Below are 56,819 nucleotides of genomic sequence, written 5' to 3' on the forward strand. Positions count from 1 at the left end.
ACCAGCTCCCCGCTCTCCAGCGGCTGCCGCAGCGCGTCCAGGACACGCCGCTCGTACTCCGGTGCCTCATCCAGGAAAAGCACGCCCCGGTGGGCACGTGATGCTGCCCCCGGCCGGGGCAGGCCGGTCCCGCCGCCGATGATGGCGGCAGCGGTGGCTGAGTGGTGCGGGTTCTCGAACGGCGGCCGGCGCAGGAGCTGTACCGAGGATGCGGGCAGGCCGCACAGCGAGTGGATGGCCGTGACTTCCATGGACTCGTGGTCGCCAAGGTCCGGCAGGAGGCCCGGCAGCCGCTCCGCCAGCATGGTCTTGCCGGCTCCTGGCGGCCCGGTGAGGAGCAGATGATGGGCGCCCGCCGCCGCCACTTCCAGAGCCCTGCGGGCTTCGCCCTGCCCGGAGACGTCTGCCATGTCGGGACACGGGCCGGGAAGCGCCTGGCCGTCACCGGCGTCATCGGCCTCGTCCGGTTCGAAGTCCAGGGCAAGTTCCTGGGGGTCCGCCCCAAAGTCGAGGGCAAGCCGGGCAAGCGTGTGGTACCCGCGCACCTTGGCTCCGGGGACCAGGGAGGCCTCGGCGAGGTTGGCCTGGGCCACCACGATCTCCGGATACCCGGCCTGCACCGACGCCATGACCGCCGGCAGGATTCCCCGCACCGGCCGCAGCCTCCCGTCGAGCCCCAGCTCGGCGATAAAGACTGTGCGCCCCGTGGGCTTGATGTCGTTCGCTGCCCGGAGGACGGCCATGGTGACGGCGAGATCGAAGCCGGAGCCTCGTTTCGGCAGTGAGGCAGGAATGAGGTTTGCGGTGATCTTCCTTCGGCTGAGCGGGATCCCGGAGTTCTTCGCGGCTGAGCGGATGCGCTCCTTGGCTTCGTTGAGGGAAGCGTCCGGCAGCCCAAGAATGACGAAGGCCGGGAGCGTCTGGCCGATGTCAGCCTCGACTTCCACCATGTAGCCGTTGAGCCCGACGAGGGCGATGGAGTAGGTGCGCCCGAGGGACATTACCCCACCCCCTTGAGGTGTTCGACCACGGGTTCCCCGCCGCCGTCGTCCACGACGGCTATGACGTCCACGCGGCGCAGCGGCATCCGCAGTTCGCGGTCACGGCACCAGGCAGCAGCGAGGCGGTGCAGCCGGGCCAGCTTTTCCGGACCGACGGCTTCAAACGGATGGCCGTAGTCGAGCGAACGGCGGGTTTTGACTTCGGCGATCACCAGCGCATCGCCGTCGAGGGCGACGATATCAATCTCGCCCCCGGCGCACCGCCAGTTGCGCTCCACCACCAGCATGCCCAGCGCTTCAAGATAGCCCACGGCAAGGTCTTCGCCCCGCCGGCCCAACAGGTCTTTGGATTTCATGTGTACCTCCGCAACCAGCCTGGAGGCGAAGGGCCGCGGAAGACAGAAGGCCCCTGCCGTATGTGGACAGGGGCCGGTGTGGAGGGGAAGTCAGGGTACCGCGGGACCCTAGTTGCCCAGGTCTACATCCTTGGGCAGGGCCAGTTCCTCGTTGCGGGGCAGTTCCTCCACGTTCACGTCCTTGAAGGTCAGGACCCTGACGCTTTTGACGAACCGTGCCGAGCGGTAGACATCCCATACCCAGGCGTCCTGGAGGGTCAGGTCGAAATAGACCTCACCATCGGCGCTGCGGGCCTGGAGGTCCACATGATTGGCCAGGTAAAAGCGCCGTTCGGTCTCGACAACGTAGCTGAAGAGGCCGACCACGTCGCGGTATTCACGATAGAGCTGAAGCTCCATGTCGGTTTCATAGTTCTCAAGATCCTCAGCACTCATGCTTCCATCTTGCACCATGTCCGGCACGGGTGCCGCGGGTGGCGGGGGTCAGTCTTCGTACGGCTCGTCCCCGTCGGGCACCTCGGCGTCCTGCAGTTCCCCGCCAAGCAGCCGCCAGCTTACCCTGTGGTACGGTGTGGGCCCGGCGGCGCGTAGGACGTTCCGATGGGCTGCCGTGGCATATCCCTTGTTGATGTCCCAGCCGTAATCGGGATATTCGGTGTGCAGTTCCCGCATCATCCGGTCCCGTTCCACCTTGGCAATAACACTTGCGGCCGCGACGCTGAGGCACTGCATGTCCGCCTTGACCTTGGTATGGACCGGGGCTTCACACGCGGCCTCCAGCACGGGCTGGTCGAACAGGGACAGCTGGCCTGCCGGGGAAAGCCAGTTGTGGCTTCCATCAAGCAGCACAGCCTCCGGGATGATGCCGGCGCTGATGATGCTGTTCCACGCGCGGGTTCCCGCCAGCCGAAGGGCAGCGATGATGCCGAGTGAATCTATCTCGCCGGCGGAAGCGTGTCCCACCGCCGATGCGATGCTCCACCGGCGCACCAGGGGATCCAGCCGTTCCCGTTCCGCAGGGCTCAGGAGTTTGCTGTCCCGCACGCCTGCAAGCGGCTTCTGGCGTTCCAGGTCAACGACGGCGATTCCCACGCTGACAGGACCGGCGAGGGCACCCCGGCCAACCTCATCCACCCCGGCAAGCAGGCGCACCCCCTGGGCCTTGAAGGTACGCTCGTGCCGCAGCGTGGGCGCCTTGGCTCCGCGTGCTGCCGGTTTTGAGCCGGAGCGCGCCTTCACTGCCGGGGTAGTCTGCACTGCTGGGGACGCCTGCACTGCTGAAGGCACGGTCAGTGGGCCGCCGGGACGCTGCGGAACACGTCCGGGTAGTTGTCCAGGGTCTTGATCCTGTTCAGCGGCCAGGCGATGACCGCGGCCTTGCCTTCGAGGTCCTTGAGATTGATGAATCCGCCGTCAGTCTCCATGTGCGCACGGGAATCGGCAGAGTGGTTCCGGTTGTCACCCATCACCCACACCTTGCCTTCCGGTACGGTGACGTCAAAGTTGCGGATCTGCGGGACTTCCGCGGGATTGATGTAGGTCTCGTCAATCGCGGTCCCGTTAATGGTCAGTTTACCGCCGGCGTCACAGCAGACAACGTGGTCGCCCGGGAGCCCGATGACACGCTTGACCAGGTGCTGTTCGGAGTTGTCGGGCAGGAGGCCTACGAACGTCAGGCCGTCCTGGACCCAGGTGAACGGTCCCTGTGCCTTGGCCGGGGCCGGCGGCAGCCAGCCCTTGGTGTCACGGAATACCACCACGTCGCCGCGGCTGAGCGCGAAGGGCTCCGGCACCAGGAGGTTCACGAAGATCCGGTCATCCACGTCGAGGGTGTTCACCATGGATTCCGAGGGAATGAAGAATGCCCGGAACAGGAAGGTCTTGATAAGGAAGGACAGCACCACGGCGATGACCACCACCGTGGCGATTTCCCTGAGCCAGCCGAGCACGGGATTGCCGCCGGACTTGGCGGCCGCTGCCTTCGACGCCGTCCTGTGCCGCCGATGGACGGGGGCGGCGGTTTCCGGGGTGTCGCCGGGTACGGAGGGAACTGGAACGGTGGGCGTTTCTGATGCGCCGTCATGGCGCGGTTCAGGTTTCCGCGCGTGATTCTCGGGCATTTACCGTCCGTTCTGTGTTGTCGGCCCCGCTGCGGGCGGCCGTGCTACTGGAGCAAATCTATCAAGCGGCCAAAGGATCTGGACCGGCCGGCCAATCACCCTGTCCAGCGGAACCAGTCCGCCGCCGGGAGCACCGAGCAGGCTGCGGGAGTCAGCGGACACCGAGCGGTGGTCCCCCATCAGCCAAAGCCTGCCCTCCGGAACCGCGGTGCTGAACTTCTGCGTGCTCGGCGCGTCGCCGGGAAAAATGTAGGGCTCATCCATGGGAGTGCCGTTGACGGTGACCTTGCCGCCGGCGTCACAGCAGGCCACCGTGTCGCCGGGAAGGCCGATGACCCGTTTGACGTAGGTTGTGTCGCTGCCGGTCAGGCCGAGCCACTGCATGGCGGCAGCGGCTGCGTCCGGCAGCGGACCCTTGCCGCTGTTCAACGGTGCAAAGCTGCCACGGCCATCGAAGACAACGACGTCCCCGTGCCGGATGGGTTCGGACTGGAAGTCCGTGCGTGACACCAGGATCCGGTCCCCGCCCTGCAGGAGCGGCTCCATGGAATCCGAAGGGATGAAGTAGACGTCAAGCCACAGGGACCGGACCACTCCGCTGATGGCCACCGCGAGGAGCAGGGCCAGTAAAACAAAACGCCAGCCCATTTTGCGGGGCTGGCGTTTTGTCTGGTGCATGGTCCGTATCCTGGCGCTGGTGCATTGCTCCGGCGCATGCCGGGTACGGCCGCGCTCCAGCCTGGCCGTAAGTCCGGGCAGAACTTACTTACTTGGCGGAGCTGAAGTCGCGCTTTTCCTTGATCTTCGCGGCCTTGCCACGCAGTGCACGCATGTAGTACAGCTTGGCGCGGCGGACGTCACCCTTGGTGACAACCTCGATCTTTTCGATGATCGGGGAGTGCACCGGGAAGGTACGCTCCACGCCGACACCGAAGGAGACCTTGCGAACGGTGAAGGTTTCGCGCACGCCGTCGCCCTGGCGGCCCAGGACGAAGCCCTGGAAGACCTGGACACGGGTGTTCTTGCCTTCGATGATGTTCACGTGCACCTTGAGCGTGTCGCCGGCGCGGAACTCGGGAACATCGTTGCGCAGCGAGGCTGCATCGACGGAATCGAGAATATGCATGATTGCACTCCTGGTGAACGCCACAGGTCATTCACTTTGGGTCACGGCGGGCAAGTCCGGCTGCCGGAAGGCAGGCCGGGTCTCACCGCCGAAGTAAAATAGTCCGGCCGCTTCAAGGGTTGATGGGGCCGGTTGTCCGGCTGTTGGCCGCGCTACCCCCTGTGGCAGGTGCGGACCCAGCAGACACAAGGGTTAATTTTGCCACAGCGGCAGGGTTACGCCAATTCGCCCGGCACTAATCCTGCGGCGCGGCTGCCGCTTCCGGCCGGCGGACCAGCCTGCCATCCACGATGTCATACCCCAGGTTGTGCAATTCGGTGCGGTCGGCACGCGGGAGGCTGCCGGCGTCGAACCCGTCCAGGAGGTCCGGACGCCGCGCCGCTGTGCGGCGGTACTGCTCGTGGCGCCGCCATTGGGCGATCCTGCCGTGGTTGCCGCTCAGGAGCACCGGCGGCACCTCGCGGTCACGCCACATGGAAGGCTTGGTGTAGACCGGATATTCCAGGAGTCCGTCGGAGTGGGATTCCTCCACCAGGGATTCGGGATTGCCCACTACACCGGGCAGCAGGCGGCCAATGGCTTCCACCATGGCCAGGACGGCCACTTCCCCGCCGTTCAGCACATAGTCGCCCAGGCTGACAGGCCGGACCGTGAAGTGTTCCTGCGCCCATTCGATGACCCGTTCATCGATGCCTTCATACCGCCCGCACGCAAACGCCAGGTGCTGTTCCTCTGCCAGTTCATAGGCGAGGGCCTGGGTGAACCGCTCGCCGGCCGGGGATGGGACGATGAGGACCGGCTTGCGCTGCGGATCCGGCCGCTCCTCCGCCACGGCGGCGAGTGCCTGGGCCCAGGGTTCGGGCTTCATGACCATTCCGGCGCCGCCGCCGTACGGGGTGTCGTCGACAGTGCGGTGCTTGTCCGTGGTGAAGCTGCGCAGGTCATGGACGTGCAGGTCCAGGATGCCGTCGTGGCGGGCCTTGCCAATCAGCGAGAGTTCAAGCGGGGCGAGGTATTCAGGGAAGATGCTGACGACGTCGATGCGCATCTAGTCCCTGCTTTCCGGTTCCGGGGCAGCGGCTTCGTCGGTGTTGAGTTCGAAGAGTCCGTCCGGCGGGGTGAGGAGGATGAAGCCTTCCTCGAGATTCACCTCAGGCACGATCTGCTCCACGAACGGGATGAGGATTTCCTTGCCGTCCGGGGTGGTGACCATGAGAAGGTCCTGCACGGGCATGGTGTTCAGCGCAGTCACCTTGCCCACAACCTGCGCCCCTACCCGGGCCTCCAGGCCGACAAGCTCGTGCTCGTACCAGCCCTCGTCATCATCCCCGTCCAGTTCTTCGGTTTCGATGAACAGCTTGGCGCCGCGGAGGGTTTCAGCCTGGTTGCGGTCCGCCACCTCCTCAAAACCGAGCAGCAGGATGTCCTTGTTCCAGCGCGCACTCCGCACGGTCAGCCGTCCTGCCGCGGCGTCCTCAACGACGAATTCCGTTCCCGGGACAAAGCGGTCCTCCGGAGCGTCCGTCAGCACCTGGACGGTGACTTCCCCGCGAATGCCGTGCGGCTTGCCGATCCGTGCCACCTGAAGCTGCATCTGTTCCTCTGTTCCGGGTTGTGGTGGTTCCGGTGGAAGCACCATGTTGGTCAAAGCACTCCGGCCCCTCCACCTGGCGGTGAAGGGGCCGGAGCAAAAACTGAATGTTGCCGAGCGCTCAGCGGCGGCGGTCGGTATCGACGACGTCGACCCTCACCGGTTCGCCACCGGCCAGTGCTGCCACCACGGTGCGCAAAGCGCGGGCCGTGCGGCCCTGGCGGCCAATCACCCGTCCAAGGTCGTCCTGGTGAACGCGCACCTCGAGGGTGTCCCCGCGGCGGTTGCTCTTCGAACTGACCTTGACGTCATCCGGGGAATCGACGATTCCGCGGACCAGGTGTTCCAGCGCTTCTGCCAGCAATCTACTCAGCCTCGGTGGTCTCAGCTTCGGCGTCGGCCGGGGCCTCGGCAGCGTCAGACTTGGATGCCTTCTTGGTGATGGCTTCCGGGATGATGACCGAGCCCTTCTCCGGGGCAACAAAGGCTTCCTTCGCGACCTTGGTCTTGAGGGTGCCTTCCTGGCCCGGCAGGCCCTTGAACTTCTGCCAGTCACCGGTGATCTTCAGGATCGCGGCGACCTGCTCGGACGGCTGGGCGCCGACGGAGAGCCAGTACTGCGCACGCTCGGAGTTGACCTCGATGAACGAGGGCTCTTCGGTGGGGTGGTACTTGCCGATCTCCTCGATGGCGCGGCCGTCACGCTTGGTGCGTGAGTCCGCAACGACGATGCGGTAGTACGGGGCGCGCATCTTGCCGAAGCGCTTAAGGCGAATCTTTACGGCCACTTTTGTGGTCACTCCTGTTTCAGAAAAGGGGTGAACCCGGCTTTCTGCACCCGTGGGGCGGGCCGTACTTGCGGGTTCGAAGGACAGGATCCGGACGCGGAGAGAGGGGCCACGCAGATCGAGTACCTGATTATTGTGCCAGATGAACGGCGTTATTTCGACTTGGGCCACCACGCCGGCGCCGCGGCCGGCCCTTGTGGAGGCGGAGGACGGCCGAAACCGGCATCACGGGGTCAGGCGGACCAGACGTACAGTCCCGTCCGCTCGGAATCGTCGATCGAGGCGGCCAACTCCGCCACCTGCTGAACGTAGCTCCGGGCCTGGCCGGCGTCGAACGGCATATCCTCCTGGCCGGCCCACTGTTCGGCGACGTCGTCAAGGACATTGCCTTCGCCTTCGGTTTCATAGGAGAGCAGGTCGGCCAGCGCACGGACCATGGCCGGCGGCACGGCAAGGAGCGAATCGCTGGCGACGTCCACCATGGTCAGCTCATAGTCGGCCCCGCCGGCGTGCACGGCAGTCCCGGCAAGATCGCCCAGCTGTTCGACTTCGAAGTCGCTGATGCCCTGGATCCGCACCGCCTGGCCCCCGGGCCCGCTGTCCGCCGCGGAGCCGCTTCCCTGGTCAAGGTTGCCGGCGCGTTTCAGCGCGGCGTCATGGGTGGCGACGAAGATCTCGGTGAAGCCCATGGCGGGTGCCCTTCTTCCGTTGGCGGAGCTGCGTGCCGGGAGTTGCAGCCCGGCCGTACGGAATCAGCCTAGTTGCTGCGCGCCCGCCGGCAAACGCGCCGGGCCGGAGCCCGCGAGCCCCAACACTGGCCCGTCAGCACTGGCGCACGGCCCGTGCAGGAGCACCGGTCAGCGGACTGCCACCCGGAGCCGGTTGCGCCACGGGTCCTCGAACCGGAGCTCCGCGCCGGTGTGGTGGGCGGGCACCCCGGCGACCCTCAGGCGGTCAGCCAGCGCCCCGACGTCGTCACCCGAGGAAACCTCGATGAGCACCTCGCCCAACCCAAGGGTGTCCTTGCGGGGGCCGGCGCCGCGGCTGTTCCAGACGTTCATGGCCATGTGGTGGTGGTAGCGGCCCGCGGAAACGAACAGGGCCTGCCCATGCCAGCCCGCCGTCTTCTCGAAGCCCAGGGTACCCACGTAGAAGTCCCTGGCGGTCTGGACGTCGCCAACCTGGAGGTGGACGTGCCCCACGCCTGCGGACGTCCGCCGCTGGCCTTCGAGGGATTCCTCAGTGAGGTGCTGCTCCAGGTAGCGCTGCGGCGGAAGCGCCAGGCTGTCCATCACCACGTCCGTCCCGTTCCAGGACCAGTTGCTGCGCGGCCGGTCCCAGTACAGCTCGATGCCGTTGCCCTCGGGGTCGGTGAAGTAGAAGGCCTCACTCACCAGGTGGTCGGCGCTGCCGGTGAAGGACCGGGGTTCGTACTGGGCTGCCGTGGCGATGGTGGCCGCAAGGGAAGCCTGGTCCTCGAACAATAGGGCGGTGTGGAACAGGCCGGCCTCTCCCCTGCCGGGAAGGTGCAGCCCGGGGGCCGGCGCCAGATGGACCAGCGGCCTGCCGAGCCTGCCCAGGTAGAGCCCGCCGTCCTGCTCCGCCACCGCCTCCAGGCCCAGTGCGCGCTGGTAGTAGTCGGTCATGACCTTCATGTCGCCCACCTTGAGCATTACCGTGCCCATGGCGAGGTCGGCAGGAAGAAGATCCTGGCTGCTGGCTGCGTCGGTCATTTGAAGGCTCCTTGTGTTGGAGGCCGTCACTTCGGCGGCCTGTCACATATTAAAATTACTTGAAGCTTCAATTTATTCCAAGTAGCGGAACGAAATAACTCAACGGATGATGCGGCCGCCCAGCACCACGTGCTCCAGCGCCGTGATCGTGTCCGGGGTGGTCCGGGGGTCGTCCCGGCACACCACGACGTCGGCCCGCGCGCCTTCCTCCAGGTTGTCGGCGCCCAGCCACGCACGCGCTGCCCAGCAGGCGGCATCCAGGGCCGCATGCATGGGCAGGCCGGCCCCGTGCAGGGCGAGGATCTCATCTGCGATCCTGCCGTGCCGGATCACGCTGCCTGCGTCCGTGCCGGCAAAGATCCGGACGCCGGCGGCATGGGCCTCCGCCACCCGTTCCAGCCTGCGTTCCCACAGGGCACGCATGTGGGCGGCGTAGCGCGGAAACTTTGCGTCCGCCTGCTTCGCGATATCAGGAAAGGTGGCGATGTTGATGAGGGTGGGCACGATCGGTACGCCCTGCTCCACGAACCGGGGCAGGTGGCGCGGCAGCAGCCCCGTGGCGTGCTCAATGCAGTCAATGCCGGCGTCCAGCATTTGGTCCAGGGTGTCTTCGGCGAAGCAATGTGCCGTGACCCGGGCACCTTCATCATGGGCAGCCTGCACAGCGTCACGCACGACGGCGGCAGGAAAGGAGGGCGCAAGGTCGCCGGCGCTCCGGTCGATCCAGTCGCCCACCAGTTTGACCCAGCCGTCGCCGTCGCGCGCTTGCTTCCGCACGGCCTCCACGAGCCCGTCGGGTTCGACCTCCGCCGCGAAGCCGCGCAGGTAGCGGCGTGTGCGGGCCACATGCCGTCCTGCACGGATCAGTACCGGGAAGTCCCGGCCGCCCTGCATCCAGCGGGTATCGGCAGGTGAGCCGGCGTCGCGGACCAGCAGGGTTCCGGCGTTGAGGTCAGCCAGCGCCTGCTCCCGGGCAATGGCGGGTTCCACCGGACCGTCGGGACCCAGGCCGATGTGGCAGTGGGCGTCGACGAACCCCGGCAGCACCCAGCCGTCGAGTTCCCGCGCCGGAGCGGCAGCGGGCCGGCTGAACGTGAGCTTGCCGTCCACCGACCAGAGTCCATGGCGTACCCGGTCCGGTGCGGCCAGGACGGGTCCGCGAAAGTAGATGATGTCTGCCATCGGGCTTCCTTTCGATGCCCGGTCAGGCTAGCACCCGCGAATGTGACACCGCCCTTCCGGGGGCCTGTGGTAGCTTCTTCTCTGACCACACGGGAGCCCTTGCAGGGGCTGAGATCGGGCTGACGCAGCCTGCGACCGTTGAACCTGTCCGGGTAATGCCGGCGAAGGAAGTGAGTATTCCCTTGAGTACGCAAAACACCCAGTTGAACCCTGCCCACCTGCCGTCCACCGGGGGTTCCGGAGCCGGCTCCACGCCCCAGGTGAACCAGTCCGAAGTGACCCGGTCCCTGGCGTCGCATTCGCTGGCCTATATCGACGACGCCGGGTCCGGCATCCGGGTACCCGTCACGGAAATTGCCCTGGAGCCATCGCCCAACGGCCAGCCGAACGCACCGTTCCGGACCTACCGGACGGCGGGGCCGGGAAGCGACCCCGTCCGCGGCCTGGAGCCCTTCCGCGCGGAGTGGATCGTGGCGCGCGGAGACACCGAGGCCTACAGCGGCAGGGAACGCAACCTGCTCGACGATGGCCGCTCGGCCGTCCGCCGCGGCGCCGCCTCCGCGGAGTGGAAGGGCGCGCAGCCGGTGCCCCGCCGCGCCGTCGACGGCCGGACGGTGACCCAGATGCACTATGCCCGGCAGGGCGTCATCACGCAGGAGATGCGCTTCGTGGCGCTGCGCGAGAACTGCGATGTGGAACTGGTCCGGAGCGAACTGGCCGCCGGCCGCGCCATCATTCCGAACAACATCAACCATCCGGAGTCCGAGCCGATGATCATCGGCAAGGCCTTCCTGGTGAAGATCAACGCCAACATCGGAAACTCGGCCGTGACGAGTTCCATCGCGGAGGAGGTGGACAAGCTCCAGTGGGCCACGCAATGGGGTGCCGACACCGTTATGGACCTGTCCACCGGCGACGACATCCACACCACGCGGGAGTGGATCATCCGCAACTCCCCCGTCCCGATCGGCACCGTGCCGATCTACCAGGCCCTGGAGAAAGTCAACGGCGAGGCCAACGCGCTGACCTGGGAAATCTTCCGGGACACTGTCATTGAACAATGCGAGCAGGGCGTGGACTACATGACCATCCACGCCGGCGTGCTGCTTCGCTATGTCCCGCTGACCGCCAACCGGGTGACGGGCATTGTGTCCCGCGGCGGCTCCATCATGGCCGGCTGGTGCCTGGCCCACCACCAGGAGAACTTCCTCTACACGCACTTCGATGAGCTGTGCGGGATCTTCGCGAAGTACGACGTTGCCTTCTCCCTGGGCGACGGTTTGCGCCCCGGTTCGACGGCGGACGCCAACGACGCCGCCCAGTTCGCGGAACTGGACACGCTCGCCGAGCTCACCCAGCGCGCGTGGGAGTACGACGTTCAGGTCATGGTGGAGGGGCCCGGCCACGTTCCCTTCCACCTGGTCCGGGAAAACGTCGAGCGGCAGCAGGAACTCTGCAAGGGGGCCCCGTTTTACACCCTGGGCCCGCTGGTGACAGATGTTGCTCCGGGCTATGACCACATCACCTCAGCGATTGGTGCCACCGAGATTGCCCGTTACGGCACCGCGATGCTGTGCTACGTCACCCCGAAGGAACACCTGGGCCTGCCCAACAAGGACGACGTGAAGACCGGCGTGATCACCTACAAGATCGCCGCGCACGCGGCGGACCTGGCCAAGGGGCACCCGGGGGCGCATGAACGGGACGACGCCTTGTCCAAGGCGCGGTTCGAATTCCGCTGGCGGGACCAGTTCGCACTGTCCCTGGACCCGGTGACGGCTGAGGCGTTCCACGACGAGACGCTGCCGGCTGAGCCTGCCAAGACGGCGCACTTCTGTTCGATGTGCGGGCCCAAGTTTTGCTCCATGCGGATCAGCCAGGACATCCGCGACGAATTTGGTTCCGCGGAGGCGCAGGCGGCACTGGCCGATGCTGCGGCCGGGATGCGCGGGAAGAGCGAGGAATTCCTGGCGGCCGGCGGCAAGGTCTACCTGCCGGAACTGCGGGTGCCTGCTGACAGCTAGGACGCGCGGGCCGGCTGGCTCCGGCTGACCTGGCTGATGAACTGCCGGATGGCCCGGTCCCCGTCCGGGGAGTCATGGGGCCGGTGTCCTCCCGCGGCAACGCGGTGCAGGGCACCGGTCTCCCGGAGGTACCCGGCGATTTCCTCGTAGAGCGGTTCCCACCCACCGGTCAGCACCAGCGTGGGCACCCCGGGAACAATGTGCAGCGGCGCCTCCCATGACGGGGCCTGGAGCCGCAGCCTGCGGGCGGACCTTTTTTCTTCCGTGGTGGCGGGCTGCTGGAGGTCGGTGGCGAAGACCCGCCGGACGAATTCGCGCTGGAAGTCTTCGTCGCTGAGCTGGTGGCGCACGTCGAAGAGGGGCTGCATGAGGCTGATGTGGGCGGCAGTGGCCGGGAGTTCCGCTGTCAGGGAGAGGCAGGCCGGTTCCACCAGCGTCAATGAGAAGACCAGGTCCGGACGTTCGACGGCGGCCATCATGGCCGCGATCGCCCCCTGGGAGTGCGCCACCACATGCCCGCCGGCGGCGCCGCGGCCGTCATCGGCAAGGGAGCGCAGGATGATGGCGGTGTCCTCCGCGAAGGACGACTCCAGTGGCTCCGCGAGGGCGTCAAAGCCGTGGCGGCGGAGGAACAGGGCGTCATAGGACAGTGCCATGCCGTGCTGGCGAGGCCACGCGGCGGCACCGAAGGTTCCGGCGCCGTGCACGAACACTACCCTCTGCTTGAACATGTCCCAACCCTATTCCACGGCACTGACATCCCAAGCAAGCAGCGCCAGGTGTCGTTCTGAGAGGTCAAAACGACACCTGGCGCTGCGTTGCCGGGGAACTGCTACTTGCCCAGGAACTTGTCGAAGCCCTTGGGGAGGTTCAGCTGGGACGGGTCGAAGTCCCCGCCCTGCTGGCCGAAGGCGGCGCCCGTAGGCAGCGCCTTGGCGGCGTTGGCACGGCGGGCTTCCGCTTCCTTGCGCTCCTGGGCAGCCTTGGCCGGGTTGCCGGACTTTGCCTTCTTCTTGGGCGCGTTCTTGGCGTTCTTCCGGGCACCGCCGCCGGCGCCGGGCAGGCCAGGCATCCCCGGCATTCCCGGCATGCCGCCCTGGGCCATCTTCTTCATCATCTTCTGGGCCTGGGCGAAGCGCTCCAGCAGGCCGTTGACCTCGGAGACGTGGACGCCGGAACCACGGGCGATGCGTGCCCGCCGTGAACCGTTGATGATCTTCGGCGCCAGCCGCTCGTGCGGTGTCATGGAGCGGACGATTGCCTCGACGCGGTCGATCTCGCGTTCGTCGAACTGCTCCAGCTGCTGCCGGATGTTCTGTGCACCCGGCATCATCATGAGCATCTTCTTCATGGAGCCCATGTTGCGGATCTGCTGCATCTGGGCCAGGAAGTCCTCAAGGGTGAAGTCTTCCTGGTCGGCGAACTTCTTCGCCATCCGGGCGGCCTCATCCTTGTCCCAGGCCTTTTCGGCCTGTTCGATGAGGGTGAGGATGTCGCCCATATCCAGGATGCGCGAGGCCATCCGGTCCGGGTGGAAGAGTTCGAAATCGTCCAGGCCTTCGCCGGTGGAGGCGAACATGACCGGCTTGCCGGTGACCGACGCGACTGAAAGAGCGGCACCGCCTCGGGCGTCGCCGTCGAGCTTGGACAGCACGATGCCCGTGAAGTTCACGCCTTCGTCGAAGGCGAGGGCCGTGTTCACGGCGTCCTGGCCGATCATGGAGTCGATCACGAACAGGACTTCGTTGGGCACGATGGCACGGCGGATCTGGCGCGCCTGTTCCATCATGTCGGCGTCCACGCCCAGGCGGCCGGCCGTGTCAACGATGACGACGTCGTGCAGCTTCTGGCGTGCTTCCTCGACGCCGGCGCGGGCGACGGCGACGGGGTCGCCGGCGGGCTGGTCCAGCTCGGTGGAGGTGGCACCCGGGTGCGGGGCGAAGACGGGGACCTTTGCCCGCTGGCCCACCACCTGGAGCTGGGTGACGGCGTTAGGGCGCTGCAGGTCGCAGGCCACCAGCATGGGGCTGTGCCCCTGGGCCTTCAGCCACTTGGACAGCTTGCCCGCAAGGGTGGTTTTGCCGGCACCCTGGAGGCCGGCGAGCATGATGACGGTGGGGCCGTTCTTGGCCAGCCGGATCCGCCGGGTTTCGCCGCCCAGGATCTCGACGAGTTCCTCATTGACGATCTTGACGATCTGCTGGCCGGGGTTCAGTGCCGCAGAGACCTCGGCACCCAGGGCGCGTTCACGGACCCGGCCAGTGAACTCACGCACAACGGGAACGGCAACATCGGCGTCCAGAAGCGCGCGGCGGATCTCCCGGACGGTGGCATCGACGTCGGCCTCGGTGAGCCTGCCTTTACCGCGGAGATTCTTGAAGGTTGCTGTCAACCGGTCAGAGAGTGAATTGAACACGCGACGTGCACTTCTTTCAGTGGATGATCGGGACTCGACTATCTAGGGTATCAAGTCAGGCCCGGTAGGTGGCATGCTGGCAAAATGACGAGCCAAACGACTGTGAAGACCCTGCTCATCCTCGGCGCCTCGGGCGACCTCACCGGCCGGCTCCTCCTGCCCGGCCTGGCGCGGCTCGTTGCCGCAGGCCGCGCGGAGGGCCTCACCCTGGTGGGGGCAGGCTCGGATCCGTGGACGCCGGAACAATGGCGGGAGCGGGTCCAGGCATCGTTCGCTGCTGCAGCCGGCGCGGCAGACAGTTCCGGAAAGGACGCCCTCGAGCTGCTGCAGAAGGAGACGGCGTACCACCAGGTGGACGTCACGGCCAAGGGTGCCCTGGCCGCCCTGCTCGCGGGGCTGGAAGGCCCGGTGGCCGTTTACTTTGCGTTGCCGCCCCGGATCAGCCAGCAGGCATGCGAGACGCTCCAGCCGGAAGAGGTTCCGGAAGGCACCCGCCTGGTAATGGAGAAGCCCTTCGGCTTCAGCGAGGAATCGGCCCGGTCGCTGAACCGGACCCTGGCACGGCTGGTCCCCGAAGACCATATCCACCGGGTTGACCATTTCCTGGGCAAGGCCACCGTCCTGAACATCCTGGGCCTTCGGTTCGCCAACAACTTCCTTGAGCCGGTATGGAACAGGCAGCACGTGGAAAAGGTGGAGATCTTTTTCGATGAGGACCTGGCCCTGGAAGGCCGAGCGCGCTACTACGACGGCGCCGGCGCCCTCCGGGACATGATCCAGAGCCACCTCCTGCAGGTCATGGCGATCATGGCCATCGAACCTCCGGCCACCATCGGCGAGCGCGACCTCCGCGACGCCGTCTCCACCGTCCTGCGGGCCAGCAGCGTCAGTGCCCCCTTCACTGGCTCAACGCGCAGGGCCCGCTACACCGCCGGTTCCGTGGCAGGCAAGGACGTCCCGGACTACGCCAAGGAGGAAGGCGTGGATCCCGGAAAGGGAACCGAAACCCTTGCCGAAGTCCAGGTGGGCATCGACAACTGGCGCTGGCGGGGGGTTCCCTTCATCCTGCGTTCCGGCAAGGCCCTGGGCGACAAGCGCAAGGAAGCGGTGGTCACCTTCCTTCCGGTGCCCCACCTGCCCCAGGGCTTTACCGGGGTGGACTCCCCCAACCAGCTCCGGATCGGTTTCGGCCCGGACACACTGGAGTTCGACGTCGACGTCAACGGTCCGGGAAACATCTTCAGCCTGGGCCGGGTCACCCTGGAAGCCGAACTGAGCGCCTCCGATCTCCTGCCCTACGGCGAAGTGCTGGAAGGCGTGCTGACCGGCGATCCGTTGCTGTCCGTCCGGGGAGACACTGCAGAGGACTGCTGGCGGATTGTTGAGCCGGTCCTCAAGGCGTGGGAGCGCGGGGACGTCCCGCTTGAAGAGTACGACGCCGGTTCGGCCGGCCCGGCATCCTGGCCCACCAACCGCTCAAAGGACTGAGCAGTCCGCGGCAGCACCGGCAGCGTGAACAAGAGGCAGGGCGGGAACCTTTCGGTTCCCGCCCTGCCTGTCTTTATGGTTCCGTGCCGGTGCCTAGATGGCGGCCACTCCGCGTTCCCCGGTCCGGACCCTAACTGCTTCATGGACATCGATGGTCCAGACCTTGCCGTCCCCGGCCCTGCCGGTATTGGAACTGGCGATGATCACGTCCAGGATGTCGTCTGCCTGCTCGTCCGTGGCCAGGACTTCCACCCGGATCTTGGGCAGGAGGTCCACGTTGTATTCGGCTCCGCGGTAGACCTCGGTGTAGCCGCGCTGCCGGCCGTATCCGCTGGCTGCGCTGACGGTCAGGCCCTGAACACCATAGGATTCCAGTCCCTCCCTGATGGCTTCGAGCTTTTCCGGCCGGACGATTGCAGTAATCAGTTTCATGCCCCCACGCTTTCCTTACCTGTTGCTGACTGTGACTTCTGCGTACCCGGCGTCCCCTGGACTGGCGCGTGGGACTCGCCCTGGCCCTTGCCGGTGATCATGTCGTGCAGCGGCTGGAAGCTTCCGCCGTGTCCGCTCAGTCCGAACTCGTAGGCAGTCTCGGCGTGCAGGCTGAGGTCCACACCCACCGTTTCCTGTTCCTGCGAGACCCGGAAGCCCATGGTCTTGTGGATGGCCAGCGCAATGATGGCCGTCAGGACTGCGGAGTAGGCGATGGCGACGCCGGCTGCCGCGAGCTGCGCCCAGAGCTGGGTCAGTCCGCCGCCGTAGAAGAGGCCGCCGCCAACACCGTCGGTGGGCAGTGCGATGAAGCCGAGCGCCACGGTGCCGATGATGCCGGACACCAGGTGCACGCCGACGACGTCCAGCGAGTCGTCGAAGCCCCAACGGAACTTCAGGCCGACTGCCAGGGCGGAGGCTACGCCGGCCACGACGCCCAGGCCGAGTGCACCGACGGGGCTGACGTTGGCGCAGGCCGGGGTGATGGCGACGAGGCCGGCCACCACGCCGGATGCGGCACCGAGGGAAGTGGGGTGTCCGTCGCGGATGCGTTCGGTGACCAGCCAGCCGAGCATGGCTGCTGCCGGGGCTGCGAGGGTGTTGATCCAGATCAGGCCCCCCTGTTCGGCAGTGGTGGCTGCACCGCCGTTGAAACCGAACCAGCCGAACCACAGGATGGCTGCGCCGAGCATGACGAACGGGATGTTGTGCGGGCGGTGGTTGGGGTCCTTGCCGAAGCCCTTGCGGTTGCCGATGATGAGGACGAGGATGAGCGCCGCCACACCTGCGTTGATGTGGACCACGGTGCCGCCGGCGAAGTCGATGGCGGGGCCGAGGGCCTTGCCGATGGCGCCTTCGGGGCCGAAGAGTCCGCCGCCCCACACCATGTACGCCAGCGGGCAGTAGACGAGCGTGACCCACACGGGAACGAAGACGGACCAGGCGCCGAACTTGGCGCGGTCGGCGATGGCGCCGCTGATCAGTGCCACGGTGATGATGGCGAAGGTGGCGGCGTAGCCAACCTTGATCAGACCGTCAGGGGTGGTGATGCCCTCAAGGCCGAATGTGGCGAACGGGTTGCCCACGATCTCCAGGAAGCCTTCACCGGAGCTCATGGACGCGCCCCACAGCACCCAGACAACACCCACCATGCCGATGGAGATGAAGCTCATCATCATCATGTTCAGTGCTGCCTTGGCGCGGGTCATGCCGCCGTAGAAAAATGCCAGACCGGGTGTCATGAACAGCACAAGGGCTGCCGCCACCATGACCCAAACGTGACCTGCGGTAAGTTCCATGGTGCACGTCCTCTCTCATCGAATCTTGCGGAGTACTCCGCCTGCCAACGCCTTTTTGCGTCCTGTAATGAGTTTGTGGGCGGCGTGTTTCGCCCGCGGAGGATTTAGATTGCGGGCCTGTTACAACAACCTCTAGGAAGTAAATGGTGCATATCCGCCTTGTTACGGTTATGTTTCCGCACCCGCGCAGCCACCCGGCTCCCTTTCCTGCAAGGACTCCTTCACAATGACGGCAACACCCCGCGAAAGCGGCGCCACTTCGAGGTTTTTGGCCCGGCTAAGGCCTCGGCGGGAGAAACTTCCCCGCGACATTAAGGTGATGCTGGCCGCGGCGTTCCTGATTGCGCTTGGATTCGGACTCGTTGCGCCTGTATTGCCGCAGTTCGCAACAACCTTCGGCGTAGGGAACACCGAGGCAGCCGTCATCGTGGCGATCTTTGCCTTCATGCGCCTTGCCTTTGCACCCGCCGGCGGAGCACTGATCGGCAAGCGCGGTGAACGGCCCGTCTATGTCGCTGGGCTGTTGATCGTGGCCTTGTCCACGGCGGCCTGCGCCTTTGCGCAGGACTATTGGCAGTTGCTGCTGTTCCGCGGCCTTGGCGGAGCCGGGTCCGTGATGTTCACGGTGGCATCGATGGCCCTGGTGGTCCGCCTGGCCCCACCCCAGAGCAGGGGCAGGGTCTCAGGTGCCTATGCGTCCGCTTTCCTGATCGGGAATGTGTGCGGGCCGATTGTGGGCGGTCTGCTGGCGGGGCTGGGCCTGCGGGTCCCGTTCCTTGCCTACGCCGGGGCCCTGCTCGTTGCCGCGTTTGTGGTGCAGACCCAGCTCAGCCACCAGCGCCGGGGCGGCGGTGAAACCCAGCACCGTCCGCCGGACATGCGCTTTGGCGAAGCCGTGGCTGCCGGAACCTACCGGTCGGCCCTGCTGTCCAGCTTTGCCAACGGGTGGGCCACGTTTGGCGTCCGCATGGCAACGGTGCCGCTGTTCGCCGCGGCAGCCTTCGGGGCAGGACCGCAGGCGGCCGGACTGGCGCTGGCAGTCTTCGCTGCCGGGAACGCCGCCGCGCTGACCTTCTCGGGGCGGCTGGCGGACTCCCTGGGGCGCAAGCCGATGATGATCTCCGGCCTGCTGGTGGCAGCCTTCGCGACTGCGGCGATCGGCTTGACCTCCGACCTGCCCTGGTTCCTTGCCGCATCGACGCTTGCCGGCGTCGGGTCCGGCCTTTTCGGCCCGGCGCAGCAGGCCGCCGTCGCCGATGTCATTGGGAACGCACGCTCCGGCGGCAAGGTCCTGGCCGTCTACCAAATGACGTCCGACGTCGGAGCGATCGTCGGACCGGTCGCGGCCGGGCTGCTCGCGGACCGGCTGGGTTTCGGCTGGGCTTTCGGCGTGACCGGCGGCGTCATGCTCCTGGCCGCCGTCGGCTGGCTGCCCACCCGCGAAACACTCCGGGTTAAACCCAACTAGCCCGCAGTTGTTGTCGTTTTGAGGGCTCAAAACGACAACTAATGCGAGCTGGTTGGGCTGGCTTAGCTAGTTCAGCAGGGCGTCGACAAAGCCTTCGGTGTCGAACGGGGCCAGGTCGTCGGCGCCTTCGCCCAGTCCGATGAGTTTGACGGGCACGCCGAGCGCCTTCTGGATGGCGACGACGATGCCGCCCTTCGCGGTTCCGTCCAGTTTGGTCAGGACGATGCCGGTGATGTTGACAACCTCCGAAAAGACCCGCGCCTGGTTCAGGCCGTTCTGGCCGGTGGTGGCATCCAGAACCAGCAGGACCTCGTCCACCTCGGCCAGCTTCTCCACCACGCGCTTGACCTTGCCCAGTTCGTCCATCAGGCCCACCTTGTTCTGGAGGCGGCCGGCGGTGTCGATCATGACAACGTCCACTTCCTGCTCAATGCCTGCCTTCACGGCCTCGTAGGCAACGGAGGCGGGATCGGCGCCGTCGATGTCCGACTTCACGGTGGGGACGCCGACGCGCTGCCCCCACGTGGCCAGCTGTTCCGCCGCGGCGGCGCGGAACGTGTCCGCGGCACCCAGCAGGACGTCCTTGTCCTCTGCCACCAGCACGCGCGCCAGCTTGCCGACGGTGGTGGTCTTGCCGACGCCGTTCACGCCCACCACCATCATCACGGCAGGCCTGTCCGCATGGCGCTGGACGTTCAGGCTGCGGTCCATGGAGGGGTCGACAAGCTTGATGAGCTCTTCGCGGAGCATGGCCTTGACGTGTTCGGGGGTCCGGGTGCCCAGCACCTTGACCCGTTCGCGCAGGGCATCCACCAGCTGCATGGTGGGTTCGGTTCCCAGGTCCGCGAGGAGGAGTGTCTCCTCCACCTCGTCCCAGACGCTCTCATCGATCCGGTCGCTGGACAGCAGCGCCAGCAGGCCCTTGCCCATGATGTTGTTGGAGCGGACCAGTCGCTCACGGAGGCGGGTGAGGCGGCCCGCGACAGGCAGCGGTGTTTCGACGGGAATGGTTTCCAGCCCGGCAGCGTCGTCCGGAACCGTAGTGGTGTCAAGCCCTTCGAGGTCCACGCCCGCGGGCGCCGTGCGTTCGATTGGTCCGGCGCTGTCCGCTACGGCGGTGCTGCCGCCGGAGCGGACCTCAGGATCGTTGGCATCCCGCGTGCCGGGGTACCGGGTGATGTTCCTCCGCGTCTTGAGCAGGACCGGAATCAGGCCGCCGATGACCACCAGCGCAACAAGAATGGACAGGACAATGGGAAGGATGTCATTCACTCCCCTAGCTTCTCACAAACGGCCTGCCCGGTTCGGGCGCGCAGCCCGCCCCTGACCTGCCCCAATGCGGCGCCCCCGCGGCCGCCGGACGCCGGCGGTGCTGCTACACCTCGGAAACGAGCCGCTGGCTGATCACCGTGGAAACGCCGTCGCCCCTCATGGTGACGCCGTACAGTGCGTCCGCCACCTCCATGGTCCGCTTCTGGTGGGTGATGACGATGAGCTGGCTGGACTCCCGCAGTTCCTCGAAGATGGTGATCAACCGGCCGAGGTTGGTGTCGTCCAGCGCCGCCTCCACCTCGTCCATGACGTAGAACGGCGAGGGCCGCGCCTTGAAGATGGCCACCAGCAGCGCCACCGCGGTAAGGGACCGCTCGCCTCCGGAGAGCAGGGACAACCGTTTTATTTTCTTGCCCGCGGGACGGGCCTCCACTTCGATGCCTGTGGTGAGCATGTCCCCCGGGTCCGTGAGGACCAGGCGGCCCTCGCCGCCGGGAAAGAGCCGCTCAAAAACCCGGACAAACTGGACCTGGGTGTCCTCGAACGCCTCGGCGAAGACGCGCTGGACCCGGTCGTCCACTTCCTTGATGATGTCCAGCAGGTCCCGGCGGCTGGCCTTAAGGTCCTCAAGCTGGGTGCTGAGGAACTGGTGCCGCTCCTCCAGTGCCGCGAATTCCTCCAGGGCCAGGGGGTTGACCTTGCCCAGGCTGGCGAGGTCGCGTTCAGCTTTGCGCAGCCGTTTCTCCTGCTCCTGCCGGACGTACGGCTTCCCTTCCCGGATTTCTTCCCCGCCGGCGTCAACGGGAGCCCGCAGCGCGGCCCACTTGTCGCCGGTCTCCTCCGCAGGCACGGGAACCGGGACGTGCGGCCCGAACTCTGCCACCAGCGCTTCGGGGGTGATGCCCAACTCGTCCACGGACCGGGATTCCACCGCCTCGATCCTGGCCCGCTGCTGCGCACGGGCCAGCTCATCCCGGTGCACGTTGTCGGTGAGGTCGGCCAGTTCGCGGGCCAGGGCGTCGTTGGCTTCCCGGATGTCCCGAAGCCCACGGTCACGCTGTTCGCGGTTTTCCTCGGCCAGGTCCCGTTCGTGCCGGGCGAGGTCCACCGATACGTCCACGTAACGCAGTGCCAGTTCCGCCGCGGCGGAAACGGCGGCCGCACGCCTGGCCTGGATGCGGCGGCGCCGGGCACGCTGGGCTGCTTCCTCCCGGGCACGGCGTTCGGTGGCGGCGGCGCGCTCCAGGGACGCCACCCTGTTGCGGGTTGCCGCCAGCTGCTCTTCGGCGCTGCGCAGGGATAACCGCGCCTCCACTTCCGCTGCACGGGCGGCGGATGCGGCACGGGCCAACGCGTCCCGCTGTTCGGTGGAGGGCTCCTCTTCAACCGGAGCCTCCTGGGCGGCGGCCAGCCGGGCCGTGATGGCAGCGAGCGCTTCCTCCTCCGCGGCAACGTTCTCCGCAGCGCGTGCCAGGGAGGCCGCCAGGCGGTCGCTCTCACCGACGGCGCTGCGCAGGACCGAATTCAGGTGGCCCAGGCGTTCGGCCACGGCGGCCAGGCGGGCATCGGATTCGTGCAGTTTGTCCAGGGCAGCGTCCGCCTCCTCCTGCGCTCCGGCGCGGCGCGCCTCGGCGGCGGCCAGGGCGAACCTGTTCCGCTCCAGGTCTGCCGTGACCGCCGAAAGGCCACGGTCGGCGTCGTCCACCGCCGCCTGCACCTCAAGGAGGGAGGGCGCCTTGGCAGAACCGCCGGCAACGGATACGGCGGTGAACACGTCCCCCTCGCGGGTGACCGCCGTGAGTCCGGGCAGCCCGGCCACCAGCGCAGCCGCGGCGTCGATGCCTGTGACGACGGCGGTTCCGGACAGCAGGTGCCGGACCAGCGGGATGTGCTCCGCAGGTCCGTCCACCAGGTCGGCGGCCCATTGCGCACCATCGGGCAGCGGCACTGCTTTGGGGGCGACCGCTCCTCCCGGCGTGGACTCCGTGGCGGGGTCACCCAGGTGGCCTGCCACCGCTGATGCGAGGAGCAGCGACGCCCGCCCGGCGTCGTCGTCCTTGAGCACCTTCAGGACGGCGGCCGCCGTGTCCTGATCCTGGACGAGGACTGCCTCGGAGGCCTCTCCCAGCGCGGCAGCGACCGCCGCCTCGTAACCACCCTGCACGCTGATCCCGGCCGCCAGGCTGCCCAGCACCCCGGACAGCCCTGACTCCAGTACGTGCCTGGCACCGTCCTTGCGGTCCAGGCCGAGCTTAAGAGCGTCGAGCCGGGCGGCAAGGGCGTCCCGCTTGCGGACGCCTTCGTTGACGGCGGCCTTGAGCCGGGCAATCTCCTGAAGGACCGCATCAAGTGCTTCACTGGCGGCCTCGTAATCGGCGTCGAGGGATTCCTCCCCTTCCTCCACGCCGGCCACCTGGTTTTCCAAGGCCGTGAACTCGGCCTGGGCGCGCGCCCGCCGTTCCGTGCCGGCGGCAAGGGACTCCCGCAGCCGGCCCAGTTCTGCCTGCGCGGATTCCACCCGGGACCGGGCCGCCGCCACTTGTCCGGCCAGGCGGGCCAGGCCTTCCCGCCGGTCCGCCGCGGCCCGGAGCTGGGCCGTGAGCCGCCGGTCCTCGGCCACGGCTGCCTGCTCTGCCTCGGCCTTCGCGGCGCTGGCCGTGTCCAGGGTGGTGCGCCTGGCGTGGATGTCCTGTTCGAGCTCGGCCAGCTCCTGCCGCACCCTGGCGGCTTGGCGTTCGAGCTGTTCGGGGTCCCGGGCGGATGCCGGTGCGGCATCGTCGGAGCCGAGCAGGCGGCTGCGCTCGGTGGCCAGCGAACCGAGCGACCGGAGGCGCTCCCGTGCAGTGGACAGCTGGTACCAGGTGTCCCGCGCGGCGTTGAGCCGGGGTGTGGCTTCGGCCGCCAGCTGCTCCAGCGCCGCCTGCTGCCGGCGCCCGGCTTCGAGTTCATGTTCGACGGCGGTCCGGCGGGCTTTGAGCGCTGCCTCGTCCGCCACGTCCTGCTGCAGCGCCTGCTGCAGCTGGACGAGGTCATCGGCGAGCAGCCGGGCACGGGCGTCCCGGACGTCGAACTGGACGCGCTGGGCGCGGCGGGCCACTTCGGCCTGTTTGCCAAGGGGCGTCAGCTGGCGGCGGATCTCCCCGGTGAGGTCTGTGAGGCGCTGCAGGTTGGCCTGCATCGCCTCCAGCTTCCGGACGGTCCGTTCCTTGCGCCGGCGGTGTTTGAGGATCCCCGCCGCCTCCTCGATGAAGCCGCGGCGGTCCTCGGGGGTGGCGTGCAGGACGCGGTCCAGCTGCCCCTGGCCCACGATGACGTGCATCTCCCGGCCCAGCCCGGAGTCGGAGAGCAGCTCCTGGATGTCCAGCAAACGGCAGGCGGCACCGTTAATGGCGTATTCGGAGCCGCCTGTCCGGAAAAGCGTCCGTGAGATGGTGACTTCGCTGTATTCGATGGGGAGCGCGCCGTCGGCGTTGTCGATGGTCAGCGAAACGTGGGCGCGTCCCAGGGGCGGCCGCCCGGACGTCCCGGCAAAAATGACATCCTCCATCTTGCCGCCGCGGAGAGTCTTGGCCCCCTGCTCCCCCATGACCCAGGCCAGGGCGTCCACCACGTTGGACTTGCCGGATCCGTTGGGACCCACGACGGCGGTGACGCCGGGTTCGAAGTCGAAGGTGGTGGCAGAGGCAAAGGACTTGAACCCCCGGACGGTGAGGCTTTTGAGGTGCAAGGCTTTTCAGGTCTCCTGGAGCGGATAGGACAGTTTTGCTGGAACCGGCTCACTACAATCTACTGCGCAGGACCGACAATTCCCGGCAGCAGCACCCGGAAGCCGGGGCCGGCGCCACGGCCGGATATGCCGGTTCCGGCCCGGCAAAGGCATAGTTAAGCTCTTGAGCCTGCGTTTATGTGGGTACAGTCACCGCATGAATGCGCGACGGAAACGAAGAGGGGCTTGAATTGGCAGGTAATGCAACCTTCCGCCACAGCAACACCGCGCTGCTCTCGGTGAGCAGCGTCGAGGCTCCAAGGATCGTAAGCTCCACGGACTTCGACCGCCACCTGGCGCACACCCTGAAGCGGCTGAAGTTTCCACCCCGGCTGCTTGAGCGCGTTGCGGGCATTACGCACCGCCGCTGGTGGGCCCCCGGAACATCGTTCGACGACGCCGCGGTGGAAGCCGGAGCCAAGGCCCTGGCCGAGGCAGGCATCGAAGCCTCCGACGTCGGACTGCTGATCAACACCTCGGTCACGCGCCGCAACCTCGAACCGTCCGTGGCGGTGAAGATCCACCACGGCCTGAGCCTGCCGTCGTCGGCCATGAACTTCGACCTCGCCAACGCATGCCTCGGGTTCGTGAACGCCCTGACCCTGGCAGCGAACATGATCGATTCGGGGCAGATCAGGTACGCCGTCATCGTCAATGGCGAGGACGCCCAGCTGACGCAGGAGGCCACCCTCGCCCGGCTCCAGCGGCCGGAAACCACCCGCGACGACTTCAACCGCGAGTTCGCCACGCTGACGTTGGGATCCGGGGCCGCAGCGGCTGTCCTGGGACCGGCCGATGAGCACCCCGGGGCCCACCGCGTGGTGGGCGGCGTGATGCGTGCCGGCACCGAGCACCATGAATTGTGCGTGGGCGGCATCGACGGCATGAGCACGGACACGAAAGGACTGCTCGACGGCGGCCTCCAGCTGGTCGTGGACGCGTGGCATGAAGCGCAGCCCGAGTGGGACTGGGCGGCCATGGACCGCTACGTCACGCACCAGGTCAGCAACGCCTATACACAGGCCATCATTGACGCCATTGACCTCGACCCCGACAAGGTGCCCATCACGTTCCCGCACTGGGGCAATGTTGGGCCCGCCTCGCTGCCCATGACGCTTGCGGCCGAGTCGCAGTCCCTGGATACCGGGGACCGCGTCCTGTGCATGGGCGTGGGTTCCGGCCTGAACACCGCAATGCTGGAAATCGTTTGGTGATCGCGGACTGGCCGGGCGTGGCCGCCGGGTGGTCGCGCCAGATTGATGTCCCTTCCACAGCCGGCGTCGACGCGCCGGGCACGGTGCGCCGCTGGCACCTGCTGGACAACGGCGCAGAACTCGCCGGCCGTGGCCTGGTTCCCGCCGGGACCCTGCTGTGCGTGCACGGCAACCCCACCTGGTCCTACCTGTGGCGGAGCCTGCTGGCCGCCGGATGCGACCCCGCGCATCCGTGGCGGGTGGTGGCGGTTGACCAGCTGGACATGGGATTCTCCGAACGCACGGGCACCTTCCGCCGGCTGGCAGACAGGATCCAGGACCTGAACGACCTGACGGACGCGGTGGCCTTGGAGGGACCGGTCGTCTCGGTGGGGCATGACTGGGGCGGAGTGGTCAGCCTGGGCTGGGCGCTGGCCCACCAGCACCAGTTGGCCGGCGTGGTACTGACCAACACGGCCGTTCACCAGCCTGCAGGCTCGTCCATTCCCCCGGCCTTGCGCCTTGCCCTGCACCCTGCCGTGCACACATGGGGAACCACCACATCCGACTCCTTCCTGCGGGTGACGCATTCGCTGGCGCACCCGCCGCTGCCCGCGGATGTCCGGAAGGCGTATATGGCCCCCTACCGCGGAGCCGAGCGGCGGGCCGGGGTGGGAAACTTTGTTGCCGACATTCCCGTGGACGCCTGGCATCCCAGCTTTTCTGCGCTCAGCGGCGTGGCGGAAGGCCTCCGGAACCTGAAGGTCCCTGCCCTGATGCTGTGGGGTCCGCGCGACCCGATCTTTTCCGACCGCTACCTCAAGGACCTCATCACCCGCCTCCCGCATGCTGACGTGCACCGCTACGAGGGCGCAGGACACCTGCTCGTGGAGGACCGCGACATCGCCCCGGCGGTTTTCGACTGGCTGGCTGGGCGCGTCAGCGGCGGCGGCAACGGTTCGCCCGCGGTGGGGAACGCCGCTTCCCAGCCACCGGCCCGCGCAGGTTTCCAGCCACTGTGGACGCTCCTCGCCGAACAGGCGGCAGGACCCGCCGGAGGTAAGCCGGCCGTCGTCGAAATGGCTGCGGACGGCACCGTGGCCCGTTCCCTCACGTGGCAGCAGCTGGACTCTGACGTCCACCGCCTGGCCACCGGCCTGCACCTGGCAGGCGTAAGGCCGGGCAGCCGGGTGAGCCTCATGGTCCCGCCCGGGGTGGACCTGACCGTGGCCCTGTATGCCTGCCTGCGGCTGGGAGCCGTAGTGGTGGTGGCCGATGCCGGACTCGGAACGAAGGGACTGAACCGGGCGGTCAAGGGGGCTACTCCCGACTTCCTGATCGGCATCGACAGGGCGCTGGCAGCTGCCCGCGCCCTGGGATGGGCGGCCAGGCGCATCAGCGTACGCGACCTCCCGGCCGCCCGCCGCCGGATTCTCGGAGTGGAAACCTCCCTGGCCGCACTAACAACGGCGGGTAGGGTGCGCTCCGCCGGGCCTGGCGACGGCAACGGCAACGGCAACGGCAACGGCAACGGCAACGGCACATACTGGCCGGACCCGGACTCCCCCGCCGCCGTGCTCTTCACCTCCGGCTCCACCGGTCCGGCCAAGGGCGTGCTGTACACGCACCGGCAACTCGCCGCGATGCGGGACACCGTGGCCGAAACCTTCGGGATCCATCCGGGCCAGCGGCTGGTGGCGGGTTTCGCGCCCTTCGCCCTGCTCGGACCGGCACTGGGAACCGTGTCCGTGACGCCGGCGATGGATGTCACCGCGCCACGAACCCTGACCGCGCGGGCCCTCGCGGACGCCGCAGCGGCCATCGACGCCACCGTGGTCTTCGCCTCGCCGGCTGCCCTGCGCAACGTCGTCGCCACCAGCGGCGGACTCAGTGCGGAGGGCACCGCAGCGCTGAAACGGGTTGAACTGCTGCTCTCCGCAGGCGCCCCCGTTCCCGAACCGCTCCTTGCGGAGATGCAGCGGCTCCTGCCGGGTGCCTCCCTGCACACGCCCTACGGAATGACGGAAGCGCTCCCCGTCACCGACATCAGCCTCGAACAAATCAGGGCCGCGGCTTTCGACGCCGGATCCGGAACAAAGCCCGGCGCCGGCAACGGTGTCTGCGTGGGCCGGCCCGTCCACGGCGCCCGGGTGGCCGTCATCCCCCTGGCGGCAGACGGCACAGCCCCCGGTTCAACTCCTGTCACGGACGCGGGAATCACAGGAGAAATCCTGGTCAGTGCGCCGCACGTCAAGGATATGTACGACCGGCTCTGGCTGACCCAGGAAGCCAGCACCGGCGTGGCCGGATGGCACCGCACCGGCGACGTCGGCCACTTCGACTCCGACGGCCGGTTGTGGGTGGAAGGCCGGCTTGCGCACGTCGTCACCGCGCCCGGTTCGGTGGTGACACCGGTCGGCGCCGAACAGGCCATCGAACGCGTGGCCGGAATCCGGATGGCCGCGATTGTTGGCGTGGGGCCGGCGGGGACGCAGGCCGTCACCGCCGTGGTCGAGACGGTCCCGCCCGTCCGGAAAGCCGGGCCTGCCGGTCCGGAACTGGCTGGAAAGGTCCGGGAAGCCGCGCGCACGGCGGGCATTTCCGTGGCCGCCGTGCTGGTGGTCCCCGCGCAGCCTACCGATATCCGCCACAACGCAAAGATCGACCGGACGCGCCTGTCCCGGTGGGCTGCCTCCGTCCTGGCCGGCGGACGCGCGGGGACGCCATGAAAGTCCTCGTTACCGGTGCAAGCGGACTCCTGGGCCGCGGAGTCGCCGGACAACTGGTGCACCGGGGCCATGACGTCACCACCTTCCAGCGGCGTCCCTCAGGGGTCGACGGCGCCACGGACCACCGCGGATCCCTCACCGATGACGCCGCGGTCAGCGATGCCGTCCGGGGTGCCGAGGCAGTCATCCACCTGGCGGCCAAGGTCTCCTTCACCGGCCGTGCCGCACAGTTCGACGAAGTAAACGTCCACGGCACCCGGCGGCTGCTCCTCGCCGCCCGCGCGGCCGGCGTGCGGAACCTAATCTTCGTGTCCTCGCCGTCAGTGGCCAATTCCGGCGCCGCCATTGCGGGCCTGGGGGCAGAGCCCGCGGACCCGGAGCATGCCCACGGGGACTACTCCCGCACCAAGGCCCAGGCGGAACTGCTGGCCCTTGCCGCGGACGCCCCGGACTTCCGCGTTGCTGCCGTTCGGCCGCACGTGGTCTGGGGACCCGGGGACACGCAGCTGGTGGAACGGGTGCTGGCGCGGGCTGCCCGGCACCGGCTGCCGCTGCTGGATGCGGGCGCCGCCCTGATCGATACCACGTACGTGGACAACGCCGCGTCGGCGATTGTTGCCGCGCTGGAGCGCATCAGCCACATCCATGGCAGGGCGCTGGTTGTCAGCAACGGGGAGCCACGGCCGGTGGGCGAACTGATTGCCGGCATCTGCGCCGCCGGTGGCGTGCCTGCCCCGTCGTGGTCCGTCCCGGGGCGGTTTGCCAGGGCGGCGGGGTCCGTAGTGGAAAAACTGTGGCTGAGGCTTGGAATGCAGGACGAACCGCCCATGACGAAATTCCTCGCTGAGCAGCTGTCCACCGCCCACTGGTTCGACCAGCGCGAAACCCGGGAACTCCTCGACTGGACTCCGGCCGTCCCGATCGACGAAGGCCTGGCGCGGCTGGCAGCACACTATGGCACCCGCTGAGCCCATCGCCTGGGCGGCCCGGTGCTACCAGCGGCCGTTGCGTGGCCGCGGCTGGCACACGGGGCAGGTGTGGGACGAACGGTTCATGAACTGCTCGCGGCGGATGACCGCCTGGATTCCTGCGGCCGCGCACCTTTTGCACGGCTCACCCTGGCGGCCGTACGCGTTGAGGGACCGGTCGAAGTAGCCTGAGGCGCCGTTGACGTTGACGTACAGGGAATCGAAGCTGGTTCCTCCTGCGGCCAGGGCATCGAGCATGACCTCGCGGGCGCTGTCGAGGACACGCCGGGCGTCCCCCCGGCGCAGGGTATCGGTGGGCCGGGCGTAATGCAGCCGGGCCCGCCACAGCGCTTCGTCGGCATAGATGTTCCCGATACCGGAGACCAGGCCCTGGTCCAGCAGTGCCCGCTTCAGGCCGGTCCGGCGCTTCCGAAGCCGCTGGTAGAAGAGGTCGAAGGAGAACGAAGGGTCCAGTGGATCGCGCGCAATGTGCGCGGCTTCGGCGGCGATCAGGGGAAGGGGGGATTCCGCGAGGCCGCCCGGGCCGCCGTCGTCCGTGGGTACCAGTGCGGTGACAAAAAGGCCTCCGAAGATCCGCTGGTCCACGAACCGCAGCTGGTCCGGCATGCCGTCGCGGGGACTGAGCCGGAAACGGACCTTGAGGTGCCTTTCATCGGGAACGCCGGGGCCCTGCATCAGCAGCTGCCCGCTCATGCCCAGATGCGCCATGAGTGCCACCGCGGGAACGCGGGTGTCCTCCCCGGCGTTCGGCAGCGCAGCGGTGCCGTCCAGCAGCGGCATCCAGAGGAACTTGCCGCGCCGCACGACGTCGGCCACCGTGGCGCCTTCGAGGTTGCCGATGAAGTCCCCTGCCCCGAGGGCGTGGCGCCGGATGGAGCGGGGATCGATGACGTCCACGGCGCGGATGGTCCTGCCGCGGACCCAGTTCACCAGGCCGCGGCGCACCACTTCGACCTCTGGCAATTCAGGCACGGAGCGCTACTTGGCGGCTATGGAGCCTGCGGAGGTGCTGGGGTCAGCCTGGGCCCCGGCTCCGGAGAGCACCCGCCAGGCGTCTTCCGCTGCCTCCTGTTCGGCTTCCTTCTTGGAATGGCCGGAGCCCTTGCCGTAGGCCTTGCCGCCAATGTTCAGCACCGCCGTGAAGGTGCGGGCGTGGTCCGGGCCGGAGCCGTCCACTGCATAGTGGATGCTGCCCAGCTGCCGGCTGGCGGCGAGTTCCTGGATGCTGGTCTTCCAGTCGGTGCCGGCGCCCAGGACTGCGGCGTCCTTCAGCAGCGGACCGACCAGCCGCATGACCAGCTGGCGCGCGGTCTCGATGTCGTTGGAAACGTACGTTGCCCCGATCAGGGCCTCCATGGTGTCCGCGAGGATGGAGGCCTTGTTCTTGCCGTGGGTGAGCTTTTCGCCCTGCCCGAGGTAGATATACTCACCGATGCCAAGGCTGCGGCCGATCCCGGCGAGGGCCCGGGTACTGACGACGGCGGACCGGCGCTTGGCGAGTTCGCCTTCGGGCAGGTCCGGATTGTCCCGGTAGAGGGCATCGGTGACGGAGAATCCCAAAATGGAGTCGCCCAGGAACTCGAGCCGCTCGTTGGTGGGTATGCCGCCGTTCTCGTATGCGTACGAACGGTGGGTAAGCGCAAGACGAAGCGTCCCGGCGTCAATAGTGACACCGAGACGCTTCAGAAGCTCTTCAGTTGAAGACATCAGTCAGCCTGTTGGGCCGATTAGACGTCAGCGACCTTGCGGCCCTTGTACTCAAGGAACAGCGCGGTGCCGGCAGAGTCGGTAACGACCTTTGCCTGGTGCGGCAGGCTGTAGGTGACCTGGCCGTTCTCAACGGTCTTCACCAGGTGGGGGGCGGTCGCCTTCCACTGCGAGCGGCGGGCGCGGGTATTCGAGCGAGACATTTTCCGCTTGGGAACAGCCACGGCTAACTCATTTCTCTCTAGACAAACACGTACAAATCAATTTTGCCGGTCAGGCTTAGCCATATCAGCTAGGGCAGCCCAGCGAGGATCCAGGACCTCGTGGTGGTGCCCCGGCTCGTCTTCCAGGCGAGCTCCGCATTCGGAGCAAAGGCCCTGGCAGTCTTCCCGGCACACCGGCTGGAACGGCAGATTGGTGACAACCGCGTCCCGCAACACCGGTTCAAGATCGATTACATCGTGCTCGACTCGACGTTGCTCTTCATCATCTTCTCCATCCGAAAGCTGAATGCCCTCGTAGAAGAAAAGTTCTTGCACATTGACCTCAAGGTCATACGCAAGGGGATCCAGGCATCGGCCGCACTCGCCAGTAACTTCGGCAACCACGGTTCCTGATACCAGAATTCCTTCGTGTACGGCCTCCAGCCTCAGATCCAGCTCGACATCCGAGCCTTCCTGAACACCAATGAGCGCCACACCAAGATCACCCGGTGCGGGTACATGTTCCTTCAGTGTCCGCATGCTTCCCGGGCTGCGCCCGAGGTCCTTGACGTCGAACGCCAAGGGCGAACCAGCATCTCTGTTAATGAGAACTCCTGTTGAACATATGACCGACGTACCATCTTAGCCTGAAGAGCCGCAGCGACTCAAACCGGCACGAGGAAGCGCCGAAGTACCGATCCAGCCTACCGCTTTGGCTGCTGATCCGCCGAAGGCTCGCCGGAAACCATGCGGCGGTGCACCGAGCGGGGCACGTAGTCGGACACGCTGCCACCCAGGGACGACACCTCTTTGATCAGGGTGGAGGACAAATGGACGTAGCTGGCCTCTGCCGGGAGGAACACTGTCTCCACCCCGCTCAGCTGCCGGTTCATGGTGGCCATGGGCAACTCGTAGTCAAAGTCCGACGAGGACCGGAGCCCCTTGACGATGGCCGACACGCCCCGCTGGCGGCAGTACTCCGCCAGGAGCCCCTCGCCCACCGGTTCCACCACGATGCCCTTGAGCAGTGCCAGCGTTTCGCGCGCCATTTCCAGCCGCTCTTCCAGGCTGAACATGTACTTCTTGGCGTAGTTGGTGGAAATGGCCACGATGACCTCGTCGAAAAGACCGGCAGCCCGTGCGATGACTTCGAGATGGCCGTTGTGGATGGGGTCGAAGGATCCGGGGCACACAGCGCGTCTCATGCTCCGAACCTACCCCATGGAAAGGCCGGGATACCATGACTGGATGCATCCACCACGGGAACTTTCCACCCCCTTGGCACCTGCGCCCTGGCAGCGTACGGCGCTCGGTGCCAACCTCCTGGCGCCCGACGGCGGGCTGGGTGTCACCATCTTTGAAGAGATGACCACCCTGGCCGTCCAGACCGGGGCCATCAACCTGGGCCAGGGCTTCCCCGATGAGGACGGGCCTGCCGAAATCCGGGAGGCAGCCCGGGCAGCCATCGCAGCGGGGGCCAACCAGTACGCGCCCGGCAAGGGCCTGCCCGAACTCCGTGAGGCGGTGGCCGCACACCAGGAACGGTTTTACGGGCTTGCGCCGGACCCGGCAACCGAGGTCATCATCACCACCGGAGCCACCGAAGGCATCGCCGCGGCCCTCCTGGCCTTTGCCGGACCCGGCGACGAGGTCCTGACGTTCGAGCCTTTCTATGACTCCTACGGCGCGGTCATTGGGCTTTCCGGCGCCTCGCACGTCACGGTGCCGCTCGCTGCCCCGGACTTCATGCCGGACATGGCGGCCCTGGAGGCAGCGTTCAACGGGCGGACCCGCGTGGTACTGCTGAACAACCCGCACAATCCCACCGGCGCCGTTTTTCCGCCGGCCGTCCTGCAGCGCGTGGTGGAGCTCGCGGAGAAGCACGGCAGCATTGTCATCACGGATGAGGTGTATGAGCACCTCACCTTCGGCGTGGCCCATACCCCCGTTGCCACCCTTCCAGGGGCCGCCGCCCGCACCATCACCATTTCCTCTGCCGGAAAGACCTTTTCCCTGACCGGCTGGAAGATCGGCTGGCTGAGCGGGCCCGAAGAGTTGGTCTCCGCCGTCCGCACGGTCAAGCAATTCCTTACCTACAGCTCAGGCACTCCCTTCCAGGCCGCGATCGCCAAGGGGCTGGCCCTGCCGGACAGTTTCTACACGGGCATCGCCGCCGCCCTTGAGACGAAACGTGACATCCTCAGCGCCGGACTTCGGGCGGCGGGCTTTGACGTTTTCACACCACAGGGAACCTACTTCGTCAATGTGGATACGGCTCCGCTGGGCATCACCGATGCCCTGGACCTCGCCCGCCGCCTGCCGGCACTGGTGGGCGTCGCAGCCATTCCCGTTCCGGTCTTCTGCCATGCGGAAGGCGCGAAGCGGATGCGAAGCCTGCTCCGGTTCGCGTTCTGCAAAAAGACAGAAGTCCTGGAGGAGGCTGCGGCGCGGCTGTCCACCCTGCGCGGAAGGCTCTGATGTCCGGCGGCAGCGGCGTGCACGCCAGCCGCTTCCTGCGGACCACCGGCCGGCATGCCACCATCGAACCCGATGCGTTCACTGACGGGGGCTATGTACTGAGCATCGGCGGCTCCGAACAATCCCACGTCAACCTCGACCGGCCGGAGGACATCTTCTACGAATACCTCCGCAGGATCGGGCACCTGGTGGATCTGGCCGCCCCTCCCGGCGAGCCGATCAGCGCCCTCCACCTGGGGGCAGGGGCGCTGACGCTTGCGCGCTACATCCAGGCCACCCGCGCCGGCTCGGTCCAGTACGCGGTCGAGCTGGAACGTGAGCTGCTCGACTTTGTCCTTCGGCACCTTCCCATGCCCGACGGGACAGACCTGACCACCGTCATCGGCGACGCCCGCGAGGCGCTCGGTGCCCTCGATCCGGGACTCACGTTCGACGTCGTAATCCTGGACATCTTTTCCGGCCCGGAAGCGCCGGCCCACATCGCCACCAGCGGTTTCTACCGCGAAGCCAGGGAGCGTCTGCGCCCGGACGGCCTGCTGATCGTCAACGTGGGCGACGAGGCGGCCCTCACACTGGTCCGGAGCCAGGTGGCGGCGATGCGCGCGGCAATGGCGGATGTGGGTGCGTTTGCGGAAGCGGGCATGTTCGAGGGCAGGTATCCGGGCAACATCATCCTGGCAGGCACACAGGGCCCCTGGCCGGAATCGTGGACAGCTGAGCTGGCCGCCCGGGGCCCCCACCCTGGCCGTGTCCTGGCGGGAGTGGATCTGGACCCCTTCTCGGGCTGAGCGCCTTGGCGGGCTAGGTGCCCTGGGTGTCAGGTCCGGCAACATCGGCCAGGTCATCCGGAGCGATGGCGTCGGGCACGAACGGCTCGGCGAACCACAGCCGGGTTTCCCCGTACTTCTTTTCGGCGAACCTCGTCATCCCGTCCGGCCACTGCGGTTCCGGGGAGCGGGACGAGCGTTCCACCACTACAACGGCACCCGGGACCAGGTGCGCGGCGAGCTTCTGCAGCACCGCCGACAGTGCGGCTTCCTCCAACGGATACGGCGGATCCAGGAACACCAGGTCCCAGGCCGCGGATTCCGCGGCCCGGTCCAGGAAAGGTTCCACCCTGGAGCGGTGCACCGTGACGGCCTTTCGGCCCAGGACTCCGTTAATGAGGTCCGCGTTGCGCTGGCACACACCGCTGGCCTTGGCGTCGGATTCCACCAGGTCCACTGTCGCGGCTCCCCTGCTGGCGCTTTCCACCCCCAGGGAACCCGAACCCGCGTATAGATCAAGCACCCGCGCCCCGGAAATCACCTCGAAGGCGTCCAGGCGGGAGAACAGAGCTTCCTTCACCCGGTCTGTCGTAGGCCTGGTCAAGGACCCGGGAACCGCCGCCAACGGCGTTCCGCCACCAACGCCGGAGATAATCCTGGTCACCGTGCCCACCGCGATCCGCCGGCGCCCGCTCCGCTTTCTTTGCTAACCGCGTTCAAGGAACGCCTCCTTCTCAGGGTTGAGGTATTTCTCGATGGCGTCCGCGAGTTCCGGGTAGCCGGACAGCAACGGGTCGCCGCCTACGATCGCCTGGGCGTCCTCCCTGGCCCGGGCGATGACGTCTTCGTGTTCGAGCACCCGCAGCAGTTTCAATGTGGACCGTCCGCCGGACTGGGAAGCGCCCAGGATGTCGCCCTCGCGCCGCAGTTTGAGGTCTTCCTGGGAGAGCACAAAACCGTCGGTGGTGGCCGCCACGGCATCCAGCCGCCGCCGGCTTGGGTGGCCCGGTTCCAGGGCGGTGACCAGCAGGCAGGTTCCCGGCAGTCCGCCGCGGCCCACACGGCCGCGAAGCTGGTGCAACTGGGAGATGCCGAACCTGCCGGCGTCCAGGATGACCATCAGCGTGGCGTTGTGGACGTCCACCCCCACTTCGATCACGGTGGTGGAGACGAGCAGCTTGATGCGGTTGGCGGTAAACCCGGCCATGGTCTCGGTCTTCAGGTCGGGGTCCTGGCGTCCGTGCAGGGGAGCCAGCGGCACCCCTGCCAGCGAGGGCTCGCCCTGAAGATGGTCCACGACGGCGGTGACCGACGCGAGCTCCCGCGTCTCCTCTGTGTCCATGCCGGGAGGTGCCGCCTCCCCCGGGCTGAAGTCGCCGTCGTCGTCTGTTCCGATCTTGGGACAGACCACGTATACCTGGTGGCCGGCGTCGATCTCTTCCCGGGCACGTGCCCAGATCCGTGCCACCCAGCCGGGATTTTCCGCAAGGCCCACGAGGTGGGTGGTGATCGGGGCCCGGCCCTTTGGCAGTTCGTCGAGGGTGGAGGTCTCAAGGTCGCCAAACACGGTCATCGCTACGGTGCGGGGAATGGGCGTGGCGGTCATGACGAGCAGGTGCGGCGGTTTCCGGGCCTTCGCCCGCAGGGCATCGCGCTGTTCCACACCGAAGCGGTGCTGCTCGTCCACCACGATCAGGCCGAGGTCGTAGAAGGACACGTTGTCACTGAGGAGGGCGTGGGTGCCGATGATGATTCCTGCGGTCCCCGAGGCGGCGTCCAGCATGGCTTGTTTCCGTGCCGCAGTGGGCATGGACCCGGTCAGCAGCGTGACCTGAACGGACGGCCCGTTGCCCCCGGACGGCCCGCCGAGGAGTCCGTCGCTGGAGAGCACGCCCAGGGTGCGGCGGATGGAGTCGTAATGCTGGGCGGCGAGCACTTCGGTGGGCGCCAGGAGTGCGGCCTGGCCGCCGGCGTCGATCACCTGCAACATGGCCCGCAGCGCCACCACGGTTTTCCCTGAGCCCACTTCACCCTGCAGCAGCCGGTTCATGGGGGCTGCCTGCGCCAGCTCCGCGGCGAGGGTCTTGCCGACGGCGGCCTGGCCGGCCGTGAGCGTGAAGGGCAGGTTCTGGTCGAAGGCAGCAAGGAGACCGTCTGTGACAGGGCGCCGTGCGGTGGCTTCCTCGGCGGCGAGCTGGGCCCGGCGCCTGGCAAGCGCTGATTGCAGCACCAGGGCTTCCTGGTACCGGAACCGGTCCCGGGCGCGTTTCCAGTCGGCGGCAATTTCCGGCGCGTGGATGAGCCGGTACGCCTCCGCCACGGGCAGGAAGCCTTCCCTCGCGGCGACCGTGGGTGGAAGCGGATCCGGCAGCGCACCCAGGTCCACGGTTTCGAGCAGGGTGCCGATCACCTTCTGGATCCTCCAGCTGGGAAGCTTGGCTGTGGCGGGATACACGGGGATGGGCATCGCGGCGAGTTTCGCGGGGTCACCGGTGCCCTGCACGAAGGGGTCATCGTCCAGGAGCTGGAAGTCCGGGTTGGTGAGGCCCAGCTGGCCTTTGAAGCTGGTGACTTTTCCCGAGAACAGCGCCCGCCGTCCCTGCAGGAGCTCGGCTTTTGCCTTGTAGCCGTTGAAGAAGCTGATCTTGAGGGTCCCGGGCACTTTGCCGTGGTAGTCCCTGCCGCCCACCAGCCGGAGGCCCTGCTGCCCGTCGTCGTCGGAAACGATGACGTCCGTGATGGTCCCCCGCCGTGCCTGCATTGCCCGCGTGCTGCTGGACAGCACCCGGGCGATGAGGGTGACGTCCTCATTGAGCGGGAGCTCGCTGATGGGAGTCAGCTCACCGCGCATGAGGTAGCGGCGGGGAAAGTAATTGAGGAGGCCTTCGACAGTGGTGATGCCAAGGTGTTTTTCAATGACGGCCGCGGAGCGCTTTCCGATCCGGCGTTCCAGGGCGAGGTCCAGCTCAGCGTTCATGCCCGCCGGTGTTCACCTTTTCCGCATCCGGGTCCCGGGGAAGCGCCAACTCGCTGATGCTGATCTGGGACGGCTCCCCCAGCGACCTGATGATGTCCACGGCCGCGTCAGGTTCCGGAACGTGAACGTGGACCCGCCACCGGTAGTTGCCCTCGGGATCCGAGCCGTTGCCCACCTGGCTCATGATGACGGACTCGCCGATCTCGTCCAGCCGCTGCCGGAGGGTGGCGGCATTCAGGGGCGAAAGGTTGATGGTGCACATGACTTCCACGCCGTCGTCGTCCGGCATGGAAGTGTGGATGTGGGGATCGGAGACGTCGTAGCCGTGCAGGCCATCGAGGAGTTCGCTCTGCAGTTCCTCGCCCAGGACGGCGGAGCGGAGGCAGTCGAGGATCAGCAGCATGCCCACGCCGCCCGCGTCCACCACATGGGCGGACTGCAGGGCATCGAGCTGCTCCTCGGTGTGGATCACGGCGGCCAGCGCACCCTCCACCGCCGCGTCCAGGGCCAGGCCCAGCGCATGATTGCTGTCATCGCCGTCCTGGGCGGCGTCGACGGCGGCTGCCGCACGGGCTGCCGCTTCCATGACCGACAACATGGTTCCCGGAACTGGATCACTCAGTGCGGACCATGCGCGGATCTGGGCACGGTTCAGCGCTGCCGACAGGAGCGTGGAGGTCAACCGGGTATGGCTGGCAAGGGGTTCCGCGGCGGCGCAAAGAAACACGGAAAAAAGAGTTCCCGAGTTTCCCCTGGCTTCCTCCATGGCGGCCTGCCCGGCCGTGGCAAGGACTTCCCCGACGTCGACCGGGGCCGGCTGATCCTCGGCGAGCACCAGGGAGCGGGCGGCAGCGCGCACGGTGAGATAGAGGTTGGTGCCCGTGTCGCCGTCGGCCACCGGGAAGATGTTGATGGCGTTGAGCCGGTCGCTGTGGTTTCCCAGGGCAGTTTCAGCCTTGCCCAGCCACCTCTTCATCGCCAGCGCGTTGGCGGCAACCTTAGTGTGCAAAGTGATCCCATCCCCCGGTGTCCGCGGCCCGGCCCGCAATCAGGACGCCCGGGCCTTCGTCGGTACCGAGTGCATGTATCGAGCCTATCGCAGTGAATCCGGGTGGCAGCTGAACGCCCGCCGGGAATGTGGCCAGGAGCCCGTGGTCCTCTCCGCCGCCGAGCACCCATGCCGTGCCGTCCACACCCAGGCGGGCGGAGGCGGGGGCCAGGAGGCCCGCCAGTTGCGCCAGGCCGGCCGGATCGAGCGCGACGGCGACGTTGCTGGCAGCGGCCAGCCGCTTGCCGTCCCGCAGGAGTCCGTCCGAGATGTCCAGCATTGCCGTGGCACCCGCCGCCCCGGCTGCAGGCCCGGCATGCAGCGGCGGACGCGGCCGGCACTGCAGGTCCACGAAGGCGCGCTCGGCCGGGGTGAGGGTGTCCACGGCGATGTCCGATTCAAGCAGCGCCAGGCCTGCGGCGGCATGGCCTGCTGTTCCTGCCAGCGCCAGGATGTCCCCCGCCCGGGCGCCGGACCGCAGGACCGGCTGTCCGCCGTCGAGCGTCCCCAGCACCGCCACGGTTACCGAGATTTCGCGGCCCCGGCCCAGGTCCCCGCCGGCCACGGAGCAACGCGCGGCGCCAAGTTCACGGATTCCGGCTGTCAACCCGTCCGCCAGGTCCTCCACCCACCTCACGGGTGTGTCCACGGGGAGGGTGAGGCTGACCACCATGGATATTGCCTGTGCGCCCATGGCGTTGATGTCGCTGAGGTTTTGTGCCGCAGCCTTCCATCCGACGTCGAACCCGGTGGTGCGGTAGCCGTTGGGCCACAGGAGGCGGAAGTCCTGGTCCTGGACCTGGGTGTCGATGCTGATGACGGTTCTGCCGTCCGGGGCTGCGACAACGGCGGCGTCATCGCCGGGACCCAGCAACGTGCTGGCGGTGTGGCCCCCGGCCATCCGGAGGCGCGGAAAAATCCGGTCCAGCAGCTCGGCTTCGGAAAGGCCGGCGACGGTGGGCTGGCAGGCGACGCGGTTACGGAGGTCTTCAGGCACGCCACTACGCTACCGCGCCCGGCCGACATCGTGTCCGGGCGGGGACGACGGCGGCGATAGGCTGGGATCATGCACCATCCCCAGCTGCCCCTGTCCGCCCGTGCCGCCAGGATGGCGATGGTTGGGGGAATTGCCGCCCTTTCCTTGACCGCCTGCTCCCCCGCGGTGGACGTCACGCCCGCCAGGGACGCCGCCAATCCGCTGTGCGCACCGATGATGGTGGCCCTGCCGGACGCCATCGGCGATTCAAAGCTGCGGAAGACCAACAGCCAGGCCACCGCAGCCTGGGGCGACCCGTCGCTTGTCATCCTCCGCTGCGGCGTCAATGTGCCGGGCCCTACGACGGACCGCTGCGTGACCGTCAACGGCGTCGACTGGGTCATCAAGGAGGGCGACCCCGTGTGGACGCTGACCACCTACGGGCGGGAACCGGCCACGGAAATCCTGATGGACCCGGACAAAATCAGCTCCGCAACCGTACTCGCGGACCTGGCAGCAGCTGCCGAAAAGGTGCCGTCAGCACGGAACTGCGTGGGCCAGGAAGACCTGCAGAACCTGCCGAAGAGCCGGTAGGTCCAGGCGGGTGGGCCCACGCCGGGAGGGTTCCGGCGTGGATCAGCGAAGGCCGGTTTTGCGGTTCAGGGCCAGGTGGATGAGTTCGTCGATCAGGTCCGCGTAGCCCAGTCCGGACGCTGCCCACATCTGCGGGTACATGCTCTTGGGCGTGAAGCCGGGCATGGTGTTGATCTCGTTGATGATCAGTTCGCCCTCGGGGGTGTAGAAGAAATCCACGCGGCTCAGGCCCTCGGCGCCGACGGCGTCGAATGCGGCGGCCGCCAGCTCCCGGACCCGGGAGATCGCTTCCGCGGGGATGTCTGCGGGACAGCTCAGGGCTGCGGCATCATCCTCCACATACTTGGCGTTGAAGTCGTAGAACTCGTGCGTCCCCCCGGACACCGAGATTTCGCCCGGCATCGAGGTCCGGGGCGCATCGGTGCCCCTGCCTTCCAGGACAGCGCATTCGATTTCGCGGCCGACAATTCCGGCTTCAATGACCAGCTTGAGGTCGTGGCGGCGGGCCTCTTCGATCGCGGCGTCCAGGTCCTCAAGGGAATCAACCTTGGAGATGCCCATCGACGAGCCGGCACGGGCCGGCTTGACGAAGACGGGGAAACCGAGGCGGTCCACCTGCTTCCTGACGGATTCGGGATCCCGCTGCCACTGCCGGTCGGTCACAGCCACGTAGGGTCCCACGCGGAGTCCGGCGGCCTCGAAGACCACCTTCATGTAGTGCTTGTCCATGCCGACGGCCGATGCCAGGACTCCGGCGCCGACGTAGCGGGTGTCGGAAAGTTCAAGGAGCCCCTGGATGGTCCCGTCCTCGCCGAAGGGGCCGTGCAACAGCGGAAAGACCACGTCGACGGCGCCCAGTTCCTGCGGAACCTCATTGGGGGACGCCACGATCAGCTGGTGTTCCCCGCCGATCTCAGCAAGCGTGACGGTCTGCGGGGAAGGTACTACCTCGGGGAGTGATGATGCGGCAAGCGACCACTGGGTGGTTTCGGCCGGGGCAAGAACCCACTGGCCGGTTTTGGCAATCCCGATGGGGATGACGTCGTACTTGTCCTTGTTGATCGCGCCCAGCACGCCTGCTGCGGTGACGCAGCTCACGGCGTGCTCGCTGGAGCGGCCGCCGAAAAGCACGGCGACCCGCGGCTTCCGGCTGGTGGCAGTTTCCCCTGTGTTGGGTGTGTCTTGGGACATGGTCAGTAATCGCCTTCAGGTTTCAATTCCCGGGACAGCAGAACCGGCCCCAGTTGGTCAACGGACAGCTTGCCTGCCAGCACCGCGACGACGGCGGCAGTGATGGGCATGTCGACGCCGAGCTTGCCGGCGAGTTCATGGACGGCCTGGCCGGATTTGATGCCTTCGGCGGTCTGGGTCATCTTTCGGCCCACCTCCTCCAGGGTCAGGCCCTGGCCCAGCAGCCTCCCGGCCGTGTGGTTCCGGGACAGCGCGGACGAACAGGTTGCCACAAGGTCGCCCAGCCCGGCGAGCCCGGCCATGGTCTTGGCCTCGCCGCCCAGCGCCAAGGCGAGGCGGGACGTTTCCGCGAGTCCCCGGGTAATCACCGAGGCCTTGGTGTTGTCCCCCATCTGCTTGCCCTCACAGATGCCTACTGCCAGCGCAATCACGTTCTTGACGATGCCGCCGATTTCGACGCCGACCACATCGGCCGTGGTGTAGGGCCGGAAGTAGGGGGCGGTGCAGGTCCGGGCGAGCCAGCCTGCAGTGGCGGAGTCAGCGCATGCCACGACTGATGCCGTAGGCTCTTCCCGCGCAATTTCCATGGCGAGGTTGGGTCCCGAGACAACTGCGATGCGTTCCAGCGGCAGGTCCAGTTCCTGTGCGATGACCTCGCTCATCCGCGCGTCCGTGCCCAGCTCCAGCCCCTTCATCAGGGAGACCACAACAGCTCCGGGAGCGATCATGTCCTTCCATTCGCGCAGCTGCGGGCGCAGCGACTGGGCCGGAACCGCCAGCACCACCAGGTCGGCTTCCGCCAGGACTGCGCGGACGTCTGTGGACGCCGTGATGCTCTCCGGCAGGACGATGTCCTTGAGGTACTCACTGTTGCGGTGGCAGTTGTTGATCTCTTCGACCACCCCGGCGCGCCTGCCCCAAAGCCTGATGACGCGCGGCGTTCCGGCGGCAATCGCAGCGTCCGCGAGGATCTTCGCGAAGGTTGTCCCCCACGATCCCGCACCCAGGACGGCTACCGTGCCCGCCGCCCCCGGCTTCCCGTCAGCGGTCACGGAGCTTCCGTTCCTGGTTCGGGCTCGCCGCGGTCAACGAACCGTCCGTGCTTGGCCTGCGGCCGCTTGGCCGGGTCCCAGCGTTCGGCGGGAGGCTGCTCGCCGCGCAGGCCTGCCAGCAAAGTCGTGATCGCGTCCATGATCACTTCCGTCGCCTCCGTCAGGGTGGCCTTGTCCAGCGGGCGGCCGCGGAACGCACTCAGGTCCACCGGTTCGCCCACGACGACGCGTGAGTGCTTCCGGGGGAACACGTGGAACCGCTTGCCGTACCTGGGGAACACCTCGTGCGCGCCCCAGTGGGCAATGGGCACCACCGGAATATCGCCTTCGAGGGCCAGCCTTGCCGCGCCGGTATGCCCCTTCATCGGCCAAAGTCCGGGATCGCGTGTCAGCGTTCCCTCCGGGTAGATGATGATCGCCCCGCCCTCAGCCACAATCTCCTGGGCCACTTGCAGCGATCGGTTCGCTCCCGCCGTCGAGCGCTCCACCGGCACCTGCTTGGTGGCCCGCAGGAGCGCACCCAGGCCGGGAACCTTGAACAGCGCGGCCTTGGCCAGGAAGTGCGGGGCACGCTTCTGGTTGTAGAGCATGTGCCCCACAACAAGGGGGTCGATCTCCGTGCAGTGGTTGGGGGCTGCGATGAAGCCGCCGGCGGGAAGCTTTTCGGTGCCTTCCCACGTCTTGGACATCATCAGGTTCAGCAGCGGCCGGGCGATGCTGGCAATGAAAACAAATGTGGCCTTGCTTTTGGCCGATTCCTTCACGGTGCCGCGCTACTTCGTGGTGGTGATGTCGAAGTCGGCCCCAAGGCCGGCGAGCTTTTCCGTGAACCGCTCGTAGCCCCGGTTGATGATGTCGATGCCGGTGACCCGGGACGTTCCGGTGGCGGCCAGGGCGGCAATCAGGTGGCTGAACCCGCCGCGCAGGTCGGGGACATCAATGTCGGTTCCCTTGAGCTGGGTGGGTCCGGAAATCACCGCGGAGTGCAGGAAGTTGCGCTGGCCGAACCGGCACGGGACACTGCCCAGGCATTCCCGGTGCACCTGGATGCTGGCGCCCATGCGGATCAGGGCGTCGGTGAAGCCAAAACGGTTCTCATACACCGTCTCGTGCACGATCGATACGCCCTCGGCCTGGGTCAGCGCAACCACCAGGGGCTGCTGCCAGTCCGTCATGAAGCCGGGGTGGACATCCGTTTCAAGGACCAGCGGGTTCAGCTTTCCGCCCTTGTGGTAGAACCGGATGCCGTCCTCGCCGATGTCCATTCCGCCGCCCACCTTGCGGTAGGTGTTCAGGAACGTCATCATGTCGCGCTGGGATGCGCCTTCAACGAAGATGTCGCCGCGGGTCACCAGTGCGGCCGAAGCCCAGGACGCCGATTCGTTGCGGTCCGAGAGGGCACGGTGGTTGTAGCCGCCGAGGTCACGGACACCCTCGATGCGGATGGTCCGGTCCGTCTGCACGCTGATGATGGCGCCCATCTTCTGCAGCACGGCGATAAGGTCGATGATTTCCGGCTCGGTGGCGGCGCCGGACAGCTCCGTGATGCCTTCCGCGCGGGTGGCGCTCAGCAGGACCTGCTCGGTGGCGCCCACGGACGGGTACGGCAGCGAGATCTTGGCGCCGTGCAGGCCCTTGGGTGCAGAGATGTGGATGCCACCGGGGCGCTTCTCCACGACGGCACCGAACTGGCGCAGGACATCCAGGTGGTAGTCGATGGGACGGTCGCCGATCTTGCAGCCGCCCAGGTCGGGAATGAAGGCTTCGCCAATGGCATGGATCAGCGGTCCGCACAGCAGGATGGGGATGCGGGAGTCACCGGCATGGGCATCGATCGCGGTGCTCGGCGCCGTCTTTGCGGCCTTGGGATCGAGGGTGAGGTCACCGTTGACCGGGTCCTTCTCCACGGTCACCCCATGCAGCTGCAGCAGGGAGGTGACCACCTCCACGTCCTTGATCTCCGGCACGTTCCGCAACACCGAGGGTTCGTTGCCCAGCAACGCCGCCACCATTGCCTTGGGGACAAGATTCTTTGCCCCACGGACGCTGACGCGGCCTGTAAGCGGGACACCGCCGCGGATTGTCAGAACACTACTCATATACCGGTTTCCTCACGATCACTAGCCCCCAAAACCTTGCAAAGGCTCCAACCAAGCATAGGAGGTCGCGTTACCGAACCGAAATAAGGGGGTACCGGCGGCGGGGCGTGGCGCGGCCTTCGCCCGCTGCGCCACGCCGCCGGGATGGTGGCCCCGGGGCTAGGAAAGCTTCGCCGGCAGGGTCTTGGGCTTGAACGCCTGGCGGGTCGCCTCGTAGGCGGTGATGTCGGCTTCGTGCTGGAGGGTCAGCCCGATGTCGTCGAGGCCTTCCAGGAGCCGCCAGCGGGTGTAGTCGTCGATGTCGAACGGCGCCACGATGTTGCCGCAGACGACGGTCTTGGACTCGAGGTCCACGGTGACCTGGGTTCCCGGGGCGTTTTCGAGTTCCTTCCAGATGAGCTCGATGTCGTCCTGCGCAACCTGCGCGGCCAGAAGTCCCTGCTTGCCCGAGTTGCCGCGGAAGATGTCGGCGAACCGGGAGGACAGGACGGCTTTGAAACCGTAGTCCTTCAGCGCCCAGACCGCGTGTTCACGGGAGGAACCGGTGCCGAAATCGGGGCCTGCCACCAGGACCGATCCCGCGTTGTAGGGCTCCTGGTTCAGGATGAAGGAGGGGTCCTTGCGCCAGGCGGAGAAGAGCGCGTCCTCGAAGCCGGTCCGGGTGATCCGCTTGAGGTAGACCGCGGGGATGATCTGGTCGGTGTCGACGTTGCTCTGGCGCAGCGGGACGCCGATACCGGTGTGCTTGGTGAACTTTTCCATTTGTGCTGTCCTAGGCTGCGTCGATGCGGATGGCGGCGGGTTCGGGAGCCGGGTCAAGGTCCGATGGAGAGCTGAGCGTGCCCCGTACTGCCGTGGCTGCGGCCACCACCGGGGAGACCAGGTGGGTGCGGCCACCCTTGCCCTGCCGGCCTTCGAAGTTTCGGTTGGAGGTTGAGGCGCAACGCTCCCCCACCTCCAGCTGGTCCGGGTTCATGCCCAGGCACATGGAGCAGCCGGCAAAGCGCCACTCGGCACCGAAGTCCTTGAAGACCTTGTCCAGGCCCTCGGCCTCGGCTTCCAGCCGGACGCGGGCAGAGCCGGGGACCACCAGCATCCGGATGTTCGGATCCTTTTGCCGGCCGCGGATGATGTCGGCAGCGGCACGCAGGTCCTCCATCCGGGAGTTGGTGCAGGAGCCCAGGAAGACGGTGTCCACGCGGATGTCCTTCATGGGCGTGCCGGCTTCGAGTCCCATGTACTGCAGGGCGCGCTCGGCAGCGGCCTTGGCGTTTTCGTCACCGAAGTCCCCGGGTGACGGAACGGACTCGGACAGGGACACGCCCTGGCCGGGGTTGGTGCCCCAGGTGACGAACGGCTCCAGGGTGTTGGCGTCCAGGTCAACCTGCACGTCGAAGGTGGCGTCGTCGTCGGTACGCAGCGTATTCCAGTACTCCACGGCGGCGTCCCAGTCCTCGCCTTCCGGCGCGTGGGGGCGGCCCTTCATGTACTCGTAGGTGGTTTCGTCCGGGGCCACCATGCCGGCGCGGGCGCCGGCTTCGATGGACATGTTGCAGATGGTCATGCGCGCTTCCATGGACAGGGCGCGGATCGCCGACCCGCGGTATTCCAGGACGTAGCCCTGGCCGCCGCCGGTGCCGATCTTGGCGATCACGGCGAGGATGATGTCCTTGGCGGTGACGCCGGGACGCAGTGTGCCCTCGACGTTGATGGCCATGGTCTTGAACGGCTTCAGGGACAGGGTCTGGGTGGCCATGACGTGCTCCACCTCGGAGGTGCCGATGCCCATGGCCAGCGCACCGAAAGCGCCGTGGGTGGATGTATGCGAGTCGCCGCAGACCACCGTCATGCCGGGCTGGGTGAGGCCCAGCTGCGGGCCCACCACGTGCACGATGCCCTGCTCGGCATCGCCCAGGCTGTGCAGCCGGACGCCGAACTCCGCGCAGTTGTTGCGCAGGGTCTGGATCTGGGTGCGGCTGGTCAGGTCGGCAATCGGTTTGTCGATGTCCAGCGTGGGGGTGTTGTGGTCCTCGGTGGCAATGGTCAGGTCCGGCCGGCGCAGCTTGCGGCCGGCCAGCCGCAGGCCTTCGAACGCCTGCGGGGACGTGACTTCGTGGACCAGGTGAAGGTCGATGTACAGAAGGTCCGGCTGGGCGTTGGCACCATCGCCGTCACCTTTGCGCACCACATGTGCGTCCCAGACTTTCTCGGCCAATGTCTTTACCATGGCCATCTCCCTTCACTGCTGTTTGGCTGATTGATCCAACTGAATCAGGACGGCTCCGCGCTGCGCCAGCCGAAAGATTTGCATCTCAGATATTGAGACGGCAATATCATTACATGGACAATTCTAGTGGAGTCGGTGTCATTGATAAAGCGGCCCAGGTGCTCGATGCCCTTGAGGCCGGCCCCACCACGCTGGCGCAGCTGGTAGCCGCCACCGGCCTGGCCCGGCCCACTGTCCACCGCCTCGCTTTGGCGCTGGTGCACCACCGGCTGGTCAGCCGAGACATCCAGGGCCGGTTCGTGCTCGGCAGCAGGCTTGTGGAGCTTGCCTCCGCCGCCGGGGAAGACCGCCTGATCGCCTCGGCCGGGCCCGTACTCATGCAACTGCGCGATGCCACCGGCGAAAGCGCCCAGATCTTCCGCAGGCAGGGTGACTGGCGCGTATGCGTCGCCTCCGCGGAGCGCCCCATCGGCCTGCGCGACACCATTCCCGTGGGCACGCAGTTGTCCATGAAGGCCGGCTCTGCCGCGCAGGTCCTGCTCGCCTGGGAGGATCACGACAGGCTCCTCGAGGGCCTGCAGTCGGCCCGTTTCACGCCGACCGTCCTGGCAGGAGTACGACGCCGGGGCTGGGGACAGAGCCTTGGCGAGCGTGAGCCGGGGGTCGCCTCCGTTTCGGCACCGGTGAGGGGTCCGTCCGGCAGGGTGATTGCCGCCGTCTCCATTTCCGGTCCAATTGAGCGGCTGACCCGCCAGCCCGGCCGCCTGCACGCCGAAGTTGTCTGCAATGCCGGGCGCATCCTCACCGAGGCCCTCCGCAAGAACAACGACTAGGCTCCTGCCGGCCCCACCGGGGCTCCGGCCGCTAGGCTGTGCCCATGGGCAGCTATGCGGTGTTCCTCCGCGGCATCAACGTGGGCGGGATCAATATCAAGATGGCGGACCTGCGGGACGCGCTGAAATCCTGCGGCTTCACGGACGCAAAGACCCTGCTGGCCAGCGGAAACGTGGTGCTCAGCAGCACCCTGGACGCGGCAGCGGTCAAACAGGAATGCGAAAAGTGCCTCCGGGCCGCCTTTGGCTATGAAGCGTGGGTTGTGGTCCTGGACGCCGGGCGGGTGGCCCAACTGGTGGATGGCTGCCCCTACCCGGACGACGACAGGTCCACCCACACCTATATCACCCTGTCCTCGGACACCGCCGTCCTTGACGAACTGGAGGCGGCCGGGTCAGCCCTTGAAAGCCAGGACCAGCAGCGGCTGGGGCCCGAAGCGCTTGCCTGGCTGGCCCCGGCGGGAGGGACACTGGACAGCCCCTTCAGCAAGATCAGCGCGAAAACGAAGTTCAAGGCCGCAACCACCACCCGCAACCTGCGCACCCTCATCAAGGTCCGGGACGCCGCGGCCGCCCTGGCGGGCGGCTAGGTCATTATGGGCCGGTAGCAGCCCTACGGCCCCATGGCCTTCTTCAGCGCCTTGTTGAAGGCTGCCAGCCTGGCAATCTCCTCCTCCACGGGCGCCACCACCAGCTCCTGCGCCGCCGCTGCCACGGCGCTGTTCAGCCGCCGTCGTGCCCTTGCAGCCCGCGCCCGGGCAGCACCGGACGCAATGAAACGGCCGGTGACCGCCAAAAATATCCCCAGCACCAGGCCGAAGGCGATCATCAGGGTGGGTACCGGCCAGCCTTCCGCGCGTGGAACTTCGGGCACCGGCAGCTGCAGGTAGGCCAGTCCGGCCAGGACGCCAAGCCAGCCCAGGCCGCCCAGCACCGTCAGCAGCGCCAGCCACTGAACCACGTTGAAGGCACCCCACCACCACGCCTTGCGGTTGGCCCCGATGTCGGTCCCGGCGATGGCCTGGTCCAGGGCGTCGGGCAGCCGGTCCCGGCCGGCCCTGGCCCTCCCCCTAATCGCTGCCCGCCAGGGTCCCGGAGCCCCCTCGCTGGCCGCGTCCGCAAATTCCCTGACGGCAGCGTCCGTCCGGGCCCGCTCCGGCGCGCCGGCGGCCGGCAGGGAGGTCCGGTTCAGCCCGGCAGGTGAATCCCTGCGGAGATTGAGGCGGCGCAGCGGGTCCGGGCGGAACCTGGAGAGCCAGCGGGTGACGGGCCAGCCGGTGCGCCGGACGGACTCCAGCCGGTAGGACTGGCCGACGGCCCGCACCACGGCAGGCACGTTCGCTGCCACAGCCAGTTCGCCCGCGAGCCGGGACCTGGCGGCCGGCCGGACCCCTGCGGCGTCGCCGTCCCCGGAAGCCTGCCGCAGGTCCTGCCCGGCCTTAGTGATATCCGCCTCCAGCCGCCGGGACTGGGCCTGGCGCTGGACGGCCACCTTCCGGATCGCCGCCCGCACTTCCCCGATCCCCGCCCCCGTCACCGCCGATGAAGGGAGGACCCGCACCTGTCCCAGCCCTTCACCTGCAAGGATTGCGTGCAGCGAGTCGAGCACGGGCTGCACATCGTGTTCCGGGAGCCGGTCCACCTGGTTCAGGACCACAAGCGTGACGGCCCCGTGCGAAGCGTGCGGCGCCAGGAACCCATGGTGGACGGCAGCGTCGGCATACTTCTGCGGGTCCAGCACCCACACCAGGACGTCCACCATCCCCACCATCCGCTGCACGATCCCGCGGTTGGCTGCATGGGTGGAGTCGAAGTCAGGCAGATCGAGCAGGATCAGCCCCGTCTGTTCGTCGGCGAAGCCGTCCACCGACGCGGCGTGATGCCGGTTTCTCACTTCCAGCCAGTCGAGGAGGGCTTCGCTGCCCGCCGCTCCCCAAACACCTGCCAGTGGTTCCGATGTCGTCGGACGGCGGGCCGCCGCCGTCGCGATCTCCGCGCCGCTGACCGCGTTGAAGAGGGAGGACTTGCCGCTTCCGGTGGCCCCGAAAAATCCCACCACGGTGTGGTCGCCGGACAAGGAACGGCGGGAACTTGCGCGCTCCAGGACGTCGAACACGTCCTGCAGCGCCTGGTCCGGCAGGACCCCCTCCCCCAGCTCCCGGGCGTCCTGGAGCGCCTGGAGCCGGGCGTCCAGTTTGGAGGACGCGTGTGCCCCGCTGTGGCGGCTCACGCGCTCTCCGCCAGCCGGGCCAGGTCCCCGGCCTGCGCAGCAAGGCGTTGTGCGAGGGCGGGATTGCCTTCCGGCAGCCGCTGCAGGAACTTCTCCTGCTCGTCTGCCAGCAGGCGCCGGCACCGCGTGGCCAGATCTTCACGGGCTTTATCAGCCATGCGGCGCACGGCGTCCTCGCCGAACACCGCTTCCAGCAGGCGCTGGCCCACGACGGCGGTTCCGCCCGCCACGCCGATCTCCAGTCCGGTCAGGCCCGCAGTCATCGAAAACACCACGATCATCAGCGCGGCGCCGAGGCCGTTGATACCAAAGGACAGCCACCGGGCCTGGGTCCGCCGTCCCTGGCCTTCCGTCCGGATCAGCTCCATCAGGGCTTCCTGCCACGCCCGGATTTCCGCTGCTGCCCGTTCGGCGAACCCGGGCGCCGTCCCCGACAGGTCGTCCGGACCCAGCAGCTGCCGCCCCGCGGGGTCTGAGCGCCACCGCTGGTCGGTGTCCTCCGCTGCGTTGGCTGCCTCGTCCACAATGACGGCCTGAAGCCCGGTTTCGATGGCCGCCTCAACCCCGACGGCCGGTGCCGGTTCACCGCGGAAGAAGGCCCCCAGTCTGTCCCGGAACCGCCCCACATTCTGCTCAAGGGCGCGGAAGAATTCACCCGTGCCCACAAAATCCTGCCACCGGGCCAGCACTTCGCCCCGGAGGAGTGCACCGTCGCGGGTGGCATCAAGGATCCGCTTGGCGGCATCCGCGTAAGCCGCCACGGCGTCGGCCTCAAGTCGCGAGGCGGCCAGCTCCTGCTCACGGACGGCGCCGGCGATATCCGGAATCCGATGGGCCAGGGCGCGGACGGTTCCATTCAGGGTCCGCCGTGCGACGGCGGCCCGGCCGGCAGCATCGGCGGCCAGGGCACCAAGCCAGTCCCGCAGCTCATTGACAGCGCCGGGAGGCAGCATGCCGTGCGGATCAAGGACCGTCTCGGCGATGATGAACAGCCGGCTCCCACCGAGCCCCTCCCGGTCGAGCAGGCCGCGGAGGTCCTCGCTTACCTCCGCCTGCGCGCCCGGCGGCACCCGGTCCAGCACCACTGCCACAGTAATGTCCCGCGCCGCCGCGTCCAGGAGGAGCTTCCAGGGAACGGCGTCCGCGTACCGGTTGGCTGTGGTGACAAACACCCACAAGTCCGCGGCGGCCAGCAGTTGCCCGGCCAGCAGGCGGTTTTGGTCGGAAATGGAGTCAACGTCCGGGGCGTCAAGGAGTGCGATGCCGGCCGGAACCGCCGGATCGGCCAGCAGCACCAGCGAAGCGGCGTCGCGCGGCTCCGGCATGGCGCCCGCGGCGGCCGGACTGCCGGCGAGGGTACCGCGGATCCGGCTTAGCCCGGGCAGGACCCGCTGCCCTTCAAACCATGTTCCCTCCGCGGGGTTGTGCAGCAGGATGGGCTGGCGGGTAGTGGGGCGGATGGCCCCGGCCCGCGTGACGGGATGCCCCACGAGCCCGTTCACCAGGGTGGATTTGCCGGCACCGGTGGAACCGCCGACGACGGCAAGCAAGGGGGCGTCCAGGCTCCGGTACCGCGGAAGGATGTAGTCGTCCAGCTGCGCCCTTGCGGCCGACGTTTCGCGGCGTGCCTGGTCCGCGCCCGGCAGCGCGAGCGGCAGCAGCACATGGTCCAGGCCGCTGCGGATCTCCTCCAGCAGGGTCACTGCCGCCATGGCGTGCGGCACCGGCGGGATGGGGCGGCCGTGCTCGTCATGGGAGGTCACAGCTACATCATGCCAGTTGAGTAGGGGGCGCGAAGTTCCACCGCGTGTCGTCCCCAGCAGGGAATTCCCCCGCAGCAGGACGATTTTCTTCGAAACGACAGGCGGTCTCGTCCGGCTGGAGGGGAACCGGCCTGATGCTCATAAAAAATGGCCCCGGGCTAATGCCCGGGACCATTTCGATGGTGACCCCAGCGGGATTCGAACCCGCGTTACCGCCGTGAGAGGGCGGCGTACTAGGCCGCTATACGATGGGGCCAGAGTACTTCCGGCAGCGTTTCCGCCGCTCAAGCTCAGTGAGTATTTCACACACTTTGCCGTGGTTTCAAATCGGCGAACCGACTGGAAACCTACTGAATTCCAGCTGAAGCCAGCTTTCAAATCAGAGCTGGGATACCAGGACTCGAACCTAGAATGACGGTACCAGAAACCGTAGTGTTGCCAATTACACCATATCCCAATGGCACTTTCGGGCCGGTTTTCAGGGCTTTTTCCCTGCTCCGTGCGCCTCAGCACGAGAAATTACTTTACCCGAGACTTTCGGCTCGCACAAATCGGGATCGACGAAGACGCCGGCAGCCGCATGGACTTCTCCATGCGGGCCCTTGCCCACGCTCCCGCCGTATGGTTACCCTCGAGTAAGTTACCCATCAGTAACAACTTCCCGTCCCGCCATCCGGGCACCCCCACGAGGAAACAGGATGGCCCTCCCACCAACGGTTTCGACCACCGGGCAGCGTCGCCCGGTGGCCCAGTTAGGAAGTGTCAGCGTTGACAACCCGCACAGAATCCATCGCAACAGCCAAGCCCAAAACCCGGTCCCAATCCATCGCCATCACGGCACTGTCCCTGCTGCTGGCTCTTTTCCTTGCGTTTTATACCTTCCTCACGGGCCAGATCGCCAACGGTGCCGCGCAGCTGATGGACGGAGCAGAGCAGGCTGCCGCGGGGGCCAACCAGCTCAAAGACGGTTCGGGCCAGCTGGCAGCAGGAGCAGGGGCCGCGAACAAAGGCGCGGCGCAGGTGAAGGACGGCTCGGACAAGGTCAGGGACGCCAGCAGCGAATTGAATGCCGGCGCCGCGGCCCTGCAGTCGGGGGCCGGCCGGATCTTCTCCGGAGTCCGCGACCAGCTGGCACCAGGGGTGGACAAGCTGCACGCCGGTACCACCAAGCTGCAGAAAGATGTGCTGAACAAGCTGGTACCGGGTGTCTACCAGGTGGACGACGGCGCACGGAAGCTTCAGTCCGGCGCCGTCGCTCTTTCCGCTGCGCTGACCCCAACGGCGTCCGGAAACGCACCCAACAACCTTGCTGACGGCGCGGGCCGGATCGCTGCAGGCACGGGCCAGCTCGCCGCAAGTGCCGGCGATCTTGATGCCGGCGCCACCAAGCTGCGCAGCGGGACCGCAGAGCTGAAGGACGGCACCGGCCAGCTGGCAGCCGGAGCAAACCGGCTCAAGGGTTACCCGGGTGCCGGCAACGACCCCGCACAGGGCGACGGGCTCGCCGCACTCAGCCAGGGACTGGACCAGCTCGAAGCGGCAGCGAACGGACCGCAGGGCCTGGTACCCCTTGCAGTGATCAAGGACCAGATAGCCAAGCTGGCCGACGGCGGCCGGAGGGCCTATGCCGGGGCGGTACAGCTTGACGCCGGCGCAGCAAAGGTCAACGGCGGGGCCGGGGCCCTGGACGACGGCGCCGGGCAGCTGAAGACCGGAACGGGCAGGCTGGCCACGGGAGCCGGCGAGTTGAACGACGGCGCCGGACGGTTGAAGGCGGGCTTTGCCACCCTGGCGGAAAAGCTCAATGCGACGGATCCGCAGAACCCGGGCGTGGTGCTGGGCACGTCGATGCTGGCCGAGGGGACGGCGAAGATCCGGGTGGGGATGGACGGTGTGCCGGGCGACCCCGACCGTCCCGGCCTGATCTACGCCGCCAACAACCTCCAGGACGGCACCACCCGGCTCAGCGCGGGCATCAACGGCGGCGGCGACCCGGCGAACCCGGGCCTGCTGGCGGGAACGGAAGCCCTCTCCGACGGAACCGTCAAGCTCAGCAGTGGGACGGGCCAACTGGAATCGGGGTCCGCACGGCTCGCCGAAGGATCCGGTCAGCTGGCCGATGGCAACGGCCGGCTGGACGACGGTTCCGGCAAACTGGCGGAAGGCGCCGGCAAGCTGGCGGACGGCAACGCGAAAATCGCTGCCGGCACGCAGGAGCTGCACACGAAAGTGGCGGCAGTGTCGCCGTCGTCCTGGCTGGACAACCCGGGCATCGCCCTGCTGCTGATCGCGCTGCTCGTGGCCGCCGCCGTCGCGGCCTACCTGCTCCTGCGCCGCCGTGCCGCGGGCCTGCGGGCCCCCTGACAGCTGACGCAGACAGGCCGGGACCGCGGCCCTGCAAAAAAGGGGGCCGCGGTCCCGGCCTGCAACGCCTATGTGGCCGGCTGGTCCGGTTAGGCCAGCAGTTCCTCCAGGGAAGCAACCATGCTGCCCTCGAAGCCCTCCACAACCTCACCCATGCGGTTCAGCCAGACGCCCAGCAGCCCTGCCGCCGTCGAACCCTCCGCATCCAGCAGCCGGTTATCGCCCACGTACAGCGTTTCGCCCGGGGCAGTGCCCAGCAGCCGGACGCCCTCAAGGTACATGGCCGGATCGGGCTTGGCCACGCCAAGCGTGTCCGTGCCCACCAGGTGCGTGATCCGCTCCAGCCCGGCCCCGTCCAGCTTGGCGCGCTGGTAGTCATGGACGTTGTTGCTCACGGCGCCGTAGGGCACTCCCGCATTGTCCAGGACGTCCAGGAGGGGCAGCACATCGGGGAACGGCTTCACGTACGCGGGCTGCTTCTCCATGTAGGCCGCCAGCCACCGGTGCGACTCCTCGCCCTCGCCCAGGTCAACGCCGAAGTGTCCCAGTGCCGCACGCCCGCGGAGCAGGCGTTGTTCGTTGAACGTCAGCTCGCCGGCCAGGTAGCGGTCGTAGAAGTGGGTGGTCTCGTGGGTGAAGATGCGGCCGAACCGCTCCCACCCGGCCTGGTCCAGTCCGGGCAGGAGGTGTTCGCTGACCTCGCGCAGCGCGGTGGTCATCGAATACTCGAGGTCCACCAGGGTGTCGTCAATGTCGAACAGGACGCCCCGGACACGGCCGAAAGGTGTCTCCAGTATGCCGGCTCGGGCCGCTTGGCTGGGAGCGGTCATCAGCCGCGGAAGGCGCGGAGCCGGCGCAGGGAGGACTCCTTGCCCAGGATCACCATGGACTCAAACAGCGGCGGCGACACGCGGCGGCCGGAAACGGCCGTGCGCACCGGGCCGAAGGCAAGCCTCGGCTTGATGCCCATGTCCTCCACCAGGGCCTGCTTGAGTGCGGCCTGGATGTTGTCCGGCGTCCATTCCGCCACCGGTTCCAGCGCGGCGATGGCGGCATCAAGGACCTCGGGAAGGTTGGCGGGAAGGCCTTTGCGTGCGTCGTCGGCGATGTCGATGGCGTCATCGGCCTTGAACAGGAACGCCAGCATGTCCGGGGCTTCGCCCAGGAGCGTGATGCGTTCCTGGATCAGCGGCGCCGCCTCGGTGACGATTTCCTCTTCGCGGTCTGTCAGGATCTCCCCCACCAGGCCTGCCTCGCGCAGGTAGTGCGCAACGCGGTCACGGAACACCTTGGGCTCGAGCATCCGGACGTGGGTGCCGTTGATGGCCTCGGCCTTCTTTAGGTCGAAGCGGGCCGGGTTGGCCAGGACGTCGTGGACGTCAAAGTGCTCCACAAGCTGCTCCACCGTAAAGATGTCCTCGTCCGCGCTGAGGGACCAGCCCAGCAGGGACAGGTAGTTCAGCAGCCCTTCCGGGATGAAGCCCCGCTCCCGGTGCAGGAACAGGCTGGACTCGGGGTCGCGCTTGGACAGCTTCTTGTTGCCCTGGCCCATGACGTAGGGCAGGTGGCCGAACTCCGGCATGTACTCGGCGACGCCGATGGCGTACAGCGCCCGGTACAGGGCGATCTGGCGGGGCGTGGAGCTGAGCAGGTCCTCGCCGCGCAGCACATGGGTGATGCCCATCAGCGCGTCGTCCACCGGGTTGACCAGCGTGTAGAGCGGCGCACCGTTGGCCCGCACCACGGCGAAGTCAGGGACGGAACCGGCCTTGAACGTGATGTCGCCGCGGACCAGGTCGGTGAACGTGATGTCCTCGTCCGGCATGCGCAGGCGGAGGACAGCCTGCCGGCCCTCCGCCCGGTACTGCGCCAGCTGCTCCTCCGTCAGGTGCCGGTCAAAGCCGTCGTAGCCAAGCTTCGGGTCCCGTCCGGCCGCGCGGTGGCGCGCCTCGATCTCCTCCGGGGTGGAGAAGGACTCGTAGATGAACCCGCCGTCATGCAGCCGCTTGATGACGTCCTGGTAGATGTCGCCGCGCTGGGACTGCCGGTACGGCTCGTGCGGGCCGCCGACCTCAACGCCCTCGTCCCAGTCGATGCCCAGCCACTTCAATGCGTCGAGCAGCTGGTGGTAGCTTTCCTCGCTGTCCCGCGCCGCGTCCGTGTCCTCGATGCGGAAAACCAGCGTGCCCTTGGTGTGGCGCGCGTAGGCCCAGTTGAACAGGGCCGTCCGGATCAGTCCAACGTGCGGGGTACCCGTGGGCGACGGGCAGAAACGGACCCGGACGGGCGTCTCGGCGGTAACGGGCGGAATGGCTGCGGCGGGTGACGAAGAAGCGATAGTCATAGTGGCTTCAACTTTACCCGCCTGGCCGGGTCCGGCCTTCCGTCGGCCGGACAGGCCTAGCGGCGGACGATGGGGTTGGAAAGCCGTCCGATGCCCTCGATTTCCACCTCGAAGCGGTCGCCCTCCTTGACCAGGCCCACGCCGGCGGGCGTGCCGGTCATGATCACGTCGCCCGGCAGCAGGGTAAACGCCTGCGATACCACCGACACCAGTTCGCGCACGCCGCGGATCATCTGGCTGGTGCTGCCGTCCTGGCGCACTTCACCGTTGAGCCTGCCCTGGATCTGCAGGTCCTCCGTGTCCAGGTCGGTCTCGATCCAGGGCCCCAGCGGCGCGGAGGTGTCGAAGCCCTTGGCGCGGGTCCACTGCAGGTCCGTTTTCTGGACGTCGCGGGCCGTGAGGTCGTTGCCGCACGTGTAGCCGAAGATGACATCGTCCACGCGGTCTTCCGGCACGTCCTTGCAGATCCGGCCGATCACCACGCAGAGTTCAGCTTCGAAGGAGACCTCTTCGGAGAACTCCGGCAGCACTACGGGGTCGTTGGGGCCCACGACTGCGGTGTTGGGCTTCAGAAAGAGCAGCGGCTGGGCGGGGACCTCGTTGCCGAGTTCATGGGCGTGATCCACGAAGTTCCGGCCAACGCCGATCACCTTGCTCCGCGGGATGATCGGCGCCAGCAGCCGGACGTCCTCCAGCTTGTGGCGCACGGATGTGCGCTCCACGCCATGGAAAAAGGGGTCGCCGTGGATGACAGTGATTTCCTCACTGCCCGGTTCACCTTCCACAACGCCGTACAGGGGATCGGAATCGACTACAAACCTGGCAATACGCATGGCTCCTACCCTACCGTCCCGCCGGTGCCGCCTGGCCCGCGCTGCCGCCGCCGCGCAGGTAGGACAGCTGCGCGGCCACGGACAGCTCGGCGGCACGCCGC

At 67.4% G+C, this 56,819-nt stretch carries 53 protein-coding genes, 2 tRNA genes and 1 riboswitch (2 of these 56 running past the window's edge); of the genes, 12 read left to right on the forward strand and 43 right to left on the reverse strand.

Going from position 1 to position 56,819, the window contains the following annotated elements; all coding sequences use genetic code 11:
* From LDO14_RS11955 to LDO14_RS12020, 14 genes are all read right to left on the reverse strand, one after another.
* Positions 1-1,001: the 5' portion of a YifB family Mg chelatase-like AAA ATPase gene (locus LDO14_RS11955; protein WP_223991932.1), read on the reverse strand. 544 nt of this gene lie to the left of the window's left edge; the window shows 1,001 of its 1,545 coding nt (coding positions 1-1,001); the start codon lies at positions 999-1,001; its stop codon lies beyond the left edge, outside the window.
* Complete coding sequence (locus LDO14_RS11960; RefSeq protein WP_018768278.1) at positions 1,001-1,357, reverse strand: YraN family protein; 357 nt, start codon at positions 1,355-1,357, stop codon at positions 1,001-1,003. Before LDO14_RS11960 ends, LDO14_RS11955 begins: the two co-directional genes overlap by 1 nt.
* A gap of 108 nt (positions 1,358-1,465) precedes the next feature.
* Positions 1,466-1,792, reverse strand: coding sequence for a DUF2469 domain-containing protein (locus LDO14_RS11965; RefSeq protein ID WP_056335405.1), 327 nt, complete (start codon positions 1,790-1,792; stop codon positions 1,466-1,468).
* Positions 1,793-1,840: 48 nt separating this feature from the next.
* Positions 1,841-2,596 (reverse strand): ribonuclease HII, encoded by a 756-nt coding sequence (locus LDO14_RS11970; protein WP_056388162.1) that lies wholly within the window; start codon positions 2,594-2,596, stop codon positions 1,841-1,843.
* A 50-nt stretch (positions 2,597-2,646) separates the two neighbouring features.
* On the reverse strand, positions 2,647-3,477 hold the full coding sequence (gene lepB / locus LDO14_RS11975; RefSeq protein WP_056387858.1) for a signal peptidase I: 831 nt from the start codon (positions 3,475-3,477) through the stop codon (positions 2,647-2,649).
* Positions 3,478-4,155, reverse strand: coding sequence for a signal peptidase I (gene lepB / locus LDO14_RS11980; RefSeq protein ID WP_223991934.1), 678 nt, complete (start codon positions 4,153-4,155; stop codon positions 3,478-3,480).
* Between the two features lie 88 nt (positions 4,156-4,243).
* Entirely contained in the window at positions 4,244-4,603 is a 360-nt protein-coding gene (gene rplS / locus LDO14_RS11985) for a 50S ribosomal protein L19 (RefSeq protein WP_018768283.1), read from the reverse strand.
* Positions 4,604-4,838: 235 nt separating this feature from the next.
* Complete coding sequence (gene trmD, locus LDO14_RS11990) at positions 4,839-5,651, reverse strand: tRNA (guanosine(37)-N1)-methyltransferase TrmD (RefSeq protein WP_223991936.1); 813 nt, start codon at positions 5,649-5,651, stop codon at positions 4,839-4,841.
* Positions 5,652-6,197, reverse strand: coding sequence for a ribosome maturation factor RimM (rimM, locus tag LDO14_RS11995; protein WP_223991938.1), 546 nt, complete (start codon positions 6,195-6,197; stop codon positions 5,652-5,654).
* Positions 6,198-6,315: 118 nt separating this feature from the next.
* Entirely contained in the window at positions 6,316-6,558 is a 243-nt protein-coding gene (locus tag LDO14_RS12000; RefSeq protein WP_013601399.1) for an RNA-binding protein, read from the reverse strand.
* Position 6,559: 1 nt separating this feature from the next.
* Positions 6,560-6,982, reverse strand: a complete 423-nt coding sequence (gene rpsP / locus LDO14_RS12005) for a 30S ribosomal protein S16 (protein ID WP_018768286.1) — start codon at positions 6,980-6,982, stop codon at positions 6,560-6,562.
* Between the two features lie 233 nt (positions 6,983-7,215).
* On the reverse strand, positions 7,216-7,671 hold the full coding sequence (locus LDO14_RS12010; RefSeq protein WP_223991939.1) for a hypothetical protein: 456 nt from the start codon (positions 7,669-7,671) through the stop codon (positions 7,216-7,218).
* A 168-nt stretch (positions 7,672-7,839) separates the two neighbouring features.
* Positions 7,840-8,715, reverse strand: coding sequence for a VOC family protein (locus LDO14_RS12015; protein WP_134163883.1), 876 nt, complete (start codon positions 8,713-8,715; stop codon positions 7,840-7,842).
* A gap of 99 nt (positions 8,716-8,814) precedes the next feature.
* Entirely contained in the window at positions 8,815-9,897 is a 1,083-nt protein-coding gene (locus LDO14_RS12020) for an amidohydrolase family protein (protein ID WP_223991940.1), read from the reverse strand.
* 79 nt (positions 9,898-9,976) lie between these two features.
* Positions 9,977-10,084: riboswitch (TPP riboswitch) on the forward strand.
* Here LDO14_RS12020 and thiC point away from each other — a divergent pair.
* Positions 10,080-11,921, forward strand: a complete 1,842-nt coding sequence (thiC, locus tag LDO14_RS12025) for a phosphomethylpyrimidine synthase ThiC (protein ID WP_043424745.1) — start codon at positions 10,080-10,082, stop codon at positions 11,919-11,921. It overlaps the preceding riboswitch by 5 nt.
* On the opposite strand, the gene LDO14_RS12030 is transcribed toward thiC, so the two are convergent.
* The gene (locus LDO14_RS12030) at positions 11,918-12,652 is read right to left on the reverse strand and encodes an alpha/beta hydrolase (RefSeq protein WP_223991944.1); all 735 of its coding nucleotides are present in this window, start codon (positions 12,650-12,652) and stop codon (positions 11,918-11,920) included. The genes thiC and LDO14_RS12030 overlap by 4 nt on opposite strands.
* Before the next feature lie 101 nt (positions 12,653-12,753).
* Positions 12,754-14,337, reverse strand: coding sequence for a signal recognition particle protein (gene ffh / locus LDO14_RS12035; RefSeq protein WP_018768292.1), 1,584 nt, complete (start codon positions 14,335-14,337; stop codon positions 12,754-12,756).
* Between the two features lie 84 nt (positions 14,338-14,421).
* Here ffh and LDO14_RS12040 point away from each other — a divergent pair, with 84 nt between their 5' ends.
* A complete protein-coding gene (locus LDO14_RS12040) occupies positions 14,422-15,825 on the forward strand; it encodes a glucose-6-phosphate dehydrogenase (RefSeq protein WP_223991945.1) in 1,404 nt (467 codons plus the stop codon).
* 93 nt (positions 15,826-15,918) lie between these two features.
* On the opposite strand, the gene LDO14_RS12045 is transcribed toward LDO14_RS12040, so the two are convergent.
* A complete protein-coding gene (locus LDO14_RS12045; protein ID WP_018768294.1) occupies positions 15,919-16,257 on the reverse strand; it encodes a P-II family nitrogen regulator in 339 nt (112 codons plus the stop codon).
* Complete coding sequence (locus LDO14_RS12050; RefSeq protein WP_018768295.1) at positions 16,254-17,615, reverse strand: ammonium transporter; 1,362 nt, start codon at positions 17,613-17,615, stop codon at positions 16,254-16,256. The genes LDO14_RS12045 and LDO14_RS12050 overlap by 4 nt, the downstream gene beginning before the upstream one ends.
* A 226-nt stretch (positions 17,616-17,841) precedes the next feature.
* On the opposite strand from LDO14_RS12050, the gene LDO14_RS12055 reads away from it, so the two are divergent.
* Positions 17,842-19,083: an MFS transporter gene (locus tag LDO14_RS12055; protein WP_026265614.1), complete on the forward strand. Its 1,242-nt coding sequence runs from the start codon at positions 17,842-17,844 to the stop codon at positions 19,081-19,083.
* Positions 19,084-19,149: 66 nt separating this feature from the next.
* On the opposite strand, the gene ftsY is transcribed toward LDO14_RS12055, so the two are convergent.
* The gene (gene ftsY, locus LDO14_RS12060; protein ID WP_223991946.1) at positions 19,150-20,355 is read right to left on the reverse strand and encodes a signal recognition particle-docking protein FtsY; all 1,206 of its coding nucleotides are present in this window, start codon (positions 20,353-20,355) and stop codon (positions 19,150-19,152) included.
* A gap of 103 nt (positions 20,356-20,458) precedes the next feature.
* Positions 20,459-24,082 (reverse strand): chromosome segregation protein SMC, encoded by a 3,624-nt coding sequence (gene smc, locus LDO14_RS12065; RefSeq protein WP_223991947.1) that lies wholly within the window; start codon positions 24,080-24,082, stop codon positions 20,459-20,461.
* A gap of 230 nt (positions 24,083-24,312) precedes the next feature.
* Here smc and LDO14_RS12070 point away from each other — a divergent pair, with 230 nt between their 5' ends.
* The 3 genes from LDO14_RS12070 to LDO14_RS12080 are packed head-to-tail and all read left to right on the forward strand — an operon-like array spanning position 24,313 to position 29,011.
* On the forward strand, positions 24,313-25,335 hold the full coding sequence (locus LDO14_RS12070; RefSeq protein WP_186447746.1) for a 3-oxoacyl-ACP synthase III: 1,023 nt from the start codon (positions 24,313-24,315) through the stop codon (positions 25,333-25,335).
* Positions 25,329-28,043, forward strand: a complete 2,715-nt coding sequence (locus LDO14_RS12075; RefSeq protein ID WP_223991948.1) for an alpha/beta fold hydrolase — start codon at positions 25,329-25,331, stop codon at positions 28,041-28,043. The genes LDO14_RS12070 and LDO14_RS12075 overlap by 7 nt, the downstream gene beginning before the upstream one ends.
* Entirely contained in the window at positions 28,040-29,011 is a 972-nt protein-coding gene (locus LDO14_RS12080) for an NAD-dependent epimerase/dehydratase family protein (protein WP_056388168.1), read from the forward strand. Before LDO14_RS12075 ends, LDO14_RS12080 begins: the two co-directional genes overlap by 4 nt.
* 24 nt (positions 29,012-29,035) lie before the next feature.
* Here the strand turns inward: LDO14_RS12080 and mutM are convergent, their stop codons facing one another.
* The 5 genes from mutM to coaD form a co-directional block, all read right to left on the reverse strand.
* Positions 29,036-30,004: a bifunctional DNA-formamidopyrimidine glycosylase/DNA-(apurinic or apyrimidinic site) lyase gene (gene mutM, locus LDO14_RS12085; protein WP_144599841.1), complete on the reverse strand. Its 969-nt coding sequence runs from the start codon at positions 30,002-30,004 to the stop codon at positions 29,036-29,038.
* A gap of 6 nt (positions 30,005-30,010) precedes the next feature.
* Complete coding sequence (gene rnc / locus LDO14_RS12090) at positions 30,011-30,739, reverse strand: ribonuclease III (protein ID WP_056387882.1); 729 nt, start codon at positions 30,737-30,739, stop codon at positions 30,011-30,013.
* 20 nt (positions 30,740-30,759) lie between these two features.
* A complete protein-coding gene (gene rpmF, locus LDO14_RS12095) occupies positions 30,760-30,963 on the reverse strand; it encodes a 50S ribosomal protein L32 (RefSeq protein WP_009356569.1) in 204 nt (67 codons plus the stop codon).
* Between the two features lie 36 nt (positions 30,964-30,999).
* On the reverse strand, positions 31,000-31,524 hold the full coding sequence (locus LDO14_RS12100) for a YceD family protein (RefSeq protein ID WP_082581631.1): 525 nt from the start codon (positions 31,522-31,524) through the stop codon (positions 31,000-31,002).
* Positions 31,525-31,646: 122 nt separating this feature from the next.
* Positions 31,647-32,147 carry a pantetheine-phosphate adenylyltransferase gene (gene coaD / locus LDO14_RS12105; protein ID WP_142072404.1) on the reverse strand — a complete coding sequence of 167 codons (501 nt, stop codon included), beginning with the start codon at positions 32,145-32,147 and terminating at the stop codon, positions 31,647-31,649.
* A 43-nt stretch (positions 32,148-32,190) separates the two neighbouring features.
* Here coaD and LDO14_RS12110 point away from each other — a divergent pair, with 43 nt between their 5' ends.
* Complete coding sequence (locus LDO14_RS12110) at positions 32,191-33,420, forward strand: aminotransferase class I/II-fold pyridoxal phosphate-dependent enzyme (protein WP_223991949.1); 1,230 nt, start codon at positions 32,191-32,193, stop codon at positions 33,418-33,420.
* Positions 33,420-34,208 (forward strand): fused MFS/spermidine synthase, encoded by a 789-nt coding sequence (locus LDO14_RS12115; protein WP_223991950.1) that lies wholly within the window; start codon positions 33,420-33,422, stop codon positions 34,206-34,208. The genes LDO14_RS12110 and LDO14_RS12115 overlap by 1 nt, the downstream gene beginning before the upstream one ends.
* 13 nt (positions 34,209-34,221) lie before the next feature.
* Here LDO14_RS12115 and rsmD read toward each other — a convergent pair whose 3' ends face one another.
* The 4 genes from rsmD to thiL are packed head-to-tail and all read right to left on the reverse strand — an operon-like array spanning position 34,222 to position 39,209.
* Complete coding sequence (gene rsmD / locus LDO14_RS12120) at positions 34,222-34,851, reverse strand: 16S rRNA (guanine(966)-N(2))-methyltransferase RsmD (protein WP_056388174.1); 630 nt, start codon at positions 34,849-34,851, stop codon at positions 34,222-34,224.
* Between the two features lie 42 nt (positions 34,852-34,893).
* Positions 34,894-37,164, reverse strand: coding sequence for an ATP-dependent DNA helicase RecG (locus LDO14_RS12125; protein ID WP_223991951.1), 2,271 nt, complete (start codon positions 37,162-37,164; stop codon positions 34,894-34,896).
* Positions 37,154-38,140 (reverse strand): DAK2 domain-containing protein, encoded by a 987-nt coding sequence (locus LDO14_RS12130; protein WP_223995209.1) that lies wholly within the window; start codon positions 38,138-38,140, stop codon positions 37,154-37,156. The genes LDO14_RS12125 and LDO14_RS12130 overlap by 11 nt, the downstream gene beginning before the upstream one ends.
* A gap of 22 nt (positions 38,141-38,162) precedes the next feature.
* Positions 38,163-39,209: a thiamine-phosphate kinase gene (thiL, locus tag LDO14_RS12135; protein ID WP_223991952.1), complete on the reverse strand. Its 1,047-nt coding sequence runs from the start codon at positions 39,207-39,209 to the stop codon at positions 38,163-38,165.
* 69 nt (positions 39,210-39,278) lie between these two features.
* Here thiL and LDO14_RS12140 point away from each other — a divergent pair, with 69 nt between their 5' ends.
* Positions 39,279-39,782, forward strand: a complete 504-nt coding sequence (locus LDO14_RS12140) for a DUF3515 domain-containing protein (protein ID WP_018768313.1) — start codon at positions 39,279-39,281, stop codon at positions 39,780-39,782.
* 42 nt (positions 39,783-39,824) lie between these two features.
* On the opposite strand, the gene LDO14_RS12145 is transcribed toward LDO14_RS12140, so the two are convergent.
* The 6 genes from LDO14_RS12145 to leuC all read right to left on the reverse strand — a co-directional run bounded on the left by LDO14_RS12145 (position 39,825) and on the right by leuC (position 46,351).
* Entirely contained in the window at positions 39,825-40,973 is a 1,149-nt protein-coding gene (locus LDO14_RS12145) for a D-alanine--D-alanine ligase family protein (protein ID WP_056387895.1), read from the reverse strand.
* Between the two features lie 2 nt (positions 40,974-40,975).
* A complete protein-coding gene (locus tag LDO14_RS12150; protein WP_223991953.1) occupies positions 40,976-42,025 on the reverse strand; it encodes an NAD(P)H-dependent glycerol-3-phosphate dehydrogenase in 1,050 nt (349 codons plus the stop codon).
* Complete coding sequence (locus LDO14_RS12155; protein WP_223991955.1) at positions 42,022-42,789, reverse strand: lysophospholipid acyltransferase family protein; 768 nt, start codon at positions 42,787-42,789, stop codon at positions 42,022-42,024. Before LDO14_RS12155 ends, LDO14_RS12150 begins: the two co-directional genes overlap by 4 nt.
* 9 nt (positions 42,790-42,798) lie before the next feature.
* Entirely contained in the window at positions 42,799-44,124 is a 1,326-nt protein-coding gene (gene murA / locus LDO14_RS12160; protein ID WP_026265620.1) for a UDP-N-acetylglucosamine 1-carboxyvinyltransferase, read from the reverse strand.
* A 159-nt stretch (positions 44,125-44,283) separates the two neighbouring features.
* Positions 44,284-44,886 (reverse strand): 3-isopropylmalate dehydratase small subunit, encoded by a 603-nt coding sequence (gene leuD, locus LDO14_RS12165; RefSeq protein ID WP_018768318.1) that lies wholly within the window; start codon positions 44,884-44,886, stop codon positions 44,284-44,286.
* A gap of 10 nt (positions 44,887-44,896) precedes the next feature.
* A complete protein-coding gene (gene leuC, locus LDO14_RS12170) occupies positions 44,897-46,351 on the reverse strand; it encodes a 3-isopropylmalate dehydratase large subunit (protein WP_223991956.1) in 1,455 nt (484 codons plus the stop codon).
* 113 nt (positions 46,352-46,464) lie between these two features.
* Here leuC and LDO14_RS12175 point away from each other — a divergent pair, with 113 nt between their 5' ends.
* The gene (locus LDO14_RS12175) at positions 46,465-47,184 is read left to right on the forward strand and encodes an IclR family transcriptional regulator (protein ID WP_009356552.1); all 720 of its coding nucleotides are present in this window, start codon (positions 46,465-46,467) and stop codon (positions 47,182-47,184) included.
* 44 nt (positions 47,185-47,228) lie between these two features.
* Positions 47,229-47,774 (forward strand): DUF1697 domain-containing protein, encoded by a 546-nt coding sequence (locus tag LDO14_RS12180; RefSeq protein WP_056387902.1) that lies wholly within the window; start codon positions 47,229-47,231, stop codon positions 47,772-47,774.
* Positions 47,775-47,797: 23 nt separating this feature from the next.
* Here the strand turns inward: LDO14_RS12180 and LDO14_RS12185 are convergent, their stop codons facing one another.
* From LDO14_RS12185 to LDO14_RS12200, 4 genes are all read right to left on the reverse strand, one after another.
* Positions 47,798-49,414: a GTPase gene (locus tag LDO14_RS12185; RefSeq protein ID WP_223991957.1), complete on the reverse strand. Its 1,617-nt coding sequence runs from the start codon at positions 49,412-49,414 to the stop codon at positions 47,798-47,800.
* Positions 49,411-51,126 carry a dynamin family protein gene (locus LDO14_RS12190; RefSeq protein WP_223995211.1) on the reverse strand — a complete coding sequence of 572 codons (1,716 nt, stop codon included), beginning with the start codon at positions 51,124-51,126 and terminating at the stop codon, positions 49,411-49,413. The genes LDO14_RS12185 and LDO14_RS12190 overlap by 4 nt, the downstream gene beginning before the upstream one ends.
* A 231-nt stretch (positions 51,127-51,357) precedes the next feature.
* Positions 51,358-51,433: transfer RNA gene (locus LDO14_RS12195), tRNA-Glu, on the reverse strand.
* 129 nt (positions 51,434-51,562) lie between these two features.
* Positions 51,563-51,634 (reverse strand) — tRNA-Gln (locus LDO14_RS12200).
* Between the two features lie 302 nt (positions 51,635-51,936).
* On the opposite strand from LDO14_RS12200, the gene LDO14_RS12205 reads away from it, so the two are divergent.
* Positions 51,937-53,541, forward strand: a complete 1,605-nt coding sequence (locus LDO14_RS12205) for a hypothetical protein (protein WP_223991958.1) — start codon at positions 51,937-51,939, stop codon at positions 53,539-53,541.
* 89 nt (positions 53,542-53,630) lie between these two features.
* Here LDO14_RS12205 and LDO14_RS12210 read toward each other — a convergent pair whose 3' ends face one another.
* The 4 genes in view from LDO14_RS12210 to LDO14_RS12225 are tightly spaced (at most 56 nt apart) and all read right to left on the reverse strand, a layout consistent with a single transcriptional unit that may run on beyond the window.
* A complete protein-coding gene (locus LDO14_RS12210) occupies positions 53,631-54,371 on the reverse strand; it encodes an HAD family hydrolase (protein WP_018768324.1) in 741 nt (246 codons plus the stop codon).
* Positions 54,371-55,885 carry a glutamate--tRNA ligase gene (gltX, locus tag LDO14_RS12215; RefSeq protein WP_018768325.1) on the reverse strand — a complete coding sequence of 505 codons (1,515 nt, stop codon included), beginning with the start codon at positions 55,883-55,885 and terminating at the stop codon, positions 54,371-54,373. Before gltX ends, LDO14_RS12210 begins: the two co-directional genes overlap by 1 nt.
* Before the next feature lie 56 nt (positions 55,886-55,941).
* Positions 55,942-56,718, reverse strand: a complete 777-nt coding sequence (locus tag LDO14_RS12220; protein WP_134163873.1) for a fumarylacetoacetate hydrolase family protein — start codon at positions 56,716-56,718, stop codon at positions 55,942-55,944.
* 10 nt (positions 56,719-56,728) lie between these two features.
* On the reverse strand, positions 56,729-56,819 hold the 3' end of the coding sequence (locus tag LDO14_RS12225) for an MBL fold metallo-hydrolase (protein WP_223991959.1). It continues 731 nt past the right edge of the window; only the last 91 of its 822 coding nucleotides appear in the window; its start codon lies off the right edge, out of view — the gene reads right to left on this strand; it ends in the stop codon at positions 56,729-56,731.

The organism is Arthrobacter sp. NicSoilB11 (assembly GCF_019977375.1).
Lineage (GTDB): Bacteria > Actinomycetota > Actinomycetes > Actinomycetales > Micrococcaceae > Arthrobacter.

Coding starts and splice junctions, on each gene's coding strand:
- LDO14_RS12015 (WP_134163883.1), bottom strand. CDS start 8,715: ATGACCGACGCAGCCAGCAGCCAGGATCTTCTTCCTGCCGACCTCGCC.
- LDO14_RS12140 (WP_018768313.1), top strand. CDS start 39,279: ATGCACCATCCCCAGCTGCCCCTGTCCGCCCGTGCCGCCAGGATGGCG.
- rimM (WP_223991938.1), bottom strand. CDS start 6,197: ATGCAGCTTCAGGTGGCACGGATCGGCAAGCCGCACGGCATTCGCGGG.
- rnc (WP_056387882.1), bottom strand. CDS start 30,739: ATGTCTTCAACTGAAGAGCTTCTGAAGCGTCTCGGTGTCACTATTGAC.
- LDO14_RS12130 (WP_223995209.1), bottom strand. CDS start 38,140: ATGAAGAGGTGGCTGGGCAAGGCTGAAACTGCCCTGGGAAACCACAGC.
- LDO14_RS12055 (WP_026265614.1), top strand. CDS start 17,842: ATGACGGCAACACCCCGCGAAAGCGGCGCCACTTCGAGGTTTTTGGCC.
- LDO14_RS11965 (WP_056335405.1), bottom strand. CDS start 1,792: ATGAGTGCTGAGGATCTTGAGAACTATGAAACCGACATGGAGCTTCAG.
- LDO14_RS12010 (WP_223991939.1), bottom strand. CDS start 7,671: ATGGGCTTCACCGAGATCTTCGTCGCCACCCATGACGCCGCGCTGAAA.
- LDO14_RS12115 (WP_223991950.1), top strand. CDS start 33,420: ATGTCCGGCGGCAGCGGCGTGCACGCCAGCCGCTTCCTGCGGACCACC.
- LDO14_RS12080 (WP_056388168.1), top strand. CDS start 28,040: ATGAAAGTCCTCGTTACCGGTGCAAGCGGACTCCTGGGCCGCGGAGTC.
- LDO14_RS12030 (WP_223991944.1), bottom strand. CDS start 12,652: ATGTTCAAGCAGAGGGTAGTGTTCGTGCACGGCGCCGGAACCTTCGGT.
- LDO14_RS12040 (WP_223991945.1), top strand. CDS start 14,422: ATGACGAGCCAAACGACTGTGAAGACCCTGCTCATCCTCGGCGCCTCG.
- leuC (WP_223991956.1), bottom strand. CDS start 46,351: ATGGTAAAGACATTGGCCGAGAAAGTCTGGGACGCACATGTGGTGCGC.
- LDO14_RS11960 (WP_018768278.1), bottom strand. CDS start 1,357: ATGAAATCCAAAGACCTGTTGGGCCGGCGGGGCGAAGACCTTGCCGTG.
- coaD (WP_142072404.1), bottom strand. CDS start 32,147: ATGAGACGCGCTGTGTGCCCCGGATCCTTCGACCCCATCCACAACGGC.
- LDO14_RS12210 (WP_018768324.1), bottom strand. CDS start 54,371: ATGACCGCTCCCAGCCAAGCGGCCCGAGCCGGCATACTGGAGACACCT.
- LDO14_RS12145 (WP_056387895.1), bottom strand. CDS start 40,973: ATGTCCCAAGACACACCCAACACAGGGGAAACTGCCACCAGCCGGAAG.
- lepB (WP_223991934.1), bottom strand. CDS start 4,155: ATGCACCAGACAAAACGCCAGCCCCGCAAAATGGGCTGGCGTTTTGTT.
- LDO14_RS12180 (WP_056387902.1), top strand. CDS start 47,229: ATGGGCAGCTATGCGGTGTTCCTCCGCGGCATCAACGTGGGCGGGATC.
- LDO14_RS12175 (WP_009356552.1), top strand. CDS start 46,465: ATGGACAATTCTAGTGGAGTCGGTGTCATTGATAAAGCGGCCCAGGTG.
- trmD (WP_223991936.1), bottom strand. CDS start 5,651: ATGCGCATCGACGTCGTCAGCATCTTCCCTGAATACCTCGCCCCGCTT.
- murA (WP_026265620.1), bottom strand. CDS start 44,124: ATGAGTAGTGTTCTGACAATCCGCGGCGGTGTCCCGCTTACAGGCCGC.
- lepB (WP_056387858.1), bottom strand. CDS start 3,477: ATGCCCGAGAATCACGCGCGGAAACCTGAACCGCGCCATGACGGCGCA.
- LDO14_RS12050 (WP_018768295.1), bottom strand. CDS start 17,615: ATGGAACTTACCGCAGGTCACGTTTGGGTCATGGTGGCGGCAGCCCTT.
- LDO14_RS12045 (WP_018768294.1), bottom strand. CDS start 16,257: ATGAAACTGATTACTGCAATCGTCCGGCCGGAAAAGCTCGAAGCCATC.
- LDO14_RS12110 (WP_223991949.1), top strand. CDS start 32,191: ATGCATCCACCACGGGAACTTTCCACCCCCTTGGCACCTGCGCCCTGG.
- rplS (WP_018768283.1), bottom strand. CDS start 4,603: ATGCATATTCTCGATTCCGTCGATGCAGCCTCGCTGCGCAACGATGTT.
- gltX (WP_018768325.1), bottom strand. CDS start 55,885: ATGACTATCGCTTCTTCGTCACCCGCCGCAGCCATTCCGCCCGTTACC.
- leuD (WP_018768318.1), bottom strand. CDS start 44,886: ATGGAAAAGTTCACCAAGCACACCGGTATCGGCGTCCCGCTGCGCCAG.
- LDO14_RS12020 (WP_223991940.1), bottom strand. CDS start 9,897: ATGGCAGACATCATCTACTTTCGCGGACCCGTCCTGGCCGCACCGGAC.
- LDO14_RS12190 (WP_223995211.1), bottom strand. CDS start 51,126: ATGGCGGCAGTGACCCTGCTGGAGGAGATCCGCAGCGGCCTGGACCAT.
- LDO14_RS12125 (WP_223991951.1), bottom strand. CDS start 37,164: ATGAACGCTGAGCTGGACCTCGCCCTGGAACGCCGGATCGGAAAGCGC.
- LDO14_RS12220 (WP_134163873.1), bottom strand. CDS start 56,718: ATGCGTATTGCCAGGTTTGTAGTCGATTCCGATCCCCTGTACGGCGTT.